We start from the raw sequence: 56240 nt of genomic DNA on the forward strand, positions 1-56240 counted from the left end.
CGCTTGGCTTTACTCAGCTATTTCGACCCTCACCCAAATCGCACTTGACTTAGCGTTGCCTTCGGAGGGCAGCGCTCTATCCAGCTGAGCTACGGGTGCCGGTAGAGCGCGGCCTCTAGCAAGAGCGTGACGTGCCAGCAATGGTCTATCGACCGTTGTGCGGCATTGGGCGAAACAACCCGCGATGGCCGTCCGCCGACTATCCCGCCCGCGTCTGCGCTGGTGACGTCATGGCATCGCGGCGGCTGGCGGCGCGGTCAGCCTTTCGGCAGCGACCAGCTGACGGTGAGCTGTGTAGCGCGGCGCGGAATGTCGAGCTTGGCTTCGGAGAAATTGACCTTCTCGTTGGGCGGCAGCGTGCGCACGGGCGGCTTGATCGTCCAGCTGTAGACGATCGTTCCCTGCGCGTCGCGCAGTTCGGCGAGGATCGGGGGCACCGTCTGCGCGCGGTCGGTCGGGTTGATGATCGTGCCGCTCGCCGCGAAATAGATGGTGCCGTCGGCAAGCTCGCGATGATCCTGATTGGGCGGCAGTTCGATGACCAGATCGGGCTCGGCGGCGGTGCCCGGCAGGCCGAGCCCCTGCGCCCAGCCCGGCAGGCCGAACATGTAGAGGCCGGCGGTCGCGCCGATCATCAGCACCGCGGCCGCCGCGGCGACCAGCGTCCAGCGCTTCGCGGGATTGCGGCGCGGACGGCGGAAAGGCAGCGGCTCCTCGGCCGGGGGCGCGGCGGGGCGCGGAGGCGCCTCTGCGGCGAAAGCCTGCGGCGGGGGCGGCGCCGGATCGGCGGCTTGTTCGGCCGGTGGCGCGGCGGGGACGCCGGCGGCAGCCTGGGCTGGCGGCGCGGAGGGACCGTCGGCGGGCGGCGGCACGACGATCGCTTCGGACTGTGCGGCGGCCGCCGACGGTTCCTGGAACCAGCTATGGCGGCAGTTGGCGCATCGCACGGTGCGGCCGTTCGGTCCGATCGCCGTATCGGGAACGACGTAGCGCGTGTGGCACGAAGGGCAGGCGAGGATCATGGCCCCTCTAAACACGCTGAGTCGCGCGCTGGCAAGCGCCGCGTGGCGGGCCGCGCGCCGCCGGGGCCGCAAACGGCACCGCTAAGCGCTTTACGTCGCGGGGAAGGCATGCAACAGGCAGCGGATGAGCGCCGAGGCTCCCTTCTTCCGCAACCCGGCGGGGCGCGATGCCGCGCGCCGGTGACGCCATGACGGACGCTGCGCCCCCGCGCCCCGGCGGCGCGATGGTCGAGTTCAGCGGGGTCGGGCTGCGCTACGGTCCCGACGCCGAAATCCTGTCCGACATCAGCTTCAATCTCCAGCCCGGCAGCTTCTATTTCCTCACCGGCGCGTCGGGTGCGGGAAAGACGTCGCTGCTCCGCATGCTCTATCTGGCGCAGCGGCCGAGCCGCGGCATCGTGCGGCTGTTCGGCGAGGATCTGGTGGCGATGCCGCGCCATCGCCTGCCCGGTTTCCGCCGCCGCATCGGCGTCGTCTTCCAGGATTTCCGGCTGATCCCGCACCTGAGCGCGCGCGACAATATCGCGCTGCCGCTGCGCATCGCGGGGGTGAGCGAGGAGGATCTGGCGGGCCCGGTCGGCGAGATGCTGAGCTGGATCGGGCTCAGCGCGCGCGCCGACGCCTTTCCGCCGACGCTGTCGGGCGGCGAGCAGCAGCGCGTCGCGATCGCGCGCGCGGTGATCGCGCGGCCGCAGCTGCTCGTCGCCGACGAGCCGACCGGCAACGTCGACCCGGACATGGCGATGCGCCTGCTGGGGCTGTTCGAGGCGCTCAACCGGCTGGGCACCACCGTCGTCGTCGCGACGCACGACATCCACCTGATCAGCCGCATCGACAACGCCCAGATGATGCGGCTCGAAAAGGGACGGCTGTCCGACCCCACCGGCGCGCTGCGCTATCCGCCCAATCGCGCGTGACGTCATGATCATCCCGCGCGTTCCCGTCCAGCACCGCCGCCTGCTTCCCGACCGCCGCCTGACGGGGCCCACCCCGTGGGTGATCGCGATCCTGATGATGCTGACCTTGCTCGCCGCCGCCGCCGGGATCGGGCTGGCGCGATCGGCGAACGCGATCGGCGACGCGATCGCCGGGCGGGTGACGGTGCAGATCGTCACGGCGAACCCCGTGGCGCGCGCCGCACAGGCCGCGGCGCTGCGGCGCCGTGCCGCGGGCGAGCCCTATGTCCGCGCGGCGCGCGCGGTCGAACAGGACGAACTGCTCGCGACGCTCGGGCAATGGTTCGGCAGCGAGGGGGGCGACGACCCGGTGCTGAAGTCGCTGCCGCTTCCCGCGCTCGTCGACATCGACTTCGTCGGCGGCGGCGACCGCGCCGGCCAGATGGCGCGGCTGCGCGCGCTGGTCAGCGCCGAGGCGCCGGGCGCGCGCATCATCCCGCACGCCGAATGGCTGGGCCCCGTCGCGCGGCTGATCCGCTCGCTCGCCTGGGTGGCCGGCGGGCTCGTCCTGCTGATGATCGCCGCGAGCGCCGCGGTGGTGATCATGACGGCACGCGCCGCGCTCGGCACCCATTATGCGACGATCGAGATGCTGCACCTGATCGGCGCGACCGACCGCCAGATCGCGCGGCTGTTCCAGCGCCGGATCGCGATCGACACCGCCTATGGCATCGCGCTCGGCAGCGCGGTCGCGGCGGCGATCCTGCTGCTGATCGGCTGGCAATGGTCGGGCGTCACCGCCGGCCTCGCCGCGACCGCCTCGCTCGGCCCGGCGGGCTGGGCGCTCTTGCTGGCGCTGCCCCTATTGGCTATCGCGCTAGCCGCTCTGACGGCGCGCCAGACGCTGCTCGCCGCGCTCAAGAAGATATTATGATCAAGCGCCTGATATCGCTCCTGTTCCTGGCCTGGGTGCTCGGCTTCGCCTGGTTCGCGCTGCTGCCGCCGATGCCTGCGCCGCCGCAGAAGACCGACGCGATCGTCGTGCTCACCGGCGGCCCCGGGCGCATCGACCGCGCGCTCGACCTGCTCGAGGCGGGACAGGCGAAGCGCGTCCTGATCAGCGGCGTCGCGCGCGAGGTCAAGCCGAAGGAACTGGCGGCCGAATACCGGCGGCCGCAGGCGCTGTTCGACTGCTGCATCGCGCTGGGGTTCGAGGCGGAGGACACGCGCTCGAACGCGACCGAGGTCGCCAGCTGGGTTGCGCGGCGCAACTATCGCAGCATCCGGCTGGTGACGACCGACTGGCACATGCGCCGCGCCCGCTACGAACTCGGTCGCGCGCTCGGCGACAAGGTGACGATCCTGCCCGACGCGGTGCGCAGCCAGCCGAGCTTTTCGACGCTGTTCCGCGAATATCACAAATTTCTGGCCGGGCTCGCGGGCGGCCTGCTCGGCCTGTGAGATACGCGCTCGCCCTTGTCCGGTCGATCCTGTTCTGGATCGCCTTCGTCATCATGAGCAGCATCTGCTCGATCGGCGCGGTCGTCGCGCTTCCCGTCTCGCACCATGCGACGCGCTGGTTCGTGCGGCTGTGGGCGCAGTTCCACCGCCTGATCTGCCGCTTCATCCTCGGCCACCGCGTCGTGGTCGAGGGCGCGATGCCCGACACGCCGGTCCTCTATGTCTTCAAGCATGAAAGCGCGTTCGAGACGATCGAACAGCCGATGCTGTTCCGCTGGCCCGCGGTGTTCGCGAAGGAGGAACTGTTCTCGATCCCCGTCTGGGGGCAGGCGGCGCGCTTCTATGGCCTGATCCCGGTCGACCGCGACGGCGGCGGCAAGGCGATGCGCGCGATGCTCGCCGCGGCGAAGGCGGCGCTGGCCAACGGCCGGCCGCTGGTGCTGTTCGCCGAGGGAACGCGCGTGCCGCACGGCCAGGCACCGTCGCTGCGCGCGGGATTCGCGGGCATGTACCGGATGCTGGGCGTGCCGGTGATCCCGGTCGCGGTGAACAGCGGCGTCGCCTATCCGCCGCGCCGCTGGGTCAAATGGTCGGGCACGATTACCTACCGGATCGGCGAGACGATTCCCGCCGGCCTGCCGCGCGACGAGGCGGAGGACCGCGTCTGGCGCGCGATCAACGCGCTCAATCCGCCCGCGGCGCTGGAAACGGCATCGGAATAATTGTCGCCATAGGTAGCGTGGACAAATTCGGGCGACTGCAAGCGACCGGAAGCTGCCGTCCGTCTCCCCTCCCGCAAGCGGGAGGGGTTGGGGGTGGGCAGCGACGGTGCAAAGGCCCACCCCGCTGCGACTAACGAACAAGTTCGTAAGTCTCGCTGCCCCTCCCGCCTGCGGGACGACCGCTTCCCACCCCAAACCTGCCAGAATGCACAATCGGAATTTGTCCACATACTCTAACGAAAGCCAGGGCCGATCGAGATGGAGCGCAAGGCCGATAGCGGCTCCGGCTTTCGCCGGGGCGACTATGGCGTTCAGTGCTTCCGCCCGAAATCGGGGGCGGGATCGTCCTGTCCTTCGGCGATGATCGAGCGGCGGATCGCGCGGGTGCGGGTGAACCATGCCTCCAGCTTGTCGCCGTCGCCGCGGCGGATCGCCTGCTGGAGCACGGTCAGATCCTCGTTGAAGCGCTGGAGCGTCGCCAGCACCGCGTCGCGGTTGGCGAGGAAGACGTCGCGCCACATCACCGGGTCGCTCGCGGCGATGCGCGTAAAGTCGCGGAAGCCGCCGGCCGAATATTTGATCACCTCGCTCTCGGTCACCTCTTCGAGCTCGCTGGCGGTGCCGACGATCGTATAGGCGATCAGGTGCGGCAGGTGGCTCGTCACCGCGAGCACCAGATCGTGATGCGCGGCGTCCATCGTCTCGATCCGCGCGCCGAGCGCCTGCCAGAAGCCGGTGAGCGCCGCGACCGCGTCCGCCGGGGCGTCGGCGGCCGGGGTGACGATGCACCAGCGCCCCTCGAACAGCGTCGCGAAGCCCGCCGCCGGGCCGCTGTTCTCGGTCCCCGCGACCGGGTGCGCGGGGATGACGAGATGATCGGGCAGCGCCGCGCGCAGCGCCGCGCCGACGCCGCTCTTCGACGATCCGACGTCGGATATGATCGCGTCGGGCTTCAGCCCCGGCGCGCAGACGCGCGCCGCATCGGCCATCCGCCCCACCGGCACCGCGAGGATGACGAGGTCGGCGCCCGTCACCGCGTCGGCCGGATCGTCGGCGATCCGGTGGCACAGGCCCAGCGCGCGCGCCTCGGCGCGCACCCCGGCGCTGGCGTCGTGGCCGGTCACCGTCACGTCGGGCAGCCGCGCCATGACCGCGCGCGCGATCGACGAGCCGATCAGCCCGAGCCCGACGACCGTCACCGTCCCGATGGTGCGCGCCACGCGGTTCAGCCTTCGAGCGCGGCGCGGATCGCCGCCGCGAGCCCGCGCGTCTCGTCCTCGGTGCCGATCGTCATCCGCAATGCGTGCGGCAGGCCCTGTCCGGGCAGCCAGCGCACGATATAGCCCGCCTCCATCAGCCGCTGGTACATCGCCTCCGCGGTGACGTCGCCTTCGAACAGCACCAGCAGGAAATTGGTCGCCGACGGCACCACGCGGACGCCGCGGTTGCCGAAACCGTCGAGTTCCTGCGCCAGCCATGTGCGCCAGCGGGCGTTGTGGGTGCGGCTGGCGGTGACGAAATCCTCGTCGCCCAGCGCCGCGATCGCCGCCGCCTGTCCGCAGCGCGTGACGTTGAACGGCAGGCGGATGCGGTGCAGCGCCGCGATCACCTCGTCGCTGGCATAGCCCCAGCCGATGCGTTCGGCGGCCAGGCCGTGGATCTTGGAAAAGGTCCGCGTGACGAACACGTTGGGGGCGCTTTTCGCCAGCTCCAGCCCGCCGTCGTCCTGCTGCCGGTCGAGATATTCGGCATAGGCCTGGTCGATGACGAGCAGCACATCGCGCGGCAGCCCCGCGTGCAGCCGCGCGACCTCTTCGCGCGTCGCGAGCGTGCCGGTCGGGTTGTTGGGGTTGGCGAGATAGACGACCCGCGTCCGCTCGGTCACGCGGGCGAGCAGCGCGTCGACGTCGGTCGCATAGTCGCGGTCGTCGGCCTCGACCGGCGTCGCGCCGACCCGCCGCGCCGCGATCTCGTAGACCGCGAAGCCATAGCGGACATAGAGGATCTCGTCGCCCGGCCCGGCATATGCGCCCGCGGCGAGGTGGAGCAGGTCGTCGGACCCGGTGCCATAGATGACGCGCGCCGGGTCGAGCCCGAACTTCGCCGCGATCGCCTCGCGCAGCGCCGCGGCGCCGGGGTCGGGGTAGCGCGACAGCGCGTCGGCGTCGGTGGCGGCGGCGCGAAAGGCGGCCCGCGCCTTTTCGCCGGTGCCCAGCGGATTTTCGTTGGCGCTGAGCTTGACCAGCGGACGCCCGTCGGCCCCCGCCGACTTGCCGGGGACATAGGGCGCGATGCCGCTGATCCACGGCTTGGGGGTTAGGCGAGCGGTCGTGTCGGTCATGCCGCGCGGTTTAGCGCCTGCGCGCCGCGAGTCCAGCACGTTGACAGCCTTCGTGCGCGCGCCTAGCCCCGCGCAAGCCATGGCGAGCCTTCTCCACCAGTTCCGGCATCAGGATGTGACGATCGACCGGCCGCTGCCGCTCGACAGCGGGCAGCAGCTTGCGTCGGTGACGATCGCCTACCAGAGCTATGGTACGCTCAACGCCGATCGGTCGAACGCGGTGCTCGTCTGCCATGCGCTGACCGGCGACCAATATGTCGCGTGCGACCATCCGACGACCGGCAAGCCCGGCTGGTGGGCGCGCATGGTCGGGCCGGGCAAGCCGATCGACACCGACCGCTATTTCGTCCTCTGCGCGAACGTGCTGGGAAGCTGCATGGGGACGAGCGGACCGGCGACCGTCGATCCGGCGACGGGCGCGCCCTTCGGCATGGGTTTTCCGGTGATCACGATCGCCGACATGGTGCGCGCGCAGGCGATGCTGCTCGACCATCTGGGCATCGCGCGGCTGCACGCGGTCGTCGGCGGATCGATGGGCGGGATGCAGGCGCTCGCCTGGGCTTCGGCCTATCCCGAACGGCTCGTCTCGGCGATCGTCATCGCCAGCGCGGCGCGTCATTCGGCGCAAAACATCGCCTTCCACGAAGTCGGCCGCCAGGCGATCATGGCCGATCCCGACTGGCAGGGCGGCCAATATTATGCCGCGCACGCCCCGACCAAGGGGCTGGCGGTGGCGCGGATGGCCGCGCACATCACCTATCTGTCGGAAGCCGGGCTGACCGAGAAGTTCGGCCGGCGCCTGCAGGCGCGCGATGCGAAAAGCTTCGGCTTCGACGCCGATTTCCAGGTCGAATCCTATCTGCGCTATCAGGGGCTGGCCTTCACCGACCGCTTCGACGCCAACGCCTATCTCTACATCACGCGCGCGATGGATTATTTCGACCTCGCCGAAGCGCATGGCGGGCGGCTCGCCGCGGCCTTCGCCGGCGCGGGCGACGTGCGGTTCACGCTGGTCAGTTTCGACACCGACTGGCTCTATCCGACCGCCGAATCGCGGCGCATCGTCCAGGCGCTGCAAAGCGTCGGCGCGGCGGCGAGCTTCGTCGAACTGTCGGCGCCCTTCGGCCACGACAGCTTCCTGCTCGACGTGCCCGCGCTCGATCGCCTCGTCGCCGGCGCGCTGCGGAACGGCGGCTGACGATGGCGCTGCGCCCCGACCTCGCCATCATCGCTGACGCGGTGCCCGCGGGAACGCGCGTGCTCGACGTCGGCTGCGGCGACGGCACGCTGATCGCGGCGCTGCGCGACAAGGGCGTCGACGCGCGCGGGCTGGAGATCGACCCCGCCAACGTCACCGCGGCGATCGCGCGCGGCCAGTCGGTGGTGCAGGGCGACGCGAACCACGACCTCGGCGAGTATCCGGCGGGCGCCTTCGATTATGCGATCCTGTCGCAGACCTTGCAGACGACCGAGCGCCCCGACCGGGTGATCGAGGAGCTGCTGCGCATCGCGCCGCACGCCTTCGTCAGCTTTCCCAATTTCGCGCACTGGCGCATCCGGCTCGCGCTGCTGTGGAACGGGCGGATGCCGGTGACGCGGCTGCTGCCCGTCGCGTGGTATGAGACGCCGAACATCCACCATCTGACGGTCAGCGATTTCCGCGAGCTGCTGCGCGAGCGCGGCATCGTCGTCGAGCGTGCCTGGTATCTGTCGGGCGACCGGCCGACGAGCGCCGCCGCGGCGAGCTGGCGCGCCGAGCACGCGATCTTCCTGATCTCGCGCGGCTGAAGCGGCGCGCTCCCGAGTGCGCCCGATGGCCTGCCCGTTCCCCGGCGAAAGCCGGGGTCCAGATGGCATGGCGCTATTCCGCGTGGGCCCCGGCTTTCGCCGGGGAATGGTTCCTTGTCAAAAGGGGGCAATTGCGACCCGAGTTTCGGGTGACACCGCGGGGCAAAGCGGAATCCCTGCCATGGCTATACCGGCAGGGCGCGCTCGTTCTTGAGCGTTTCCATGGCGAAACTCGCACTCACGTCGCTGAGCGCGACCTTGGCGATCAGTTTCTTGTAGACCCGATCATAATCTTCCATGCCCGCGACGTGCAGCTTGAGCAGATAGTCGGTGTCGCCCGCCATGCGATAGATTTCGACGATTTCCGGGTGCGCCGACGCGGCCTCGCGAAAGCGCGACAGCCAGGCGAAGCTGTGATCGCCGGTCTTGATCGCGACGAACACCGTCAGTCCCAGACCGACCGCCTGCGGATCGAGCAGCGCGATCCGCCGCGTGATGACGCCCTCGGCCTCGAGCCGCTTGACGCGCCGCCACACGCTGTTCGTCGATAGCTGCACCGCCGCGCCGAGCTGTTCGAGCGAAAGCGAGGCATCCGCCTGTAATTTGCGAAGCAGGCGGCGATCTGTCTCATCCAGTTCGACCATATGAGGATTTATAGGAATATTTTCCCGGATATGCCAGCATAATCGGGGAATTCTGCGATGATTTCATCGCGCCCGCTTTGCTAGGCCCGTCCTGTCGAAATCTGGAGGACGCCGCCATATGAATGCTGTTACCGCCTTCCGCTCACCGACGGTCGCCACCGGGCTCGGGCTCGACGCGTTGATCGGCAACACGCCGCTGATCCGGCTCGACCTTACCGTCGCGGGGCGCGCGTGCCGCATCTTCGCCAAGGCCGAGTTCCACAGCCTGACGGGATCGACGAAGGACCGGATGGCGGCATCGGTCATCCTGCGCGCGCGCGAACGCGGCGAGCTGGCGCCCGGCCAGGCAATCGTCGAGATGACCAGCGGCAACGCCGGCATCGCGCTGGCGGCGATCGGCACCAGCCTCGGGCACAAGGTGACGATCTTCATGCCCGACTGGATGAGCGAGGAACGGCGCGGCCTGCTGCGCTCCTTCGGCGCCAACCTGCGGCTGGTGAGCCGCGACGAGGGGGGCTTTTGCGGCGCGCTAGACCTGAGCGAAGCCTATGCGGCGGAGCGCGGGGCGTTCCTGACGCGGCAGTTCGCCAATGCCGACAATGTCCGCGCGCATCGCGACGGCACGGGGACCGAGCTGCTACGCCAGCTCGCCGCGCTCGGGCTGCGGCCCGATGCCTTTGCGGCTGGGGTCGGGACCGGCGGCACCGTCATGGGGGTCGCCGAATGCTTCGCGGCGGCGGGGATCGCGGCGTCGGTCCACCCGGTCGAGCCGCTCGAATCGCCGACGCTGTCGACCGGGCACAAGGTCGGCCATCATCGCATCCAGGGCATTTCCGACGAGTTCATCCCGCCGATCGTGCGGCTCGACCGGCTCGCGCGGCCGGTGGCGATCTCCGACAGCTGCGCGATCCGTATGGCGCAGCGGCTGGGAAGCGAGCTTGGCATGGGGGTCGGCATCTCGAGCGGCGCCAACCTGCTCGCCGCGATCGAGGTCGCGCGCGATCTGGACGAGGCGGCCGTGGTGGCGACGGTCTTTTGCGACAACAGCCTGCGCTATCTGTCGACCGATCTCGCGCGCGAGGAGCCGGCACGGCCGGGCTCGATCGTCGGCGACGTCCGCTTCGACCATGTGTCTATGATCCGGGCTTGCTGAGGCAGCCAGTCCTTCGCCGCCTCTGCGAGCTTGTACGGAAGGAGCGCCCATCGGTATATGCCGGCCGTGGATGACGATTTCGGGCAACGCAACAAATGGCTGGCACGCCATGTCCTTCCGCGGGAAGGTGCGTTGCGCGCCGCGATCGCGCGCTGGCGCTTGCCCGACGGCGTCGATGCCGATGACATTGTCCAGGAAGTCTTCGGGAATCTGGCGGAGGTCGACGACCATGCCGCCATCCGCAACGTCGGCGCCTATATGCGCGGCATCGCGCGGAACATCGTTCTTGCCTACTGGCGTCGGTCGCGGGTCGTATCGATCCAGGCCGTCGAAGATCTGGAGCAACTGGCGATTCCGTCCGACGAGGCGTGGGTTGACGAACAGGTATCGGATCGTCAGCAGCTCCACAGGCTCGCCCTCGCCGTCGGCGAACTGGAAGAGCCGGGACGGTCGATCTTTTTGCTGCGTTTCGTCGAGGAGATGACGCAAAGAGAGATTGCGGACCGACTGAGCATCAGCGAGGATCGCGTCCAGCGCAGTCTCGTGGCGATGCTGGTCGATCTGGCGGCTTTGCTCGGTCGGCGCGGAAAACGACCCCGTCGCGCATCTCATAGGGGGACGGCCGTCTTGGCAGGTGAAGGTGATGGAACGGCGCGAGTCGAGCGCAGAGATTGATCGGGCGGCCGCCGATTGGGCCTTGCGACGCCATGGCGCCCCCCTGGGTGAAATGGAAGAGGCCGAGCTTCAGTCCTGGCTCGCCGCCGATATCCGGCGTCGCGGCGCTTTCGCGCGGTTCAACGCGGTGCTGGCCGAGGCGAATCGGGTCAAGGCGCTTGGCCGCGATTTCGACGGTGACGATTATGTCGCGACCGGCGGCCAGGCGATGCTTTCCATGGCAGAGCCCGGCGGGCAGGGGGCGGCGCGCGGACCGGATCGGCGGCGCTTTCTGGCGCGGGCAGGCGGGGTCGGGATGGCCGCGGCGATCGCCGTGCTGTTCGGCGAATCCTATTGGCGCACGCTATCGGGCCTTTATGCGACCGAGCGGGGCGAAGTGCGATCGATGCCGCTCTCCGACGGCTCGCGCTTGACCCTGAATACGGCCACCGCGGTCAAGGTTCGCATGACCGAGCGGCGGCGGCGCGTCACGTTGGAGCATGGCGAAGCGGTGTTCGATGTCGCCAAGGATCGCGCGCGCCCTTTCGTGGTGATCGCCGGCGATACCGAAGTAGAGGCGGTGGGAACGAGCTTCGTGGTGCGGCGTCTGCCCGGCCAGCCGACCCGGATCATCGTATCGGAAGGAATCGTCGAGGTGCGCGTGCGCGAAGGCGGGCAGATGCGGTCGCGCCGCCTTGCAGCCGGCATGCGCGCCGACATCGGCCCGGACCACGACATTCGGACGGCCTCGGTCGACAAGAACGCGTTCGGGCGCGAACTGGCATGGCGCGACGGCAATCTGGTGTTCGAGAATCAGCCGCTTCGCGAAGCCGCCGCCGAATTCGCCCGCTATAGCGATCAGCGCATCCGTTTCGCCGACGAGGCGATCGCGGAGGAGACGATCACCGGGCTATATCCGGCGGACGATCCGCTGGGATTTGCCCGTGCTGTCGCTCAAAGCCTTGATTTGAAGGCATATCCCGATTCACGGGGAATCGTGTTGACCCGCGATGCCCAAAAAAATCTCCCGTCTGCTGCGGAAACATCTTCCCCCGCGCAACAATAGATACGGAGGGAGGCGTCCGGTCCGGGGGCGCATCCATATGGAGGGGGATTTCGATGGAAAAGATGCGTGCGGCCCTGATTTGCGGGGCGGCTGTAGTCGGTCTGGCGCTTCCCGCGGCTGCCGCGGCGCAGCAGCGGACCTTCAATCTCGAACAACAGAGCGGGTCCAGGTCGATCCCAGAATTCGCGAGGCAGGCCGGAGTTCGCATCGTGGCGCCGGGCCGCACGCTGTCCAAGATCACGACACCGCGGCTCGTCGGATCGCACGACGTGCGCGAAGCGCTCCGCAAACTACTTGCCGGCACCGGCCTGCGCGTGGTGTCGGACAACGGGACGACGATCACGCTGGCGAACGCCGATGTCGGCACGCGCATGGCGCCGACGCCCGCCCGCGTCGTCGCCCAGACTTCCGCGCCCGTTGCGGCGCCCTCGCGGCGTGCCGTTCCCGCCCCGGCGACGGAAACCGGCCCCGACGAGGTGCCTGACGGTGAGGAAATCATCGTCACCGGGTCGCGTGTCGAGCGCAGCGCGGTGGCAGCCGCATCGCCCGTCACCACGCTGTCGGACAAGCGGATCATGAATTCGGGCGTCGCCAATATCGGCGATCTTCTGATGCAGACGCCATCGATTTCCGTGGGCGAAGGATCGCGCAATTCGACGCAGGTGTTCCTCAATCTGCGCGGTCTCGGCGTCAATCGCACTCTGACCGTCATCGACGGTCGCCGTCGCGTGTCGGGATCGCCGGTATCCTCCGCTGTCGACATGTCGATCTATCCCGCGGCCCTGATCGAGCGGGTCGAGATCGTGACCGGCGGTGCGTCGGCCATCTACGGTGCCGACGCCGTCACCGGTGCAGTCAACGTCATCCTGAAGCGGGATTTCGAAGGCCTGCAGGCGAACGGGCGCGTCGGCGTGACCGGTGAAGGCGGATCGAAGGACTATGTCGCATCGGTGATCGGCGGCGGCCGTTTCGTCGACGGGCGCGGATCGGTGACGCTGGGCGTGGCCTATCAGCGTGTCGAACCGCTGCGGACGCTGCAGCGGCGCTTCTATCGCGAGAACGGCGACATCACGCTGAGCGCCAACCCCAAGAATACGGGTCCCAAGGACGGCATTTTCGACCAGATCGTCTATACCGACGCCGTCTTTCCCGCCTATGCCTATGACGGCGTGTTCGCGCTCGGCGGAAAGCGATACGTCGTCGATCAGGGCCAGCTCCGCCTGACGCGGCACGACGCCGCGCCCAACGGCGTGTTCGGGTCGGTCGCACAGGGCGGTGACGGCTATAACAACGTCGATTTCGATTATCTGCGCCGACAGGTCCAGACCGTGTCGGCGATCGGTCGGCTCGGCTATGAGGTCGCCGACGACATGCGGCTGTTCGTCGATTTCGAATATGCCAACAAGCGTGCGAACTCGCCCGGCGTCGGCGATTTCGATCTGGGGTCGACGATCCGCATCGACAATCCGTTCGTGCCGCAGGCGCTGCGCGACCTGATGATCGACAATGGTGTTCAGCAGATCACCGTGACGCGGTCGAGCCGCGACCAGGGCGTGCGCAACGATCGGACAGACGCCGACGTCCTGACAGTCGCGGGCGGGATCGAAGGCCATCTGGACAATGGCTGGAGCTACACCGCCTTCGCGCAGCACGGCAGTTATCGCCAGAACACGCAGACGACCGGGCGCCGCATTGCCGCACGCTATGCCGAGGCGATTGACGTGATCAGCGATCCCGTCACCGGTGACCCCGTCTGCCGCAGTGCAACGGCGCGCGCCGCCGGCTGCCTGCCGGTGAACATCCTGGGCGAGACCGTCTCCAGCGCGCAGGCGCTCGACTATTTCAAGCCGGTGCTCAAGACCTTCTTCCAGCAGACGCAGGATCTGGCGGGCGTGCAGTTCAAGGGCGACGTGCTCGAATTGCCGGCCGGGATGGTGAAGGCGGCGTTCGGCGGCGAATGGCGCCGCGAGCGCCTGCAGCGGCAGGACGATGCGCTGGCGCTCAGCGGTGCGATCCTGTTCATGACCGGCACGCAGCCGGTCGATGCCGGCTTCGAGGTGAAAGAGGTGTTCGGCGAAGTCGTGGTGCCGCTGCTTGCCGACCGCCCTTTCTTCAAGTCGCTGGAAATCGAGGCTGCGGCGCGCGCGTCCGATTATAGCACGATCGGTTCGACCGTCGCGTGGAAGGCCGGCGCCAACTGGGCTTTCAACGACACGATTCGCATCCGTGGCTCGGTGGCGCGCAGCGTGCGTGCGCCGAACCTGTTCGAGCTCTATAATCCGGGCGTGCTCGGGACGATCGGCACGTTGCAGGATCCCTGCACCGCGGCGCTGATCAACGCGAGCGACAACCGGACCAGAAACTGCCGCGCAGCGGGTGTGCCGGTGGGTTATGTCGATCCGACGATCGGGTCCACCAAATCGCTGCTGACCGGCGGCAATCGCGACCTGCACGAAGAAAAGTCGACGTCCTATACGGCGGGCCTGATCCTGACGCCGGCTTTCCTGCCGGGACTGACCTGGACGACCGACTGGTGGCGCATCCGTATCAACGGCGCGACCAGCTCGATCGATGCGCAGACCGCCGCGAACAGCTGCTACGACGCTTCATCGCTCGACAATGTCTATTGCTCGCTGATCGAGCGCGGCGGGTTCGACCGCATCGGCAACGGCAATGCTCATTCGATCACGCTGGTGCGCCAGAACGTCATCAACGTCGGACGCCTCGACGCCTCGGGGGTCGACACACAGATCGGCTATACGCATGCGCTCGGCGTAGGGCGGCTGCAACTGCTGTTCAACGGCACCTATCTGCTGAAGAACGAACTGCTCGGCCGGGCCAATGATCCGACGACCCTGCTGGTCGAGGATGGCGAGGTCAGCAATCCGCGCTTCCGGGGAACGGCCCAGGTCAATTATTCGCACAAGCCGTGGTCGATCGGCGCGGTCGGACGCTTCATCAGCGCCGCAAAGGCAGACCAGCAGGCGAGCAGGGAATTCCGTGATCGCAACGATGCGAGCGCCCGATTCTACCTCGACCTGAACCTCGGTTACGGCGTTTCGGAATCCGTCTCACTCTTCGCGGGGGTCAACAATGTGACCGCGGCCAATCCGCCGGTCCTGCCCGAAGCCGTACAGGCGGCGCGGTCAGGGTTGTACGACGCGCTGGGCCGCGTCTTCTTCCTCGGCGGTTCGGTGACGTTCTAGCCCCGCCCGGCCCGATATCTTTCAATCTCTTTTCAAAGGATGTGAAGATGGCTGTTTCTCGCCATTGGAAAGGCCTGCTGCTGGCGACGTTGCTGCTTCCGGTGCAACCCGCGCAGGCGATGGAAGGCGCGCCGACCTCCGAACAGGTCCTGCGCGACCGCTATACGCGCGCCGCCGTGCTGCAAGGCGCCAACGTCCGCCTGCTTCGGAACCTCACCATCAGGCCGAACTGGATCAACGGCACCGATATCTTCTGGTTCGAACGGCAGGAGGAGGGCGGGAAGCGGTTTCTGATCGCCGATGTCGAGCGGCGCATGCAGCGGGATGCCTTCGATCATGACGCGGTGGCCGCCGCGCTGACCCGCGCCTCGGGCAAGTCGGTGGCTGCGAGTGCTCTTCCGCTGTCCGACCTCCGGTTCGACGCGAATCTGCGCGGGATGACGTTCGATGCGCTTGGCAAGCGCTGGCGCTATGGCGAAGGGCAGCCCGATCTGATCGCATTGGGTGATGTCGCCCCGGCACCGATGTCGGTGTCGCCCGACGGCCGCCTTGGCGCCTATCGCAAGGGGAACGATATCTGGCTGCGCGACCTGACGACGGGAAGCGACCGGCCGCTGACCAGCGATGGCGAGCGCTTCCATGCCTATGGCGCGGACACCGACGCACTGAGCAATCCGGCCGCCCCGGTGCAGGTCGCCTGGTCCCCCGATTCGCGCCAGTTGCTGGCGACGCGGCTCGACGAGCGGAATGTTGCCGAACTGCCGATGGTCGATTTCGCGCCGAAGGACGGCTCGCCGCGGCCCGTCGCCTACAGCCGGCGGGTCGCGCTGCCGGGCGACCCCCATGTTCCGATGTTCGAAATGATGGCGATCGACGTCGCGTCGGGGCGGATCGTGCGCGCCGACTATCCGGCGTTGCCGTCGGTCCGCATGAATCACCCGCCGATTTCGAGCAACCTCGCCTGGTTCGGGTCCGCGAACCAGGCCTATTTCGTCGATGTCGCGCGCGACGAGCGGCGGGTGACTGTCGTTGCCTTCGATACCGTCACCGGCGCTACCCGACCCGTCTTTACGGAGACGAACGAGGCCTGGCTGGAGCTGGGGGCGAATTTCTTCGATCCGGTGCCGATCGTGCCGCTGCCCGGCAGCGAGGACATAGTCTGGTATTCGCAGCGTTCGGGAATTGGACAGCTTTACGTCTATGACCTGAAAACGGGACGGATGAAGCGGCAGCTGACCAAGGGCAGCACGCCGGTCCGCGAGGTGATCGGGTTGGCAGACGGCGGGCGACGGCTGATCTTCTCACGCGGCAGCACGCGCCCCGGCGGCGATCCCTATCAGCGCGAACTGGCTTATGTCGAACTGGCGAGCGGCCGAACGCGCCTGCTGGAGCAGCGCGACGCCGATCTTGCCGCGATCCCGAACATTGGCGCGCGGATCACGGTCGACCCCGAGAGGCGCGTCAACCGGCCGACGGCGCTGTCGCCCAGCGGGCGCTATCTGATGCGCACTGCCGGACGGGTCGACGGCGTAGCGGACAGCGACGTGATCGACCTCGACGGCCGCGCGGTCCTGTCGATCGCGCGCGCCGATACGTCGGCGATGCCGCAGGGCTGGCGCTGGCCGACACCGGTGCAGCTTGTCGCGGCGGACGAAAAGACGCCGATCAGCGGCTTGCTGTTCAAACCGTCCTTCTGGACCGCCGGCGAGCGCTATCCGGTCATCGATTACATCTATGGCGGGCCGCAGATGGCCAATGTGCCGCACCGGACGGCAAGCCGCGCCTATCTGGAGGCCGCGTCGCTTGCGGAACTGGGCTTCATCGTCGCGATCATCGACGGCCGCGGCACGCCCGAGCGCTCGCGCGCCTTTCACGAACATGCGTGGCGCCAGATCGACCATGCGAGCGAATTGGCCGACCATGTCGCCGGCCTTCGCCAACTCGCCGACCGTGAGCCGTCGATCGACCTCGAACGGACGGGGATCTATGGATTTTCGGGGGGCGGTTACATGACTGCAATGGCGATGCTGCGCTTCCCCGAATTCTTCAAGGTTGGCGTCGCCGGGGGAATGAACGCTGACCAGCGGTTGTTCTGGCATAGCTGGGGCGAACGCTTTCAGGGCATGCCCGACGGGAATAATTACGAGCAGCAGGCACTGGCGACCCATGCCGACCGGCTACGGGGCAAGTTGCTGATCATCCACGGCCTCAATGATTTCTGGGTGCATCCCGCCGGTGTCTTCCAGTTCATGCAGGCGCTGCAGGACGCGCACAAGGACTTCGATACCGTGCTGATGCCACAGGAGGGGCACGCGCTGACCGGCTATGCCCAGCGGCGGATGTGGAGCTATTTCCTCGAGCATCTGCGGGAGGAGCATCTGCCGGCCGGATTGCATCATCAAAGCCAGCAGGAACTCGGCAGCTTGCGCACGGCGACGCAATTGCGGAGCGTGGCGACCGACAAATGACCGCGACGGGGTTCGGCCGCCGCGCGGTGCTGCTGTCGCTCGCCGCGACGGTTTCGGCCTGCGCCGCGCCGCGTCCGACACTCGTCCACCGCCCGCGCGTCGCGCTGCTGACGCCGCTGGGGACGATCGTGATCGAAGTTCGCAACGATGTGGCGCCGCTGTCGGGCGGCGATTTCCTGCGCTATGTCGATGCCGGCAAATATACGGGCGCGCACTTCTTTCGCGCGGTGCGCGAGGACAATGATCTATCGGATCAGAAAATCTCGGTCATCCAGGCCGTCACGGCGCCGGGTGTCGAAAGCTTTCCGCCGATCGCGCACGAGGACACACGGCAGACCGGGCTGCGGCACGTGGCGGGCACCATATCGCTGGCGCGTGGAGCGCTGGGGACGGCGTCGGGTGCGACCTTCTTCATCTGCGCCGATGCTTCCCCGGCGCTCGACTACGGCGGCGGGCGCCATCCCGATGGGCTGGGATTCGCAGCCTTCGGACAGGTGACCGCGGGGATGGACATCGTCCGGGCGATCCAGCAGAGAAGAACGAACGGGGCGTCGCAATCGCCGGTCATGACCGGCCAGATTCTCGAGCAGCCCATCGCGATCACGCGCGCCGTGCGCGTGTGATATCGACAGGAGCGGGGGAGAAGACGGATGCGCTATACTTATTCGTGGCTGACAGTGCTGGCGCTTGCAGCGCCCGTCGCGGCGCAGGCACAGGCGCCGGCGAACAGCGCCGACGAGCAGCTTCGCGCGCTCTATGAGGCCGAATGGGCGTGGCGTGGTACCGAGCTGGGCCATTGGCGCGGCGATGACGAGACCGGGCCGCTCGACCATTTCCCCAGGGTGGATGCCGCGAGCCAGCAGGCGCGCGTTGCGCATTGGGCGGATATTCTGAAGGCGCTCGACCGGATTCCGGTCGACCGGCTGTCGCCCGAGGAACGGATCAACGCCGCGGTGTTCCGCACCAGCCTGGAGGCGTTCGTCGCCAACGGGCGGTTCCGCACCTGGGAAATGCCGTTCAACGCCGACAGCCAGTTCTGGGCGGGCATCGCGGCGCGCACCCCGTATCGGACCGAGGCGCAATATCGGCGCTACCTCGCCCGTCTTTCCGACCTGCCGCGCTATTTCGACGAGCAGATCGTCAATATGCGCGCGGGGCTGAAGCGCGGCTTCAGCGTGCCCGGGGTGACGCTGGCGGGGCGCGACAAGTCGATCGAGGCGCATATGGTCGCCGATCCCGAAGGCAATCCCTTCTGGGGGGCGTTCGCCGATCTGCCGGCCGCGATCCCGGCGAGCGAGAAGGCCGCGATCCAGGCCGAGGCGAGGCAGATCATCGCGCAGAAGATCGTCCCCGCCTATGCGAAGCTGCTCGAATTCTATCGCAACGAATATCTGCCGCAGGCGCGCAAGACGCTGGCGGCCGAGGCGATGCCCGACGGCAAGGCCTTCTATCAGGCGCAGATCCGCGAATATACGACGACCGACCTCACCCCGGAGCAGATCCACCGCATCGGCCTCGAAGAAGTGGCGCGCATCACCGCCGACATGGAGAAGACCCGGGAAGCCGCCGGGTTCAAGGGCGACCTCAAGGCGTTCATCCATTTCCTGCGCACCGACCCGCAATTCTATGCGCGGACGCCCGACGAGCTGATGGGCGTGTCCGCCTATACCGCCAAGCGGATGGACGGGCTGCTCCGCACCACCATCGGCTTCCTGCCGCGCTACCGCTTCACCATCCGGCCGGTGCCCGATGCGATCGCGCCCTTCTTCACCGCGGGCCGCGGCGGGCGCGAGGCGTGCCTGATGAACACCTATGACCTGCCGTCGCGCCCGCTGTATCAGATTCCGGCGCTGACGCTCCACGAATGCACCCCCGGGCACAGCCTGCAGGGGGCGATCGCGATGGAGGCGCCCGTTCCCGACCGGCCCGAGTTCCGCAAGCAAACCTATTTTTCGGGCTATGGCGAGGGGTGGGGGCTCTACACCGAATGGCTGGGCAGCAAGATCGGCATCTATCGCACGCCCTATGAGGAGTTCGGCCGCCAGTCCTACGAAATCTGGCGCGCCTGCCGTCTCGTCATCGACACCGGCATCCACCATTATGGCTGGACGCGCGATCAGGCGATCGCCTACCTCGCCGATCACAGCGCGCTGTCGCGGCACGAGGTGGAGACCGAGGTCGACCGCTATATCAGCTGGCCGGGACAGGCGCTCGCCTACAAGCTGGGCGAGCTGGCCATCCGCCGCCAGCGCGCGAAGGCCGAAGCGGCGCTGGGTCCCGCCTTCGACCAGCGCTGGTTCCACGACAAGCTGCTGAGCCTCGGGTCGGTGCCGCTCGACATGTTCGAGCAGGAAATGGAGCGCTGGACCGCCGAGGGCGGCAAGAACCCCTTCCCCGGCGCGGTCTGATCGCGCCGGCGGCCGGCCGAAACAGGACGGCCGAGGCCGGACAGGCTCGAACGGCGCTTTGTCAGCTGGCAGCGAGGCGGAGCAGGCCGTCGATGTCGATATGGTCCGACAGCGTTTCGGCGATCGCGTCGAGCGCGGCATCGACGTCGGCGCCATGGTCGTGCGCGCGGGCCGCGACCCCGATATGGGCGAGCAGCGCGCGGCGGAGCGCCGGCGCGGCGAACAGGCCGTGGAGATAGGTTCCCATCACCGTTCCGCCCGGGTCGATCGCGCCGTCGGCGCCGCCTCCGTCGAGCCTGGCGAAGGGCGCCGCGGTGCCGGGGCCGCGCGTCTCCCCCATGTGCATCTCATACCCCTCGACCGGGACGCCCAGCGCTTCGCCGTGGACGCGGCGCAGGACCTTCACGGGGGAGAGGGTGGTCGTCACGTCGAGCAGGCCGAGCCCCTCGACCTCCGACGGCACCCCCTCGATGCCGTGCGGATCGGCGATGCGGCGGCCGAGCATCTGATAGCCGCCGCACAGGCCGACGATCAGACCGCCGCGCCGATGATGCGCGCGGATGTCGATGTCCCAGCCTTCGGCGCGCACCGCCGCGAGGTCGGCGATCGTCGCCTTCGATCCGGGCAGGACGACGATCGCGGCCTCGGCGGGGATCGGGCGCCCGGGCGGCACCATGACGAGCTCGATGCCGGGTTCGAGCCGAAACGGGTCGAGGTCGTCGAAATTGGCGATGCGCGGCAGGATCGGGCAGGCGACGATCCGGCGGCCGCTGTCGGGCATGGAGCGCCGGTCGAGGATCACCGCATCTTCGCTCGGCAGGCGGGCGGCGGCGGGCAGCCAGGGAATGATGCCGAAGCCGCGCCACCCGGTCCGCGCCTCGACCGCGCGATAGCCGTCCGCGAACAGCGCCGGGTCGCCGCGAAACTTGTTGACCAGGAAGCCGCGGATCATCGCGGCGTCGGCGGGGTCGATCACCGCGCGCGTGCCGACCAGCGACGCGATCACGCCGCCGCGGTCGATGTCGCCGACCAGCACCACCGGCACCCCCGCCGCCCGCGCGAAACCCATGTTGGCGATGTCGCCGGCGCGCAGATTGATCTCGGCGGGCGACCCCGCGCCCTCGACGAGCAGGAGGTCGCATTCGGCGCGCAGCCGGTCGTGGCTCTGCATCACATCGGCCAGCAGCGTGCCGCGTGCTTCGCGGAAATTGTTGCTGCCCAGCGTGCCGCGCACCCGGCCGTGGACGATCAGCTGCGAACTGCGGTCGGCCTGCGGCTTCAGCAGCACCGGGTTCATGTCGCTGTGCGGTTCGACGCGGCAGGCAAGCGCCTGAAGCGCCTGCGCGCGGCCGATTTCTCCGCCGTCGGCCGTCACCGCGGCGTTGTTCGACATGTTCTGCGGCTTGAAGGGGCGGACGCGCAGGCCGCGGTTGGTCCAGGCGCGGCACAGCCCGGCGACGAGCACCGACTTGCCGACATCCGATCCCGTGCCTTGCAGCATCAGCGCGCCGCTCATTCGCGGCTGCGCCCCAGCGCGGTGATCGTCGGCCAGGCGCCGCCAAGGTCGACCTCGGCCTCTATGCCATAGACCGCGCGCAGATTCGCGCGCGTCAGCACCGCGGCGGGCGGACCGTCGGCAACGATCGCGCCCTTGTCGATCAGCAGCAGCCGGTCGCAATAGCGCGCCGCCATGGTCAGGTCGTGGAGTACCGCGATGACGAGGCCGCCGCCGTGCGCTTCGCCGCGCAGCAGGTCCATGACGTCGATCTGGTGGCCGGGGTCGAGGCTGGCGAGCGGTTCGTCGGCGACCAGCATCGGCGCTTCGACCGCCAGCGCGCGGGCGAGAAGGATGCGCGCGCGCTCGCCGCCCGACACGTGGGTCGCGTCGCGATCCCGCAGGTCGAGCACCCCGGCGCGCGTCATCGCGCGCTCGATCGCGGCGAGGTCGGCGGCGCCCGGGCGCGACATCGGGCCGAGGTGCGGCAGGCGGCCGAGCCCGACGAGCCGCTCGACGGTCAGCGGCCAGTGGAGTGTCTGGCCCTGCGGCAGATAGGCGGCGCATCGCGCCAGCGTCGCGCGCGGCATCGCGGCGACGTCGGCGCCGTCGATGCGGATGCGCCCGGTGCTCGGCACCAGCGCGAGCAGCGCGCACGCCAGCGTCGACTTGCCCGCGCCATTGGGGCCGACGATGCCGGTGAGCGTGCCCCCGGCCAGCGCCGCGCTGACGTCGCGCACCACGGGGCGCCGCCCGAGGCGGACATCGACATGATCGAGCGTCAGCGTCACCACAGCCGGCGCTCGCGCATCAGGTGGAACAGGAAGACGGGCACGCCCAGAAAGGCGGTCACGACGCCCAGCTTGAGCTCGCTGGTCGTATCGATCAGCCGCACCGCCAGGTCGGCGAGCGTCAGCAGCGCCGCGCCGCCGATCGCCGAGGGCAGCAGGATCGCCGACGGGCTGCGGTCGGTCAGCGGGCGGATCAGATGCGGGACGATCAGCCCGACGAAGCCGATCGCGCCCGACACCGCGACCGCGCCGCCGACCCCGATCGCGGTGCCGAGCAGCAGGCGCAGGCGCGTGCGGGCAAGGTCGACGCCGAGCGCCTGCGCACCGTCCTCGCCCAGCGTCAGCGCGTCGAGCGCGCGCCCGTTCCACAGCAGCAGCGCCATCCCGGCGCCGATGCACGGCAGCGCCGCCCACAAATGGCCGAACGAACGATTTTCGAGGCTGCCCATCAGCCAGGTCATGATCTCCATCGCCGCGAAGGGGTTGGGCGACAGGTTGAGCGCGAGGCTGATGCCCGCCCCCGCGAGCGTGCCGACGGCGATGCCGGCGAGGATCAGCGTCAGCGGGCTTTCGGAGCGGCCCGCGAGCGCGAAGAGCAGCGCGAGCGACAGCAGCGCACCGGCGATCGACAGCAGCGGCAGCGCCGCAGGGTGAAGATTGGCGAGCCCGAAATAGAGCGCGGCGACCGCGCCAAGCGCCGCGGCGTTCGAGGTGCCGAGCACCGACGGCTCGGCGAGGGGATTGCGCAGATAGCCTTGCAGCGCCGCGCCCGCGAGCCCGAGCATGGCGCCGACCGCGAGCCCGACCAGCAGGCGCGGCAGGCGCAGGTCGAAGAGGATGACGGTCGCGACATGATCGCCGCGGCCGGATGCGGCGGCAAACAGGCGGGCGAGCGGCAGGTCGACGGTGCCGAAGCACAGCGAAGCTGCCGCCACGCCGCATGCAAGCGCGAGCAGCGCCAGCGTCAGCCGCCGGGGCGATCGGGCGTCGCGCATCGTCATCGGCGCGCGCCGTCGTGGCGCTGGATCTGCCCGGCAAGGCGGTGCACGGCCGCCCCATAAGCGGGGCCGCCGCAAACGGTCCACGCCTCCGGCACGCTGAGCCGCGGAATGCCCCGAAGCGCGGGATGATGCAGCATCTCGCTGCCCTGATCGGTGATGGTGTCGCTCGCGCTTTCGACGATCAGGAAATCGGGGTTCGCCGCCACCATCTCCTCGAGGCTCAGTTGCGACAGCGGCGGCTTGCCCAGCTTTGCGGCAAGATTGACCAGCCCGACGCGCCCCATCATTTCGTCGATCAGCGTCCCCGTCCCGGTCATGTAGCCGCGCCGCTGGTAATAGGCGGCGACCCGGCCGCGCCCCGGGCGGGGCACGCCGGCGAGGTCGCGCTCCATCCGCGCGATCAGCGCTTCGCCGCGCGCCGGATCGCCGAGCGCGGTCGCGGTCAGGCGGATCGTCCGGCGGATGACGTCGAAGCTGTCGGCGGTCGGCAGGTCGAGCGTCCGAAAGCTGCCGCGCGGCAGCGCCGCGACCGCCGCGCTGCCGCTCGCGGGCATGCCGACGATCAGGTCGGGCGCCGCGACCAGTATCTGTTCGGCGGCGTTGCGGATCAGCGGCAGCCCGCGCGCCGCCGCGGCGGCCGCGGACATGCCGGGGTCGGTCGCGTTGCGCGTCAGCCCGGCGATCCGGTCGCGGTCGGCGAGCGCGAGCAGCAGCTGGTCGGCGCACAGGTTGAGCGACACGACGCGCTGCGGCGCGGCCGGTGGCGTCGCCGGCGCCGCGCGGCCGCCCTGCTGCGCCCACAGTGCGCCGCCGCCGGCGAGCAGCAGCGCGAGCGCGGGCAGGGCGGCGTGCGGGGTCAAGCGGGTTCCTCTTCCCTCAGAAGCGCAGGCGGACGCCGCCATAGGCGGCCCGGCCCGGCGTCGCGATGCTGAAAACCTCCTCATAGTCGACCCCGAGCAGATTCTCGACGCGCCCGAAGACCGAGATGGCATCGGTCACCCGGTAATCGGCGCCAAGGTTGACGAGCACATAGTCCTTCATCGCGACCACGACCGGGACATAGCTGGGGTCGATATAGGCGAGGTCGGTCGTGCGGCCGTTGTAGCGCAGCGTCAGGGTCCCCGCAAAGCGCTGGTCGCTGCTCGACACGGTGGTGTTGAAGCTGGCGATATGCTTCGGCCGCCGCACTTCGGGCGCGCCGTTCTCGCGCGCCTTGATCCAGCTGTAGGCGAGGTCGAAGCGAAGCTGCGGCAGCGGCCGCGCGCTGGCGAAGGCCTCGATGCCGTGCTGCTTGCTCGTCGTCGCGCGGTTCGCCGGAGTCGCGGTGAAGTCGGGCGCCGGATAGTCGGTGAAGATCTCGTCCTTCAGCGTCGAATCGAACCAGGTCGCCCCGACCGTCGCCCAGTCGTCGGCGCCGAAGCTCTGCTCGATCCCCGCTTCCCAGCCCTCGGACTTTTCGGGTTTCAGGTCGGGATTGCCGATGTAGCGGCCGTCGATATAGCCGAACAGCTCGAAATAGCCCGGATTCTTGACCCCGGTGCCATAGGCGCCGCGGATGCGCGTGCCGGTCGGAAGGCGATAGCTGCCCTGGACGCGCCAGGTCGTCGCATCGTCGAAGCGGTTGTTGTCGTCGTGGCGCAGCGACGCGCCGAGCGAGAGCGCGCCCGCGGTCAGCTCATATTGGGCGACCAGCCCCAGATTGTCGGTGTGGCGCTTTCCCTGAAAGGCGCCCGGCGTCAGCGTGCGGAAGGCCTCGCGCTCGACATCGACCGCACCGGTCAGCCGGTGGGCGATCGCATCGGTCCCGAAGCGGATGCTCGAGGTCAGCGATCCCTTGTAGCGCTGTCCCTTGCTGCCATAGTCCAACCCGAAGGGGGAGCGGCCGTGGCGCGCGGTGTCGGAAAGCTGCCCCGACAGGCTGGTCACCCAGCGCCCGTCGAGCGCGGTCAGTTCGGCCGCCAGCAGGGCATGGAAGGATTCGGTCTCGACATGGACGCCGGGGCTGTCGACGATATAGCCGAAGCGCGGGCTCGTCGTATCATATTCGCTGTCGTCGTTGTCGGCGTCGCTGAAGCCATAGCGCAGCACGGCGTTCAGCCGGAAGGCGTCGCTCGGCGTCCAGCCCAGCTTCGCGCTCGCGCCGACCGTCTGCATCCCGACGTCGCGCACCCCGCCGCGCGCGGTCGGATAGCCGTTCGCGCCGTAATAGGTACCGGTGATCGCATAGTCGAAGCTGTCCGATGCGCCCGCGGCGCGGGCGCTGCCGGCGACGGTGCCGAACGACCCGCCCTCGATCCGGGCGCTCAGGCCCGGCGCCTCGCGTCCCGACAGGGTGATGTAATGGATCACGCCGCCGATCGCGTCGGAGCCATAGAGCGACGATTGCTGGCCGCGCAGCACCTCGATCCGCGCGGCGGGGTCGGCGAGCAGACCGCCGAAATCGAACTGGCCCTGATAGGGGTCGGCGACCTCGATGCCGTCGACCAGGACGAGGACGTGATTGGCTTCGCTGCCGCGGATGCGGATATCGGTCATGCCGCCGAGGCCGCCGGTGCGGCTGACCGCGACGCCGGGCACGTCGCGCAGCACGTCGGAAACGATGCGCGTCTGGCGCTGTTCGAGCGCTTCGCTGTCGATCGCCGTGACCGAGGCGCCGAGCTGGTCCGCCCGGACCCCTTCGCCCGAACGCGAGGCAGTGACGATGATCGCGTCGCCGGGGCGCGGGTCGGCGGCGGCATCGCCGGTCTGGGCCAGCGCCGGCGACGTCGCCGCCAGCGCCACGATGGAAAGGCCGTATTTCAACATGGGAGTCCCCCATGCGCCGAGAGCGAAGGCGGGGACCTGCCGAGCCGCGTGCGCGATCGACCGGCGCACGGGCGGCGGGCTGGCGCAAGGCGCCCGCATTTCGTGCCCCGAAGCGGCCCCGGCCGCTGGGTCGTCGCTCGACGGAGTTCTCCGTGCCCTGGCCTTTCCCTGGACCGAGGCATTGAGCGACCCGCGCCGGCAGGTCTCCTGGCTCGCGGGTCGTCGCTTGATGCACGCCTTCCCAGGTCGCCCCAGTGGCAGACCCGGTCGGGGACCGGGTCGGTGCATCGCGCTCGCCGCTTACAGTTGCAGGGACAGCCCCGGTTTCGAAGGCCCGGCCGGACCCCCTTACCGCGTTCCCTTTTAAGCCCCATCGGGGCACCGGCGCGATCAATGCAAGGTTGCCCTTGCGGCGCCCGCCCATAGCGCCTCGGCATATTTTGGCAATCGGCTTTTGCGGGGCCTGCGCGCTTGCCCGAACCGTCCGCCGGGACTAGGAGCGCGGCGTGGCCGATCTTTCCGCCTTCCGCCGACCGGGCTGGCTGCTGCTACCGGTGCTTCTCGCGCTGCTCGCGCGGGTGCTGGTCGCGCCGGGCTGGATGATCGGGCCCGATGCCGGGGGTTCGATCACCGTCCGCGTCTGTTCGGACCCGTCGAACCCCGGCGGGACGATGACCATCCCGGTCCAGACCGCGGGCGATCATCCCGATGGCGAGGGGCAGCAGCATTGCCCGTGGGGCGCGCTCGCGGTGGCGCCGATCGTGCCCGATGCCCCGGCACTGCCCGCGGCGCCGGCACCGGCCGCCCCCACGCCGCTGGCGATCCCCTCGCTCGGCTTCGCGCCGGGCATCGCCTCGCCGCTTCCTCCCAGCACCGGCCCGCCCGCCTTCGCCTGATTCAGACCGATCGCCGGCCGCGCTTCCGCGCGCGCCGGCCTTGCCTGATTTTCAGCGAAGGATTTTCCATGACCCGTTCCGTTACCCGCGCGGCGCCCCTGCCGGCGCTCGCCCTCGCCCTGTCGTTTTCCCCGGTGCCCTTTTCCCCCGCCGCTCACGCCGAGGAGGCGACGATCATCGTCACCGCGCCGACGCTCGCCGACGCCGCGCAGCAGCGCGCGGCGCAGACCCCCGGCGGCACCGATGTCGTCACGCATCAGGATTATGCCGACAAGACGATCGTGTCGCTGCGCGATACGCTCGCCTTCTCGCCCGGCGTCTACCTCCAGCCGCGCTATGGGCAGGAGGTGCGCCTCGCGATCCGCGGCTCGGGCCTCTCGCGCGGCTTCCACATGCGCGGCGTCACGCTGTTGCAGGACGGGGTGCCGATCAACCTCGCCGACGACAATGGTGATTTTCAGGAGCTGGAGCCGATCTTCTTCGACCATCTCGAAGTCTATCGCGGCGCCAATGCGCTGCGCTTCGGTTCGGGAACGCTGGGCGGCGCGATCAACGGCGTGACTCCGACCGGGCGCACCGCCCACGGCGTCTATCTGCGCGGCGACGCCGGCAGCTTCGGCCTGCTGCGCGGCCTGGTTTCGGCGGGCGTCGCCAGCGGGCCGGTCGACGCCTGGGGCGCGGTCAGCGCCGACACGTCGGACGGCGACCGCGACCATGCGCGGCGCCGCAGCCTGCGCTTCCACGGCAATGTCGGGCTAACGCTCGGCGACGGGGTCGCGACGCGCTTCTATGCGAGCATCAACCGCATCCGCCAGCAATTGCCGGGCGCGCTGACCGAGGCGCAGGCGCTGACCGCCCCGCGCGGCGCCAATGCGGGCAGCATCGCGGGCGATCAGCGACGCGACATCGATTCGCTGCGCTTGCAGAACCGCACCCGCTTCGACCTCGGCACCGCGACGCTCGAGGTCGGGGGTTTCGTCAACGCGAAATCGCTCTTTCACCCGATCTTTCAGCTGATCGACCAGAAATCGACCGACGTCGGCGGGTTCGCGCGGCTCGACTATGCCGCGGGGCCGGTCGAGGTGACGCTGGGGGGCGAGATTCGCCGTGGCAGCACCCACGCGCGGCAGTTCGTCAACGTCGCCGGCCGGCGCGGCGCGCTGACCCTCGACGCCGATCAGGAGGCGCGGACCGCGAACCTCTATGGCGAACTGCGCGTGCGGCCGGTGCCGCCGGTGACGCTGATCGCGGGGGGCGTCTATGCCGATGGCATGCGCAAGCGGCGCGTCGGCTTTTCGGCGACCCCGGCCGCCGACGGGCGCGTCGCGTTCGACGCCTTTTCGCCCAAGTTCGGCGTGCTGGTCGAACCGGCGGAGCATGTCCAGATCTTCGCCAACTACAGCCGCTCGGCCGAATTTCCCGGTTTCGGGGAGGTGTTCCAGTCGATCGGCATGCCGCCCGCCAGCGCGCTGATCGCCGACATCCGGCCGCAGCGCGCCTGGACGGCGGAGATCGGCACGCGCGGAACGATGGGTCCGGTGCGTTGGGACGTCGCCTGGTATCGCGCGGCGATCACCGGCGAGATGCTGCAATATACGGTGAACGGCAGCATCCCCGCCGCCACCTTCAACGCCGACCGGACGCTGCATCGGGGGGTGGAGGCCGGGCTGGAGCTGACCCTCGCACCCTGGCTGCGGCTGCGCCAGACCTATGCCTACAGCGACTTCCGCTTCCGGGGCGACGCGCAGTTCGGCGACAATCGCCTGCCGGTGGTGCCGAGGCATGTCTATCGGGCGGAGGTCCGCATCGGCGGCGAGGCGCTGCACGTCGCGCCGACGCTCGAATGGGTGCCGCAGGGACCGTGGGCCGATTATGCCAACCGGGTGCGCACGCCGGGCTATGCGCTGGTCGGCCTGACCGGCGGCGCGCGTATTACCGACGGGATCGACGCCTTCGTCGACGTCCGCAACATCGCCGGCAAGAAAGCGATCGGCGACGTCAGCGCGGTGATCGCCGCCGACGCCGCATCGGCGATCTATTACCCGGTCGAGCGCCGCGCCGTTTCCGCGGGCCTGCGCGCCCGCTTCTGACGCCGTGCTCCCGCATGCTCCTTCCGGCCGGGGGAGGGGCGTGCGGGAGCGACGGAACCTTGACGCGGGTCCGCGACTCTATGGAAAGGGGCGAAGCGGAAAGGAGAGCAGGCGATGACGAAGCGGTTCAGGATCGGCGATCATGTTCGCTGGAATTCGGAGGCGGGCCATGTCTCGGGAAAGATCATCAAGGTGCACACCGCCGACTTCGACTACAAGGGCCACACCCACCGCGCGTCGAAGGACGATCCGCAATATGAGATCAAGAGCGACAAGACCGACCATGTCGCGGCGCACAAGGGCGGCGCGCTCGAACGCATAGATGGCTGAGGCCGTCCCCTTCTTCACCATCGGTCATTCCAGCCGCTCGTTCGACGCGTTCGCCGAGCTGCTCGCGGACGCCGGCGTTCGCCACCTCGTCGATATCCGGCGGATGCCGCGATCGCGGTCGAACCCGCAGTTCAACGAGGACGTCCTGCCCGATGCGCTCGCGGCGCGCGGCCTGTCGTGGGAGCGCATCGCGGCGCTCGGCGGCCTGCGCAAGCGCGAGCGCGAGGTGCCGCGCGCGCTCAACGGATTCTGGACCAACGCCAGCTTCCACAATTATGCCGACTATGCGCTCGGCGCCACGTTTCGAGAGGGATTGGCGCATCTGATCGACGTCGGCCGTGAGCGCCGCTGCGCGATCATGTGCTCGGAAGCCGTCTGGTGGCGCTGCCACCGCCGCATCGTCGCCGACTATCTGATCGTGTCGGGCGCCGCCGTCGCGCACATCATGGAGCGCGGCCCGGAGCCCGCGCGGCTGACGCACGGGGCGATCCCGCGGTCCGACGGTTCGATCGTCTATCCCGCCCCCGCGCCGGAAAAAGGCGTATAGCGCGGGCGGCGCAGGCGCGCGACTCGGCGATCGGCAAAGGGGAGAGAAGGCGGCAATGGACGGGGTGAAGGCGGACGAGCCGTTCGAAAGCCTCGTCGAGGCCGTTCGCGCCTGCCGCATCTGCCGCGACGCGCCGCGCTACGGGCCGCCGCTGGGCCATGAGCCGCGCCCGATCCTGCAATTGTCGGAAAGCGCGCGCATCTGCATCGCGAGCCAGGCCCCGGGCATAAGGGCGCACACCAGCGGCCGGCCGTTCGACGACCCGTCGGGGGTGCGCCTGCGCGAATGGATGGGGATCGACGAGGCGCAATTCTATGACGCCTCGCGCGTCGCGATCCTGCCGATGGGCTTCTGCTTTCCCGGCGTCGGCGCCGGAGGCGACCTGCCGCCGCGGCGCGAGTGCCGCGAGATCTGGCAGCACCGGCTGTTCGCGCGGCTGCCCGACCTGAAGCTGCTGCTCGTCATCGGCGGTCATGCGCTGCGCTGGCATCTGGGTGCCGAATGGGCCCGGCGCGGCGTCACCCAAACCGTGCACGCCTGGCGCGAGATCGGCGCCGCCGGCGCATCGCCGCGCATCGTCCCGCTGCCGCACCCGTCGTGGCACAACAATCGCTGGCTCAAGACCCACGGCTGGTTCGAGCAGGACCTGCTGCCCGAGCTGCGGCGCGAGGTGCACGCCCTGCTGGTCTGATCGGGCGCGGAGCCCTTCCCGGCCGGCGGGCCGGGAAGGGACGATGGTCAGAAACCGAAGGCGATCCCGACCCGGCCGCCGGTGGTGCCCTTCACCGTCGATCCGGCAAAGCCGCCGCTGACGTAGACGCGCGGAGTCAGGCGCACGACGGCGGCGCCCGAGAAACCCTGTTCGCCCTGATAGGTGGCGAGGTTGAACGAGACCGAGACATTGCTGTCGGGGACGATCATCGTGCCGCCCATCGCCATCGCGGTGACGATACCGCCCGTCGCTTCGCGGAATCGGCGGTCGTTGCCGAGGCTCAGCGCGTCGATCCGGCCGTTCAGCGCGCTGATATTGCCGTCGAGCGCCCCGATCGCCGAGCCGACGTCGTGATAGGCGGTGCCGCCGACCGAATAGCTCGGCGCGCTGACCGCGCCCGTCGCGGCATTGTAGGCCGCGCCGCCGCCGAGCGCGGAGGCGAGGCCCGCGCCGGCGGTGTCGCCGCGCAGCACGGCGATGTTTGCGGTCGCTTGCGCGGCGCCGGCACTGGACTGGGCGGTCGCCGCGTTGGCAAGCGCTGTATCGGCGGTGCCCTGCGCCGTCGCGGCGTTGGCGAGTGCCGAGTTGGCTGTCCCTTGCGCCGCGGCCGCTTCGCTGCGGGCGATGTCGGCGGTCGTCTGCGCAGCCGCCGCACTGGCGACGGCGGCGTCGGCGGTCGCCTGCGCCGCGCCCGCGCTGCCTGCGCCCGCCGTCGCGGCGGCAAGCGCGGCATTGGCCGTGGTCTGCGCTGCGGTCGCCTTCGCGTCCACGACATCGAGCTGCGCCTTGTTCACGGCGTCGGTCGCCTGCGTGCCCGCCGCGACGTTGACGAGCTGGCGTTGCAGGGCCGCCGAACCGATGGAGACGCCGTTCGCGCGATCGGCGATCGATCCGGTGCCGAGTGCGACACTGCCCGCGGCCGTGGCCTCCGCGCCATAGCCGACCGCCGTGGCGCTGATGACCGTTGCCTTGGCCAGTGTGCCCAGCGCCGTCGTATAAAAGGTCGTGGCCTCGCTCATTCTCCCGACGGCTGTCGCATCGTCGCCCGCCGCCTTGCTGTTGGCGCCTACCGCCGTGCTGGCAGAGCCGGAGGCTTCGCTCAGATAGCCAAATGCGGAGGCGCCAGCCTTGCTGGCGACGGAACTGCCTCCTGCCGCGATCGCGTAGCCCGCGGCGTTGGCGGCGTCTCCGAGGGCGACCGAGTCGATCCCCGTGGCCCCGGCAGTGCGGCCGATCGCGATCGCGCTGATCCCCGTGGCGCTCGCGCCTGCCCCCACCGAATTGATCGCGACATAGGGATTGACGGCCCCCGCAGCCACGGCGTCGAGCTGCGCCTTGTTCACCGCGTCGGTCGCCTGCGTGCCCGCGGCGACATTGGTGAGCTGGCGCTGGTAAGTCGCCGCGCCGAACGAGACGCTATTCGTGCGGTCCGCGATCGACCCCGCACCGATCGCCACGCTGCGCTCGGCGGATGCCTGCGCATTCTGGCCTAGCGCCGTGGCGCCTTCCGCCGACGCATTGGCGAGCACTCCGAACGCGCTCGCATATTCGGCCGTGGCCTCGCTGAACGCGCCTGCCGCCGTAGTGTAATCGGCGGTCGCCTTGCTGGTGTTGCCGAGCGCGGAGCTGTTGAAGCCGAAGGCCTGGGTCGATACGCCGAGTGCGGTGGCGCCGCTGCTGGTGGCGCCGGAGTTCTGCCCCACTGCGGTGGTGAAGGCGGCGGTTGCGTTGGAACTCTTGCCGATCGCAGTGGCGTTGGTCGAATCGGCGTTCGCCAATTGGCCGACGGCGGTGCTGTTGTCCCCGGTCGCGCGACTCGATTGGCCCAGCGCGGTGCTGCTTGCGGAAGTGGCGCGGGCGTTGCGACCGACCGCCGTGCTGCGCTCGCCGCTTGCTTCGGTCGCCTGACCCAGCGCAGTGCTTTCTTCGCCGGTTGCCGAGCTGTTGCTGCCCACGGCGGTGCTGACGAGGCCGCTCGCGACGCTGACTTCGCCGCATTCGGTGCTGCCGCTCACGTCATCGGCGTTGCCGGATATGCCGTCAGGGCCCGCATTGACATTGCATTCGGGGGTGACGTCGGCGCGCGCCGGGGCGGCCGTCAGCATCGCGATGACGATGGCCGGAGCGGCTGCGGCGATCAGCAGGTTCAATTTACGCATATTCTCTTCCCTCCTATCGGGCGAAGGCCATCGGCCCCCACGGTGGATGTCTCGACCCGGCGGGCGACGCCTGCCCCGGCGCCTCTTCCCGTTTCGCGCGCGGCGCGCTTGCCTTGCCGCGCTTGCCTTGCATCCGCCGACCTGCGAAGAACGGCGGACGCCTGACAGAGAGCGAGACGGGAAATTTCCGAGGAAGCGGACACGCCGGCCGAAAAAAATGGGGCGGAGGGCCCGGACGCGCTGATCGCGGGGCTTTACGGCGAATTGCGCGCCATCGCGCGGCGCGAGCATTATCGCGCCGGACAGCCGCAGACGCTCCAGACCACGGCGCTGATCAACGAAGCCTATGTGAAGCTGCGCAAGGCCGACGGCTGGGACAGCCGGTCGCATTTCCTAGCCTGCGCGGCGACCGCGATGCGGCACATATTGATCGACGCGGCGCGCGCGCGGCTCGCCTCGAAGCGCAATGCGCCGACCTACAGCTTCACCCAGAGCCTCGACTCGCTCGCCGCCGCGGTTCCGGAGGACGAACAGGTCGTCCGGCTCGGCGAGGCGCTCGAAGAACTGAAACGGCTCGACGCCAACCTCGCGCAGGTCGTCGACTGCCGCTTCTTCGCGGGGATGGACGAGAAGGAGACCGCGCTGATCCTTGGCGTCTCCGACCGCACGATCCGCCGCTGGTGGGTGCAGGCGCGCGCGTGGATCCACCACGAGATGGCGGCAGCCTGATCCTGCCCGGAGCGAAAGGACTTGGCGCGCCGATGATCGTCGTTCAGCGGCTCAGTCGACCTTGCCGTCGATCGGCCCTTCCTGGAAGTGCGGCGTCCCTTCGACGGGACGCGTGTCGCCCTGCTTCGTTCGCCAGACCTTCAGCTTCCGGCGAAGCGACTGCAGGACTGTTTTGTAGCGCGAATCCGCCGCCAGATTGTTGCGTTCGGCGGGGTCGGCCTCGAGGTCATAGAGTTCCTCCGCCGGACGCCGGTAATAGCTGTTGACGATCTGCTGAGCGGCGGGATCGGTCGAACGACGCCACGACGGGAAATAGCGTCCCGAATCGTCAATGTTTCGCACATATTGGTCGATGTGCGTCGTGTAGACATATTCGGGGTGCAGGTTGGAGATATACTTCCACTTCGGCGTGCGCACGCTACGCATGGGATAAGCTCGTCCCCAGCCGTGCCCGCAGCGCGGGGAAGGATTTGAGGTAGGAGGCGCCCGCTGCGCCCTCGGCCTCGAACAGCGCTGCGGCGCGGTCGGTTTCCTGCCGCGCCTCGGCGAGCCTGCCTTGCCTGAGCAGCGTAACCGCCTTCGCGCGGGCGAAGATCGCCTGCGGCAGGCCGGGTTTGGGCAAGGCGTCGATCAACGGCTGCGTCTCGGCGATCGTGCGGCGCGCGCCCGCGATATCGCCCGATTCGGCCTGCGCCTCGATCAGCCCCGCGGCGATGATCAGCGTCGGCGCCGCACGCGGGCTCAGATATTGCGCCGCCATCGGGCGCGCCTCGGCGAGAACCGCTTTCGCGTCGGCATATTTGCCGAGCGCCAGCCTGGCGCGGCCGAGCTGGAGCAGATCGACCGCGAGCCCCGCCGAACGGCCGAAGGTCGCGCGCCGCTGCGCCGCCACCCGCGTGACGATCCGCTCGGCGGCGGCTGGCTGGTCGAGCTTGAGCAGACGCACGGCCTTCAACTGGGCGATCGTCAGTCCCTGCATGCTCGCTTCCTGCCCGGTGCGGCGGATCACCGCCTCGGCGCGGTCGAAGATCGCGGGCATCGCATCGAGCTGGTTCGCCTCGGCCATATAGACGAGCAGGTTGTTGTAGGTGGTCAGCAGGTCGCGGTGGTTCTCGGCATAGACGATGTCGGCATCGGGCAGCGTCCGGATCAGCAGCGCGATCGCATCCTCCAGCCGCCCGGTGCGCCGCCACAACTGCGCGCGCGCGAGGGCGATCTCGACCAGTTCGCGGCGGAAATGCGCGGGGTCGGCGCGAAACACGGGCTCGGCGGCGTCGATGTTGGGGCCGATCTCCTCGGTCCGGCCGAGGCCCCCCGCGGCGGCGGCGGCGCGCATGCGAAGCTGCGCGGTCGCCACCGGGTCGCCGCGTCCGACGCCGCGCGCCAGCGCCTTTTGGATCAGCGCGTCGGCACCCGCCGTATCCTCCAGATTCACATAGAGGTCGAACAATGTGACGATCAGGTCGGCCGATTTGGAACTGGTGTCGAGCGAGGCGGCGAGGCGGGTCGCGGTCTGGTCGAGCATCTGCTTGACGGTGACATTCTCGCTGTTCGCATCCTCGGCAGTGTCGCGCACCATCACGGTCAGCATCCGGTTGATCGCCTCCGACCGCCGCGCCTCGGCGACCGCGAGGTCGCGCTCGACCGCGGTCTCGCGCGCCTGCCATGCGATGCCGCCCGCGCCGACGAGCAGCGCCGCGAGCACCGCGGCGGTCGCCGCGACCCCCCAGCGATAGCGGCGCAGGAAGCGGCCAAGCATGTAGCGTGTCGATCCGTCGCGCGCATGGACGGGCAGATATTGCTGGTGGCGTGCGATATCCTCGGCCAGCGCGCTGACGCTGCGATAGCGCTGCGCCGGGTCGCGCCGCATCGCCTTCAGGACGATCGCGTCGAGGTCGCCCGCGATCCGCCGCGCCGGCACCGGCGCCTCGCCACGTGCCGCGGCGCGGCTCGGCAGTTCGGGGTCCTCATAGAGGACGCGGCGGATCATCATCGGCACCGACGCCTTGCCGCCGCGCCAGGGGCTCCGCCCGCTGACCAGTTCGTAGAGGAGGACGCCGAGCGCGTAGACGTCGGTCGCGACCGTCGCTTCCTCGCCGCCCAGCTGTTCGGGCGCGGCATAGTCGGGGGTGAGCATCGCCTGCGTCGTCGCGGGCAGCGCCGCGCTGTCGTCGAGCAGCTTGCCGATCCCGAAGTCGAGCAGGCGCGGCTTGCCGCCCGCGTCGATCAGGATGTTCGAAGGCTTGATGTCGCGGTGGACGACAAGGTTGCCGTGCGCATAGGCGAGCGCGTCGCAGACGGTGCGGAACAGGTCGAGCCGCGTGTCGAGGTCGGCGCCATGTGCGGTGCACCAGGCGTCGATCGGCTGGCCGTCGACATAATCCATCGCGATATAGGGCCGCCCGTCGGGAGCAACCCCGGCGTCGATCAGCCGCGCGATTCCCGGATGATCGAGCCGCGCGAGCAGCCGCCGCTCGCGCGCGAAGCTCTCGGCACGCTCGGCGGCGTCGACGCGGAGCAGCTTCAGCGCGACGCGCTGGTCGAAATCGGCCCCCGTGCGATACGCGAGATAGACCTCACCCAACCCGCCGCGCCCGATCGGCCGTTCGACGGTGAAGCCGCCGATCGCCTGCCCGGGGGCGAGCGAGCCGAAGCTTGCGGGCGCCGACTCGCCCGCCGGCGACGGGGGCGCCAGCGATGGCGGCGCGCCGTCCAATATGCCGTCGCCGCGCGCGGCGAGCAGCAGGCGGCGCGTCGTTTCGACGATCCCCGCGGATTGCGGCGCCTTCGCGAGGCGCTGTGCCTGCATGTCGGGCGGAAGGTCGACCAGTTGCTCGAAGAGGCGCTGGACGGCCTGCCAGTCGTCGCGGTTCAACGCCTCCATCGCCCCTCCTCCGATCGTCCGGTCCCGATCGTCCGGCACAGTTGATCCGAAGAAGCGGCGCCGCGCAATCGCTTATTTGACCGTGACGGGGGCCTTGATCCCGTCCGTGCTTGCGGCACAATGGCCGCCGGTCGATACGGACGGGGAAGGGGTTGGCGATGATGGCGAGGGACAGATATTTCGGCATGGCGGCGGCGCTGTTCGGCGCGTCCTTCCTTTCCCCCGTGCAGGCGGGCGGGGCAGCCCCCGCCGCCTATGATGTCGTGATCCGCGGCGGCACCATCTATGACGGGTCGGGCGGCGCGGCGCTGGTCGGCGACGTCGCGATCCGCGGCGACCGCATCGTCGCGGTCGGCATGGTCGAGGGGCGCGGCGCGCGCGAGGTCCGGGCGGACGGCATGGCGGTCGCGCCGGGCTTCATCAACATGCTCAGCTGGGCGACCGAATCGCTGATCGCCGATCCGCGCAGCCAGAGCGACATCCGGCAGGGCGTGACGCTGGAGGTGATGGGCGAGGGCTGGTCGATGGGTCCGCTCAACGCGACGATGAAGGCGCAGGAGATCGAACGCCAGGGCGACATCCGCTTTCCGATCGAATGGACGACGCTGGGCGATTATTTCGCCTATCTCGAAAAGCGCGGCATCGCGCCCAATGTCGCGAGCTTCGTCGGCGCCGCGACGGTGCGCGTCCACGAACTGGGCGAAGGCGACGTCGATCCGACCCCCGAACAGCTGGACCGGATGCAGGCACTGGTGCGCCAGGCGATGGATGAGGGCGCGCTGGGCGTCGGCAGCTCGCTGATCTATGCGCCCGGTTCCTATGCAGAGACCGACGAACTGGTCGCGCTGATGCAGGCGGCGGCCGCTTGCGGCGGCATGTACATCAGCCACATGCGCTCCGAGGGCGACCGGGTCGAGGAAGCGGTCGACGAGCTGATCGAGATCGCGCGCCGGTCGGGCGCGCCCGCCGAAATCTATCACCTCAAGATGGGCGGGCGCGCCAATTGGGACAAGCTGGCCCCCGTCGTCGCGAAGATCGAGGCGGCGCGCGCGGCGGGGCTGCGCATCACCGCCGACATGTACACCTATACCGCCGGCGCGACCGGGCTCGACGCCGCGATGCCGACCTGGGTGCAGGCGGGCGGGCTCGAGGCGTGGATCGAGAGGCTGAAGGACCCGAAGGTCCGTGCGCGCGTCGCCGCGGAGATGCGCGCGCCAGGCAATGACTGGGAGAATCTCTATTTCGGCGCCGGGGCCGACAAGATGATCCTCACCGGCTTCAAGAATCCGGCGCTCAAGCCGCTCACCGGCAAGACGCTCGCCGAGGTCGCGGCGATGCGCGGCACCTCGCCCGAGGATACCGCGATGGACCTGGTGGTCGAGGACGGTTCGCGCGTCGGCACCGTCTATTTCCTGATGTCCGAGGACAATGTCCGCCAGCAGATCCGGCTGCCGTGGATGAGCTTCGGCTCGGACGCCGCGTCGCAATCGACCGAGGGCGTGTTCCTGAAATCGGGCGCGCACCCGCGCACCTACGGCAATTTCGCGCGGCTGCTCGGCCGCTATGTGCGCGACGAGAAGCTGATCCCGCTCGAACAGGCGGTGTATCGCCTGACGACGCTGCCCGCGACCAACCTGGGGCTGAAGGAGCGCGGCGCGCTCAGGCCCGGCTATTATGCCGACGTCGTCGTCTTCGACCCGAAGACCGTCGCCGACCGCGCGACCTTCGAGGCGCCGCACCAATATGCGGTCGGGGTGCGCGACGTCTTCGTGAACGGCGTCGCGGCGCTGCAGGGCGGCGAGCCGACGGGCGCGACGCCCGGCCGCGCGCTGCGCGGCGCCGGCTTCGGGACGTGCCGCTAGGAGCGGGCGGCATCGGGCACCGCCCGGCCGAAAGGGAACCGCACCGCGCCCTCGCGCATTGCCCATGGGTCACGCTCATGGGAGGATGCCATGCCCGCCCGCGCCTATTGGAAAGGGCAGATCCGGCTCGCGCTGGTGTCGATCCCCGTCGAAATCTATCCGGCGACCCGGTCGGGCGCGAGCGTCAGCTTTCGCCAGATCCACGAGCCGAGCGGCAAGCCGGTCAAATATGAGAAGGTCGTCCCGGGCATCGGGCCGATCGACAAGGACGATATCGTCAAGGGCTATGAGCTTTCGAAGGGCAGCTACGTCCTGCTCGACGAAGAGGAGATCGAGGCGGTCAAGCTCGAAAGCAAGCGGACGCTGGAGCTCGTCCAGTTCGTCGACACAGGCGAGATCGACATCCTCTATTATGAAAAGCCCTATTATGTCGTCCCCGCCGACGAACTGGCGGAGGAGGCCTATATCGTCCTGCGCGAGGCGCTGCGCCGCACGCGCAAGGTCGGGCTCGGCCAGCTCGCACTGCGCGGCGAGGAACAGCTCGTCGCGCTGCGCCCGTGCGGCAAGGGCCTCGTCCTCGAAGTGCTGCGCTACGCCGACGAGGTCAATCGGGCGGCGAATTATTTCCGCGACGTCGGCGCCGCGAAGCCCGACGCCGACCTGCTCGACCTGGCCGAGACGCTGATCGACAGGAAGAGCGGCCGGTTCGACGCGAGCGACTATCACAACCATTATGTCGACGCGCTGAAGCGGCTGATCGCCAAGAAGGCCAAGGCGAAGGGCCGCAAGGTGCTGGAGGATGTCGAGGAGCCCGCCGCCGCGCGCGAGGGATCGAACGTCATCGACCTGATGGCGGCGCTCAAGGCGTCGGTTGACGGGCGCAAGTCGTCGCCGGCGGCAAGGACGAAAACCCCGGCGCGCAAGGCTTCGACGCGCCGCGCGCCGGCGAAGAAGCGCGCCTGACATGGCGCGGCGCGCCGACCCGCTCGCGCAGTACAAGGCCAAGCGCGACTTCGCCGCCACGCCCGAGCCGGCGGGGCAGGTGGCGACGGGAAAGGCGGCGAAGGCGGAGGGCGGACGCTTCATCGTCCAGAAGCACGACGCGACGCGCCTTCATTATGACTTCCGCCTCGAGGCCGACGGTGTGCTCAAGAGCTGGGCGGTGACGAAGGGGCCGAGCGCCGATCCCGCCGACAAGCGGCTCGCGGTGCGCACCGAGGATCATCCGCTTGCCTACGCCGATTTCGAGGGCGCGATCCCCAAGGGCGAATATGGCGGCGGCACGGTGATGCTGTGGGACCGCGGTACCTGGGCGCCGGTCGCGGGCAAGAGCGCGAAGGACATCGATCGCGGCCATCTGCACTTCACGCTCGACGGCGAACGGATGAAGGGCGAATGGCTGCTCGTCCGCATGAAGCCGCGCGCGGGCGAGAAGCGCGAGAACTGGCTGCTGCGCAAGATCGACGACGCCCATGCCGGCGGCAGCGACGAACTCGTCGGCCGCCATCTGACGAGCGTCCTCACCGGCCGCACCATGGCCGAGATCGCGGGCGACGCGGGCGGCGCGCAGTCGCTGCGCGGTGCGAAGGGCGCCGCCTTCACGCAGAAGATGAAGGCCGCGGCGAAGCATAATGCGGCGGTCGCGAAGCGCCGCGCCGGCGGGGGCAAGCCGCCCGCCTTTCGCAAGCCCCAGCTCGCGACGCTCGTCGATGCGGTGCCGGGCGGCAACAACTGGTTCCACGAGATCAAATATGACGGCTATCGCGCGCTCGTCGCGGCGGCGGGGAGCGCGGTGCGCATCCATACCCGAAACGGCCTCGACTGGACCGACAAGTTCGCGCCGCTCGCCGCGCAGTTCGCCGCGCTCGACCTGCCGCCGTGCCTGATCGATGGGGAGATCGTCGCCTATGATCCCGCAGGCAATCCCGATTTCTCGTCGCTGCAGGCGGTGATCAAGCGCGGCCATGGCGCGCAGGATGCCGATACGGCGCTGAACTTCTTCGCCTTCGACCTGCTCGAAGAGGATGGCAAGTCGCTGGCGAAGCTGGGCAATCTCGAACGCAAGGAACGGCTCGAAGCGCTGCTGCGCGCCGCCGCGCCGCCGATCGCGGTCGCCGACCACGTCATCGGCGCGGGCGAACGCCTGTATACGGCGATGTGCGGCGCGGGGCAGGAAGGCATCATCTCGAAGCGCGCCGACGCTCCCTATGCCGGCCGCCGGACGCGCAACTGGGTCAAGGTCAAATGCACCCGCCGCCAGGAATTCATCATCGTCGGCTGGAAGCCGTCGTCGGCGAAGGCGCGCCCCTTCGCCTCGCTGCTCCTCGCGCAGCGCGAGGGCGACGCGCTGGTCTACAAGGGCAATGTCGGCACCGGCTTCGACGCCGCGACGATGGCGATGCTGGCGCGCAAGTTCGCGAGCCGTGCGCGCAAGACCCCGCCGCTGGCGGTCGAACGTGCGGCGGCGCGCGACGTCCGCTGGCTGAACCCCGACCTTGTCGCCGAAATCGCCTTCGCCGAATATACCGCCGGCGGTTCGGTGCGCCACGCGAGCTTCGTCGGCCTGCGCGAGGACAAGGAGGCGAAGGACGTGACTCCGGAGACGAAGCAGGCGGCGCCCCGCCCGACCGCCGACGTGCGGATCAGCAACCGCGACCGCGTCATCTTTCCCGAATCGAAGGCGACCAAGGGCGACCTCGCCGACTATTATGCCGCGGTCGCGCCGATCATGCTGCCGCACATGGCGCGCCGCCCGGTCAGCCTCGTCCGCTGTCCGCAGGGACGCGCCAAGCAATGCTTTTTCCAGAAGCATGATTCGGGATCGTTCGGCCCGCAGGTCCACCATGTCCCGATCCGCGAGAAGGACGGCGGGGTCGAGGATTATCTCTATGTCGAGGACGCCGGCGGCATCCTCGCCTGCGTCCAGATGGGGACGATCGAATTCCACGGCTGGGGCAGCCATGTCGACACGCTCGAAGCGCCCGACCGGATGGTCTTCGATCTCGACCCCGACGAAGGGCTCGATTTCGGCGACGTCCGCAAGGCGGCGGCCGACCTCCATCGCCAGCTTTCCGACATCGGCCTGATCAGCTTCGCGATGCTGTCGGGCGGCAAGGGGGTGCATGTCGTCGTGCCGCTCGATCCGGGGCCGGACTGGGACGCGCACAAGGATTTCGCGAAGCGCTTCGCCGAAGCGCTCAGCCTCGCCGAGCCCGACCGTTTCACCGCGACGATGAGCAAGGCGAAGCGCAAGGGCAAGATCTTCATCGACTGGCTGCGCAATCAGCGCGGCAGCACCGCGATCATGCCCTGGTCGGCGCGCGCCCGCGAAGGCGCGCCGGTCGCGGCGCCGATCGGCTGGGATGCGCTGGCGGACATCGACAGCCCGCGCCACTGGACGATCGCCGACGCCGATGCGCTGCTCGAACGCGCGGCGAGCGCCGAGCTCAAGGGCTGGGGCTTCGCGCGCCAGACGCTTCCCGATTTGTGAGGGCTGAAGGGCCACACCACAAATATGCGCCGTTTGTCCTGAGCTTGTCGAAGGGCCGTTCTTTCTTTCAGCACCGCGAGAAGGGCGGTGCTTCGACAAGCTCGGCACAGGCGGAGTAGGTGGTGAAGATTGCAAATACGGCAATCTAGCGTTCAGCGCCGCCGCCGAGTGCCTGATAGAGCGCGACATAGGCGGTGAGGCGGTCGGCGCGCAGCTGGATCAGCGCGAGATCGACCGACAGCAGCGCGCGCTGCGCGTCGATCTGTTCGAGGTAGGGCGAATAGCCGGCGCGATAGCGGTTGGTGGCGTGGCGCAGCGCGTCGGCGACCGCGGTCCGTTGCGCGACCAGCGCCTGTTCCTGCGCGCCGAGCCGGTCGATCACCGCGAGCTGGTCCTCGACCTCGCGAAAGGCGGTGAGCACCGTGCGGCGATAGGCGAAGGCGGCCTGATCGCGCTGCGCGGTCGCGGCGTCGAACTGACCGCGCAGCCGCCCGCCCTGGAACAGCGGGGCGAGGATGCTGCCGCCGACCGACCAGATGCCCACCGGATCGGACAGCGCCGACGAGATCACCGCGCCGGCCGACGCCGACAGGCGAAGCTGCGGCAGAAATTGCGCGCGCGCGGCGCGCAGGCTGGCGTCGGTCGCGGCGAGCGCATATTCGGACTGCGCGATGTCGGGCCGGCGGCGGACGAGTTGCGACGGCAGCACCGCGGGGACGGTGGGCGTCGTCAGCGACCCGAAGCCCGCGCCGCGTGCGATCGCGTGCGGGGTCTCGCCGGCGAGCAGCGACAGGGCGTTCTCCTGCCGCGCGATCGCCGCCTCGATCGCCGGGACCTGCTGCTCGGTCGCGCGATACTCGGCCTCGGCCTGCCGCAGTTCGAGCTGCGAGGTATAGCCCGCCTCGGCACGGTCGCGCGCGATGCGCAGCGCCTCGCCGCGCGATGCCAGCGTCTGTTGCAGCAGCTCGCGCCGCGCGTCGAGCGCGAGCAGGGCGATATAGCCGCTTGCCGCCGCCGCGCTCACCGACAGCGTCGCCGCCTCGTGCGCCGCCGCGACCGCCGCGGCGTTGGCGCGCGCCGCCTCGACCTGCGCGGCGTTGCGGCCGAACAGATCGACTTCATAGGCGGCCTGGAAGACGGGCTGCGCGGCAAAGCCCTCGGTCGCGACGCCGAAGGGATTGAGGCTGCGCGATTCGGCGCCCGGCGCGCTGGCGCTCAGCGACGGCAGCAGCAGCGATCGCGCGACCCTTTCCTGCGCGCGCGCCTCGGCGACGCGCGCCGCGGCGATCGCGAGGTCGCTGTTGTTCGCGCGCGCGCGCTCGACCAGCACGGCGAGCTGCGGGTCGCCGAAGCGGTCCCACCATTGCCGGTCGATCGCGCCGCTTGCGGGAAAGTCGGTGCGCCAGTCGGCGGGCGGCGCGACCGTGCTCGTTTCGGGGCGCGGCGTGATCGGCGGCGCGCAGGCGGCGAGCAGCAGCGGCAGGACCAGCGCCGCGCGCGGGACGGGGCGCATCGTCACGGTCGCCCCGTATGCACGGTCGCGACGACCGACATGCCGGGGCCGAGCCGCTTGCTCAGCGCCTGGCCGTCGTCGATGCGGATGCGCACCGCGATGCGCTGCGGCACCTTGACGAAATTGCCCGATCCGGTGTCGGGTTTGATGATGCTGAACTCGCTGCCCGCGGCGGGGGCGATGCGCTCGACATGCCCCTTCAGCTTCGCGCCGCCGAGCGCGTCGATGCGCAGCGTCGCGGACTGGCCGACGCGGATGTTGGCGGTCTGCGCCTCCTTGAAATTGGCGAAGACCCAGTGACGCTCGGGAACCAGATACATCAGCTGCGTGCCCGGGCTGACGAGCTGGCCGACGCGCACGCTCACCTCGCTGAGGCGCCCGTCGCGCGGGGCGCGGATGGCGCTGTTCTGCAGGTCGATACCGGCGAGCTCGCGCTGCGCCTTAGCATTGGCGACGCCCGCTTCCAGTCCGCCGCGCCCGACGCCGACCGAGCGCAGCTGCTCGGCGGCGATCGCGCGCTGCGCCTCTGCCTGGCGGACGGCCGCCTCGGCCTGGCGGAGCGCGGCGAGCGTCTGGTCGCGCTCGCGCAGCGACACCGATCCGGCGTCGACCAGCTCGTTCACGCGCCGCATGTCGGCCTGGGCGCGGGCGAACTGCGCACGCGCGCTCGCTGTCGCGGCGTCCTGAAGCCGCACCTGCGCCTCGGCCGAGCGCAGGCTCTGCGCGCTGTTGTCGAGGTTCGCCGATTGCGCGGCGACGCTCGCGGCGCCCTGCGCGACGCGCTCGCGATAGATGCGGTCGTCGATGCGGACGAGCAGCTGCCCCGCCTTCACCCGCTCGAAATCCTGCACCAGCACCTCGGTGACATAGCCGCCGACCTGCGGCGCGATGATCGTCGTCTGGCCGCGGACATAGGCGTTGTCGGTGGTCTGGCTGGCCGGGCGGAAGGGCGGCAGACCCCAGGCGTAGAGGATGGCGAGCGCGCCGACCAGCACGAGGCTGCCGAACAGCAGGATGCGGCCGCGCGACTGCTCGGGTTTCCAGCCCTCTTCGGGCGGCGCGGCGGGCGCCGCGGGTTCGTTGGCCGGCGGCGGCGCGGTGGGCGCCTCCGCCGGCGCGGGCGTTTTCGGGTCGTCGGTCATAGGTTGGCAGCCCTCATCTTCTGCAATGCCTCGAGCTCGGCGGCGAGCGGATTGTGGCCGCGCCGCCGGTCGTAGACCCAGCGCGCGAGCATGATCAGGAACGCGATCCCCGCCAGCGATCCGATCACGAAGAACACGTCGTTGAAGGCGAGGATGGTCGCCTCGCGCGCCGCCTCGCGCACCACCTGCGACGCGGCGGTCGCGCTGCGCAGCGCCGGGTCGGAAATGCTGCCGGTCAGGCCGGCGGCGATCGTCTCGATGCCGCGCGCAAGGTCGGGGTTGGTCGTCGCCAGCGTCTGGCCCAACGTCATCAGGTGCGCCTTGGTGCGCAGCGTGTGGAAGGCCGACAGCGCCGCCACCCCGGCGAGCCCGCCCAGCGTCTGCGACAGGCTGAACACGCCGACGAAGCTGACGAGATAGGACGGTCCCTTGGTCAGCGCGCGCAGCAGCCCCTCCATCAGCATCGGTCCCATGAAATAGACCGCCGCGAAGGCGATCGCGGCTTGCGAGAAATAAAGATTCACGGGGCCGGTGCGCAGTCCCGAATGGGTGTCGAGCCAGGCGCCGACCGCGATCACGCCGAGCGAGACGAGCGTCGGGCGGCGCAGGTCGGTGGGATCGAGCCGCGCGATCGCGAGCAGGGCGCCGAGCAGCGTCGCGGCGGTGAGCACGACATAATAGGTGACGAGCTGGTCGTTCACCAGCCCCACCGTCGAGAGAAGGCCGGTGGCGCCGAAATTCTGCTCGGAGGTCAGCACGCGCACCAGCGCCCCGGTGAGCGCGAATTTGACGAGATCGCGGCTTCCCATCCAGCGCGTCTGCAGCATCGGATTGGCGCGGTAATGCTCGATCAGGAAGGCGAAGCCGATCAGCACCACCGCCGCCGCAAGTGCGCCGCCCAGCCACGGCGTCGACCACCACTGGATGCGACCCTGGACAAGGAAGGCGCACAGCAGCCCGACCCCGACCGCGAGCATCGGAAAGGTGACGAGGTCGAGCTTCTCGAACGAGCGCATCGTCTCGCCGGGCGGCAGATGGAGGATGTTGACGAGCCCGACGGCGACGAGCGACAGCGCGAACTGAAAGACGAACAGGTTGGCGATGTCGCCGTCGGCGAGCAGCAGCGGCGACATCGCGCGCGCCAGCGGCACCGCGACCTGCGTCAGCCCGATCGCGAGCAGGAAGCCCGCGATGCGCAGCTTCTGCGGCAGGCCCTGCATCATGTAGAAGGCGGCGAGCGTCGACAGCCCGCTCGCCGCGATCCCCGACACGCCGCGCGCCACGAGTTCCATGCGATAGCCCGCGTCGAACAGCTGCACGAAATTGGCGATCAGCAGCGCGATCATCACCGCGCGCACGAAACGCTGGATGCCGAACTGCTGGCGCGACTTGTAGAGCAGGATGCTCATGCACGCGTTGGTTATGTTGTAGGCGACCGTCACCCAGCCGGCGTCGACCGGGGTCAGGTCGAGATGCCCCTGCATGGCGGTCAGGTTGGCGATCAGCAGCCCGTTCTGGAAGCCGCCGACGATCGCGAGATAGAGGCCGATCAGCAGATAGAAGATCTGGCGGCGCAGCGGATGGTCGGGCGACGCGGGCGATCCCGGCATCAGCGGGCGCTCGTGCGGCTTGAAGACATAGCCGCCGGCGGGCGGCGCTGGCGGGGCGGCGGGCTCAGCCATGGCGCAGCCGCGGCTCGATCAGCGTCGCGTAGAGCGCGGCGCGGAAATCATTGTCGTTGGCGAGTTGCGGCGCGAAGCCGGCGAGCATCTCGCGCCGCACGACGCTGACCGCGACGCCATAGGCGAAGCTGAGGAGGAACATCTCGGGGACCGGGGTGGCGATCCGCCCGGTCTCGTTCGCGCGCCGGATCAGCGGCAGGAAATGATCGAGCAGCGGGCGCGAGACATGGTCGAACACCCAGGCGGCGCGTTCCGGATCGTGGCCGGCGTCGCGCAGCAGGAAGCGCGGGACGGTCTCGTTGGCGCAATAGAGGTCGACGAGCGCCTCCATCGACGCGGCGAGGGGCGAAGCGGCCGCGCTCGCCTTGGCCGCCGCGGTGCGGCGCAGCATGTCCATCTTTCCCGCGCCGACCGCCTCAACCACCGCCTTCCACAGGCTGAGCTTCGACCCGAAGCGATAGGCGATCATCGCGGGATCGACGCCCGCGTCGGCCGCGATGTCGCGCAGCGCGGCGGCGTCGAAGCCGAGGTCGGCGAAACGCCGCAGCGCGGCTCGCCGGATCGTCCGTTCGGTGTCGCCGCGGTCGGCGGGCCGGCGCCCGCGGCGCGACGCCGCGCCTGTCGTTGCTGCTCCATGCATCGATCGGGAACCTTCTCGCTGGCCGCATCGTTCCGATAGCGTGATCCGTGGATTAATTCAACAAGTGATGAAATAAGCGGCGGAATCGGAATAGCGGTGGTGTCAGCGGGGGCATTTCGAACTCTATGCGGCCATTCGATCGCCCCTCCCGCTTGCGGGCGGGGCGGGGGTGGACCGGCACCGTTGCGGTTGCCCAACCCGCTGCGGCCAGAGTCTGATGACATTGACTGATCTACCTCGTCATTGCGAGCGGAGCGAAGCAATCCAGAGCGGTGTAAACCACCCTGGATTGCTTCGCTCCGCTCGCAATGACGATTCCAACTCACATCATCATGCACTAGCGAACGAGTTCGCGAGCCTCGCTGCCCCTCCTGCAGGCGGGTGGGAGACGATGTTCGGCAGTCCCATGCAAAATGATTTCACTGTCGCGGCGTGCCATCGGTTGATATGGCGGCGCGTGTCGGACCATGTAACGGTTACATCCGCGAGTCGCGGCCCGCCAAACTTGATTTCGGGACCCGATGCTCTATGCACGGCGCCGTGCAGGGCGACCCCGACAATTACATCAGCCTCCTTTCTGCCGCGCAAATCGAAACGTTGCGGCACGTTTTCGAGCACAAAAATTCCAAGGAAATTGCGCGGCTGATGAACGTATCGCCGCACACCGTCGATGAACGGGTTCGACGATCGCTAAGAAAGCTCAATGTTTCCAATAGGATAGAGGCGGCGACCATCCTGGCGCGTAACGGTGTCTTCGGTCAGGTTACTCCCTATCAGCCTTTGACATATCAATTGGACGACCTAGGCGATGGTCCGCCCCCCGCCGATGCGGGACCGGGGCGCAGTCGGCTTTGGCGGATATTCGATATCGGCACGCCGTTTCCCACCGCGTCCCAGCCGGCCAACCGGCATGGGTTGATGGAAAGGATCATCTGGCCGATCCTGATCGCCTTGGCGACCATATTGGCCTTTTCCGCCCTCTATTCGATCCTTGTCGGCCTCGGCCGGGTTCTGACCTGATGTCGAACCGAATGCTGCGGGGGGGGCCGTCGGCATTCTCTTTCAAGGACCAAAGATCATGCTGAACGAACGCCTTTCCGCAGCGCAGAAGATAGCCGCCGAGCTGCACGGGGCCGAAGACGCGATCGACGAAACGATGATCCGCATCGCCCAGCTCGCCGCGACGCTGCCTGCGGCGCGCCGCGAAACCAACATGTCGGCGATCGTCGGCCAGGAAGCGGTGGCGAAGATCGCCAATGCGCTCGCCGCCGCGGGGGAGGTTCGCCAGCTGCTGATCGATGCCCACCAGGCGCTGACCGTGACCCAGAAGCAGGTCGGCCTCGGCACCCGCATGTTCGGTGCCGGGGTGAAGCCCGCCAGCGCGACGCTGGTCGACGAGGGCGCCGACGGCGCGGCTGATGCCGATGTCGTGGCGCTGCCGCTCGCCCGGGCGTCGTGAGTCCGGCGCAGGGTTGACGAGGTCCCATGGGGTCCGTGGCGCTCTATTATGCCGTTCTGCTCATCACGGTGGCCGTCGCGGTTCGACGCGGCGGTCCCCTTGAACGCGGGGCAGCCTATACGGCATTGATCGCCTCGGTCCTCACCAGTCTTGTCGCGCCCGCCCCGACCTGGACGAGCATCGAATATAATATCTTCTTCATCGACGTGCTGGTTCTGTTGAGCTTCTGGTTCATCGCCCTGAAGACGCAGCGTTTCTGGCCCTACTGGATCACCGGATGGCAGTTGATCGCCATTTTCGGCCATATCCAGAAGATGATGTTTCCGGAGATATTGGCGCGGCCCTATTCGCTGCTTTCGATCTACATATCCTACCCGATCCTGCTTCTGATCCTTTATGCATCGGGTTCGTCCAGACGGAGCGAGGTTGCGGCCTGACGGGATGAATCCCAGAGGGTGGATGGCATCGCATGCAGCAATTCTCGAACCATGACATTGCCGAGCTGCGCTCGCGCATCGACCAGATCCATGCGCTTCTCGCCGCACGCGGCCCTGAGGCGGATGACGGTCCAGACGCGCCGACGGCGGCCGCGGCGAATGTCCGGCTGCTCGACCAGCTGGCCTTTCACATCCAGATCCGGCGGCTGCGCAAGGGGCACTTCGGCGACGAACCGCTTTCGGGGCCGACGTGGGACATGATGCTCGACCTGATGGTCGCGCAGACGAGCGGACGCAATCTGAGCGCCAGCGACCTCGCCACCGGCGCCGGGGTGCCGCTGTCGTCGGGACTGCGGATGATCGCGGCGCTCGAACGGCTCGGCCTCGCGCACCGTTCGATCGACGATCGCGACCGCCGCCGGTCGCTCGTTCGGCTGACCGAGAAGGGCATCGAGCGGATGGCGAGCTATTTCGAGGAGATCGCGCTCATCCGGCAGACGCGCCGGACCATCGCGATGTGACGCGCGCGCCGCACGCCGCTCATTCGGTGCGCGCGCGCATCATCGCTTCGATCTTCGCCATCGCGTCGCGCTTGATCTGGCAGACGCGCGCGGCGCTGACGTCGAGCGTCCGGCCGATTTCCTGCAAGTTCAGCTCCTCGAAGAAATAGAGTTGCAGCACCATCTGCTCGCGCTCGTTCAGCGCGGCGATGCAGTTCCGCAGCGCGGCGAGCAGGTCGCTTCGCTCGCACAGCTCGCCCGTCGCCAGCGCGTCGTCGGCGATCAGGACGCTCCCGGCCTCCATCATCTCGTCGAGCGAGGCCGAGCGGCGCTGCGCCGCATTCTGTTCGAACATGAAATATTCCTCTGCCGTCATGTCGAACGCCGCCGCCATTTCGGCGGTCGTCGGCGCGCGCATATATTGCTGTTCGAGCGCCGCGCGCATCGCGCGCAGCCGCTTGTTCGCGACCATCGCCGACCGGCCGACATCGGCCTCGCGCCGCAACTGGTCTATCATCGCGCCGCGGATCCGCGTCGTCGCATAGGTGGCAAAGGCATAGCCGCGCTCCTCATAGTGCCGGCTCGCCTCGATCAGCGCGATCAGCCCGGTCTGGATCAGGTCCTCCAGCTCGTTCGTCCGCGCCACGCGCGAAAAGACCTGCCAGGCGATCTTGCGCACCAGCGGCGCATATTCCTCGACCAGCGCCTCGACGCTGCCCAGGTAGGCGTGCGGACGCAGCGGCTGCGCCGACCCGGCGAAGTGGGCGGCGGGCTCAATCCTCATGCTGATGCTCCTCCATCGCTGCTGCGGAATCGCCGGTCAGGCGCGGTACTTCGGCGCCGATCGTCGCGACGATCTCGGTCGCCTTGTTCGCCGGGATTTCGAGGTAGGAAATGACGGCGACGTCGGGGAAGGTCGCGCGCACCAGCCGCGACAGCGCCGACCGGCACAGCGGCGAGGCGACGAGCGCGAAGCTGCGCGTCGACAGCAGCAGCGGTTCGACCGCCTGCCCGATCTGCTCGATGATCTTCATCGCCATGCCGTGCTCGAACGGCCATTCGGCGCCGGGGTTGGCACGCACCGACTGGTTGAGCAGCATCTCGACGTCGGGGCTGAAGGTGACGACGGGCAGGGGCATGCGCGATGGCACGATCGTCTGGACGATCAGCGCACCGATGCGCTGGCGCACCGCCTCGACCAGCTCGACGTCGCCGAGCTGCTGGCCGGCGAGCGCGACCATCGCCTCGGCGATCTTGCGGAAATCGCGCAGCGGCACGCGCTCGACGAGCAGCGCCTTGCACAGCGCCGCGACGCGCGGCAGCGCATAGCCCTGCGGACAGAGATTCTGCGCCAGCTGCGGATAATGCGCCTTCAGATGGTCGATCAGCGCCTGCGCGTCGTCGATGCCGAACAGCTCGGCCGCCGATGCGATGATGCTGTTGTTGAGGTGGGTGGCGACGACGGTTGCCGGATCGACGACGGTGTATCCCGCCGCGATCGCGTCGTTCTGCGACGCCTTGGGAATCCACAGCGCGTCGAGCCCGAAGGTCGGGTCCTTGCACGGCCGTCCGGCGACCTTGGTGACGAGGTCGCCCGAATCGAGCGCGAGCATCTCGTGCGGGAACACCTCGTCCTCGCCGACGATCACCCCGGCGATCGAGATGCGATAGGCGTTGCCGGGCAGCGACAGGTCGTCCGTGACCTTCACCGCTGGAACGACGAAACCCAGTTCGCGCGACAGCTGGCGGCGGATGCCGGTGATCCGGCCCATCAGCGGCGCGCCCTTGCGGTCGTCGACCAGCGCGACGAGCGCATAGCCGATCTCGAGCTGGCACGGCCCGATGTCGCTGACGTCGGCCCATTCGATGTGGTGCGGGTCGGGTGCGGGCGCCGCGGGGGGCGGCGCGGCCTCTGCCTCTGCGGCGGTGCGGCGCATCTGCCAGCCGATCGCGAAGGCCAGCGCCGACGCGGGCAGGATCAGCATCTGCGGCATCGCGGGGACGAGGCCGAGGATGAACAGGATGCCGCCGACCGCCATCCAGACGTGCGGCGAGGCGAACTGGCTGCCGATCTGGCCCGACAGGTCGTGCGGCGACGCGACGCGGGTGACGATCGCGGCGGCGGCGATCGACAGCAGCAGCGCCGGAATCTGTGCGACCAGCGCGTCGCCGATCGCCAGCGTGACATAGGTGGCGCCGGCTTCCGAAAAGCTGAGCCCGTGGCTCGACATGCCCAGGATCAGCCCGCCGACGATGTTGACGAACAGGATCAGCAGGCCGGCGACCGCGTCGCCCTTCACGAACTTCGAGGCGCCGTCCATCGAGCCGTAGAAATCGGCCTCGGTCGCGACCTCCTGCCGGCGCGCCTTGGCTTCGTCGGGGGTCAGCAGCCCGGCGTTGAGGTCGGCGTCGATCGCCATCTGCTTGCCGGGCAGCGCGTCGAGGGTGAAGCGCGCCGACACTTCGGACACGCGCCCCGCGCCCTTGGTGATGACGACGAGGTTGATGATCATCAGCACGACGAAGACGAACAGGCCGACGACATAGTCGCCGCCGATCAGCACCCGGCCGAAGGCCTCGATGACGTGGCCGGCGGCGGCCGTCCCCTCGTGCCCGTGGACGAGCACGACGCGCGTCGAGGCGACGTTGAGCGCGAGGCGGAACAGCGTCGCGAGCAGCAGCACCGTCGGGAAGGAGGAGAAATCGAGCGGCTTCGACGCCGACAGCGCGACCATCAGGATCGCGAGGCTGATCATGATGTTGCCGATGAAGCTGATGTCGAGGATCGTCGGCGAGACCGGGATCACCATCAGCGCGACGAGCACCAGCATCGCCACCGGCAGCGCGGCGGCGCCGGCCATGCGGCCCGCCTGGCGCAGGTCGAAACCGGCGATCATGCCGCGCCTCCCAGCGAGGCGAGGCGCCGATAGGTGCGCGCGGCGAAGTCCATCGACAGTTTCTGGGGCATCGGTTCGATATCCATCATGGGCAGCGGCGCCCGGCCGCCTTCGACGCCCGCCGAGCGGGCCATACGGAGTTGCCAGGCGGGCGCGGCGGCGGGCCCGGCGGGAAGCGCGGCGGGGCCGCCGTCCTCGTCGAGCTTGGCGCGGAAGCGTTCGCGTATCTCGCCCAGGCTGCGCATGCTGCCGTCGCCGGCATAGAAGACCGAGCGGTTGGCGGCGGCCGCCTCGGGCAGCATCGTCGCGCCGGGCTGATCGGGGTTCGCCTCCCACGCGGCGAGGAAGCGCACCGCGCCCGCGCTGCCGAGGAAATGGGCGAGGTAGAGGTCGACGGGCTCGGCGCTGCGGCCGAGCCGTCCTTCGATGGCGGTGCGATTGTCGGCGGTCAGCGCCGCCGCCATGCTCGATGCCGCGGCGGGATCGTCGCGCAGGTCGAATATCTGTTGGCGGAGCGCGGGATCGGCGACGAAGAAGCGCCCAGCGCCGTCCTGGCCGATCGCGCCCGCCGCCCAGTCGAGCCCGTGCCCGGCGCCGTGCCGGCGCAGCGTCGCGAGCCACGTCTGCTTGGTGAACTGGAACAGCCCGCGCGCCGACGAGGTCGATGCCCGGGCGGTCGGGTTGAAGCGGCTTTCGACGCGTGCGACGTCGACCAGATAGTCGAAATCGACCCCCGTGCGCGCCGAGGCGCTGTGCATCGCATCCATGACGGGAAGCGGGCTTCCGGTCGAGGGCAGGGAGGAATTGATAGACGTCATGCTGTCGGTTCCGCTGGTTCGCGAAACCTGAAGCAATCATCGTGCCATTTTTATAAATGGCCGTGTATTATATGGTTATCAATAGGTTAGGGCCGCGCCCTGCGCCGCCATGCCACGGATCGCATGGTTTCTGTCAATCCTCTGACGCGTCCAGTTCTTCAGGATGTTGACGCGGATCGCCGCCGCTTCGAGCTGGCCGAGCGTCCGCGTGATCAGCAGGCGCGCGCGTTGTTCGGCGCCCGCCGGGATCGTGCCGTTGCGGAACAGGATGACCGCGGTCGCCAGCGCCTCCGACGCGGCGATGATCGCGCCGGGGTCCTGCCCGTCAAGCGCTTCGACCAGCGCGTCGAGCCGCGCCTGCATCTCGTCCATCTGCATCAGCATGACGTATCCTGGCGCTGGTGGAAATCGAGTATCGCGCCCGCGATGGCGCCGGGATCGACCGTGTAGCGACCGTCGGCGATCGCGCTGCGCAGCGCGGCGACGCGTTCGGCGTCGACCGGCGCGTCCTGCCCCGCGAGGTCGCGGGCGAGCCCGGCGAGGCGCGTGACGGGAAGCGATTCGGACGCGGGACGGACGGATGCCGGTGCCTGCGTCGCAGCAGGCGCGCTGCCGCCGATGCTGCGCGCGGTGCCGATGCGGACAACGCCGCCGACCTGCAGCCCGATCTTGCTGTCACCCGACATCTTCGCCTCCATCCTGTGCCGCCGAAAAAGCGACGGAACCGTCTGTGCCTGTCTTAACGGCGAGCGCGGCGACGGATTAAGCGGAAGTTGTGAAAAAGTTAAAAAAGGACCGGCCCGTCGGATGCGTCGGGTCGGTGACGCAGGGACCAAGGCCGGTGTCACACCGCTCCGGGTCCCGTCTGCGCGGAGACACGTCATGTGTCATCCAGAGAAGACCCTGAACTTGTTTGGCGTTTATACCCTTGAGACAGGGACGCTGGTGATCCCCGGCGAAAGCCGGGGTTCATGCGAGGCAGGCGCACGTAGCTGGACCCCGGCTTTCGCCGGGGAACGCTCACTTGTCGGAAGGGGATAATTGCCAAACGAGTTCAGCATGACGAAGGCGCAGGCCCGCCTGTGGAAAGGCCGAATCCCCCCGGGGCCTAGTCGGCGAGGCGGGCGCGGCCGGGGCCGGTGACGACGGCACTCAACATGCTCTTGGCATCGGTGCCGCGCAGCGCGATCGCTTCGCCGACGCGGCCGTCCTCGGCGGCGACCGCGGTATAAGCGATCGAGAAGCTTTCGGTGTCGATCGAGACGCGGACATGATCGCCGCGGCGGATCGCCGGCGCGGCGGCGGCGGGCCGGACGCTTTGCGCCGCGATCGGCATGGCGCCCGCCGGCCCCGTCATCGGCACGCGCAGCCGCCAGCCGAGCGAGGGACAGCGGACCGCGAGCGTCTGGCTGTCGATCGCGGTGATCGACGCCTGCTCGGGACAGCGGGCCAGCTTGATGCGGCGATCGATCGGGGCGGCGCTGCGGCCCATCGCGTTCGCCACCATCGCGGTGAGCGTGTCGATCGTCTGCCAGTCCTCGGTCGCCTGCTGCGCGCTCGCGGCCGGGATCGCGGCCAGTGCGAGCGCCAGGCCCGCCATCGTCTTCCCCTGCATGACCCATCTCCTTCGTCGGTCCCAAAATGCTGGCCCCGCGCGGTGCAGGAAGCGTGCCAAGGACGCACTGCCGCGCTTTCCCGCGCCCGCCGCGCCGCCGCCGTCAAACTTTTGACGAGCCGCCGCGCCGGGCACGGCCGGCCACCGAAACCTTCGCTCAGGCGTTTGAAAAATGGCCGTAATCGGGAATTGGCATGGGCATTGCATCATGTCCTGCGTGTTTTTCCGCATGTCGTGCCGGTCCGTCCGGTTCGAACGGCAGGCGGCGAAAGAAGGATGATGATGATGGCTTCGGAAAAGCTTTTCGGCCTGCATGCGACGGCGCTTCAGCTGCGCAGCCAGCGCATGATGCTGATCGCGTCGAACATCGCCAACGCCGCGACGCCCAATTACAAGGCGCGCGACCTCGATTTCTCCAAGGCACTCGACCTCGCGCAGCAGCAGGGCGGGTCGGCCGGGCAGGCGCTCGAAGGCGCGGTCGCCTATCGCGTGCCGGTGCAGTCGTCGCTCGACGGCAACACCGTCGAGATGGCGACCGAGCAGACCGCCTTCGCCGAAAATGCGCTCGCCTACCGCTCCAGCCTCGCGTTCCTGCAGGGCCGCATCGGCACGCTGACGCGCGCGCTGAAGGGCGAATGACGATGAGCGGCTTTTCGATCTTCGACATCAGCGGGCGTGCGATGTCGGCGCAACTCGTCCGGCTCAACACCACCGCGTCGAACCTCGCCAATGCGGGGACCGTCGCGGGCAGCGAGACCTCGGCCTTCCGGTCGATGAAGCCGGTGTTCCGCACCGTGATGGACGACGCCGGCCGCGCGACGGTGCAGGTCGATCAGGTCGCGACGTCGAAGATGGCGCCGACGAAGCGGTACGACCCGAACAATCCGCTCGCCGACAAAGACGGCAACGTCTGGGAAGCCGCGGTCGATAGCGCCGCCGAACTGGTCGAGATGGTCGAGACCGCCCGCCAGTATCAGAACAATGTCCAGGTCCTCGAAGGGCCTGATCAACGAAACGCTGCGGTTGGGACAATAAGCGATGACCAGCACCTCTGCCGTCAACGGAAGCAATATCGCCGTCGTGCCGAAGAACAGCGGCACCCAGCTCGGCCAGCAGGATTTCCTGCGGCTGATGACCGCGCAACTGTCGCAGCAGGACCCGTTCAACCCGGTCGACAACCAGCAGATGGTCGCCCAGATGGCGCAATTCTCCAGCCTGGCCGGGATCAGCGAGACCAACACGACGCTGAAGAGCATCGCCGACCAGCTCGGCGCGCAGACCGCGCTGCTCAAGGACATCAAGGCGGCCCAGATCGCCGCGACCCCCACCACGCAATCCACGCAGGAAGGATAAGAGCATGTCATTCTATACGTCGCTTTCGGGCCTCAAGGGCGCCCAGACCGACATGTCGGTCATCTCGAACAACATCGCCAACGCCAGCTCGACCGGCTTCAAGCGCAGCCGCGCGCAGTTCGGCGACCTGTTCGCCTCGTCGCCGACCCAGTCGACGCGCATGGTCGCGGGCCAGGGCCAGCGCCTCAACGGCATCATCCAGCAGTTCACCCAGGGCACACTCGAGGCGAGCGAGAAGACGCTCGACCTGGCGATCGCCGGCGAGGGCATGTTCGTCGTCAAGGGCGAGCCGCCGCGCGAGCAGGTGAGCTATACCCGCAACGGATCCTTCACGCCGACCGACGACGGGCATATCGTCGACACGACAGGGCAGAAGCTGCAGCTGCTGCCGGTCGACGCCAATGGCGAGGTAACCGATCGCACGCTCGGCGGCATGACCGACATGATCCTGCCGACGGGTGCTCCTTCGGATCCCACCGCGTCGCTGGTCAACATCTCGATCGGGCTCGACGGGCTCGTCACCGCGACCTTCGCCAATGGCGAGGACCAGATGCTCGGCAAGGT

51 protein-coding genes, 1 pseudogene and 1 riboswitch (1 of these 53 running past the window's edge) are annotated in these 56240 nt (G+C 69.0%); of the genes and pseudogenes, 30 read left to right on the top strand and 22 right to left on the bottom strand.

Features of this window, described 5'->3' with window-relative positions; translation table 11 throughout:
• Window positions 1-257 precede the first annotated feature (257 nt).
• Entirely contained in the window at window positions 258-1022 is a 765-nt protein-coding gene (locus ABS88_RS12675) for a zinc-ribbon domain-containing protein (RefSeq protein WP_067109403.1), read from the bottom strand.
• A 188-nt stretch (window positions 1023-1210) separates the two neighbouring features.
• Between ABS88_RS12675 and ftsE the strand changes: the two genes are divergently transcribed.
• The 4 genes from ftsE to ABS88_RS12695 are packed head-to-tail and all read left to right on the top strand — an operon-like array spanning window position 1211 to window position 4101.
• Entirely contained in the window at window positions 1211-1939 is a 729-nt protein-coding gene (ftsE, locus tag ABS88_RS12680) for a cell division ATP-binding protein FtsE (protein WP_067109442.1), read from the top strand.
• Between the two features lie 4 nt (window positions 1940-1943).
• Window positions 1944-2852 (top strand): cell division protein FtsX, encoded by a 909-nt coding sequence (locus tag ABS88_RS12685; protein WP_067109400.1) that lies wholly within the window; start codon window positions 1944-1946, stop codon window positions 2850-2852.
• Window positions 2849-3379, top strand: a complete 531-nt coding sequence (locus tag ABS88_RS12690; protein ID WP_067109397.1) for a YdcF family protein — start codon at window positions 2849-2851, stop codon at window positions 3377-3379. Before ABS88_RS12685 ends, ABS88_RS12690 begins: the two co-directional genes overlap by 4 nt.
• A complete protein-coding gene (locus tag ABS88_RS12695) occupies window positions 3376-4101 on the top strand; it encodes a lysophospholipid acyltransferase family protein (RefSeq protein ID WP_067109394.1) in 726 nt (241 codons plus the stop codon). The genes ABS88_RS12690 and ABS88_RS12695 overlap by 4 nt, the downstream gene beginning before the upstream one ends.
• Window positions 4102-4412: 311 nt before the next feature.
• Here the strand turns inward: ABS88_RS12695 and ABS88_RS12700 are convergent, their stop codons facing one another.
• Window positions 4413-5321 carry a prephenate/arogenate dehydrogenase family protein gene (locus tag ABS88_RS12700; RefSeq protein ID WP_286749892.1) on the bottom strand — a complete coding sequence of 303 codons (909 nt, stop codon included), beginning with the start codon at window positions 5319-5321 and terminating at the stop codon, window positions 4413-4415.
• 5 nt (window positions 5322-5326) lie between these two features.
• Window positions 5327-6442: a histidinol-phosphate transaminase gene (hisC, locus tag ABS88_RS12705; RefSeq protein ID WP_286749893.1), complete on the bottom strand. Its 1116-nt coding sequence runs from the start codon at window positions 6440-6442 to the stop codon at window positions 5327-5329.
• A gap of 79 nt (window positions 6443-6521) precedes the next feature.
• Here hisC and metX point away from each other — a divergent pair, with 79 nt between their 5' ends.
• Together metX and metW are read left to right on the top strand one after the other, a co-directional pair.
• The gene (metX, locus tag ABS88_RS12710; RefSeq protein WP_067109381.1) at window positions 6522-7640 is read left to right on the top strand and encodes a homoserine O-acetyltransferase MetX; all 1119 of its coding nucleotides are present in this window, start codon (window positions 6522-6524) and stop codon (window positions 7638-7640) included.
• Window positions 7641-7642: 2 nt separating this feature from the next.
• The gene (metW, locus tag ABS88_RS12715) at window positions 7643-8230 is read left to right on the top strand and encodes a methionine biosynthesis protein MetW (protein ID WP_067109378.1); all 588 of its coding nucleotides are present in this window, start codon (window positions 7643-7645) and stop codon (window positions 8228-8230) included.
• Window positions 8231-8415: 185 nt separating this feature from the next.
• On the opposite strand, the gene ABS88_RS12720 is transcribed toward metW, so the two are convergent.
• Entirely contained in the window at window positions 8416-8874 is a 459-nt protein-coding gene (locus ABS88_RS12720) for an Lrp/AsnC family transcriptional regulator (RefSeq protein WP_067186591.1), read from the bottom strand.
• Window positions 8875-8992: 118 nt separating this feature from the next.
• Between ABS88_RS12720 and ABS88_RS12725 the strand changes: the two genes are divergently transcribed.
• The 7 genes from ABS88_RS12725 to ABS88_RS12755 all read left to right on the top strand — a co-directional run bounded on the left by ABS88_RS12725 (window position 8993) and on the right by ABS88_RS12755 (window position 19829).
• A complete protein-coding gene (locus ABS88_RS12725) occupies window positions 8993-10027 on the top strand; it encodes a PLP-dependent cysteine synthase family protein (protein ID WP_286749894.1) in 1035 nt (344 codons plus the stop codon).
• Window positions 10028-10084: 57 nt separating this feature from the next.
• Complete coding sequence (locus ABS88_RS12730) at window positions 10085-10702, top strand: sigma-70 family RNA polymerase sigma factor (protein ID WP_286749895.1); 618 nt, start codon at window positions 10085-10087, stop codon at window positions 10700-10702.
• Between the two features lie 295 nt (window positions 10703-10997).
• Entirely contained in the window at window positions 10998-11747 is a 750-nt protein-coding gene (locus ABS88_RS12735; RefSeq protein ID WP_286749896.1) for a FecR family protein, read from the top strand.
• A 209-nt stretch (window positions 11748-11956) separates the two neighbouring features.
• The gene (locus ABS88_RS12740; RefSeq protein ID WP_286749897.1) at window positions 11957-14953 is read left to right on the top strand and encodes a TonB-dependent receptor; all 2997 of its coding nucleotides are present in this window, start codon (window positions 11957-11959) and stop codon (window positions 14951-14953) included.
• Between the two features lie 47 nt (window positions 14954-15000).
• On the top strand, window positions 15001-17421 hold the full coding sequence (locus tag ABS88_RS12745) for a S9 family peptidase (protein WP_286749898.1): 2421 nt from the start codon (window positions 15001-15003) through the stop codon (window positions 17419-17421).
• Window positions 17418-18044: a peptidylprolyl isomerase gene (locus ABS88_RS12750; RefSeq protein ID WP_286749899.1), complete on the top strand. Its 627-nt coding sequence runs from the start codon at window positions 17418-17420 to the stop codon at window positions 18042-18044. The genes ABS88_RS12745 and ABS88_RS12750 overlap by 4 nt, the downstream gene beginning before the upstream one ends.
• A 27-nt stretch (window positions 18045-18071) precedes the next feature.
• Window positions 18072-19829, top strand: coding sequence for a DUF885 domain-containing protein (locus ABS88_RS12755; protein ID WP_286749900.1), 1758 nt, complete (start codon window positions 18072-18074; stop codon window positions 19827-19829).
• 61 nt (window positions 19830-19890) lie between these two features.
• On the opposite strand, the gene ABS88_RS12760 is transcribed toward ABS88_RS12755, so the two are convergent.
• From ABS88_RS12760 to ABS88_RS12780, 5 genes are read right to left on the bottom strand one after another with little or no spacing between them, the layout of a single operon-like run.
• Window positions 19891-21345 carry a cobyric acid synthase gene (locus ABS88_RS12760; protein WP_286749901.1) on the bottom strand — a complete coding sequence of 485 codons (1455 nt, stop codon included), beginning with the start codon at window positions 21343-21345 and terminating at the stop codon, window positions 19891-19893.
• Complete coding sequence (locus ABS88_RS12765; protein ID WP_286749902.1) at window positions 21342-22118, bottom strand: ABC transporter ATP-binding protein; 777 nt, start codon at window positions 22116-22118, stop codon at window positions 21342-21344. The genes ABS88_RS12760 and ABS88_RS12765 overlap by 4 nt, the downstream gene beginning before the upstream one ends.
• The gene (locus ABS88_RS12770) at window positions 22112-23110 is read right to left on the bottom strand and encodes a FecCD family ABC transporter permease (protein WP_286749963.1); all 999 of its coding nucleotides are present in this window, start codon (window positions 23108-23110) and stop codon (window positions 22112-22114) included. The genes ABS88_RS12765 and ABS88_RS12770 overlap by 7 nt, the downstream gene beginning before the upstream one ends.
• A gap of 2 nt (window positions 23111-23112) precedes the next feature.
• Window positions 23113-23976 carry an ABC transporter substrate-binding protein gene (locus ABS88_RS12775; protein ID WP_286749903.1) on the bottom strand — a complete coding sequence of 288 codons (864 nt, stop codon included), beginning with the start codon at window positions 23974-23976 and terminating at the stop codon, window positions 23113-23115.
• A 16-nt stretch (window positions 23977-23992) separates the two neighbouring features.
• Window positions 23993-25921 carry a TonB-dependent receptor plug domain-containing protein gene (locus ABS88_RS12780; protein ID WP_286749904.1) on the bottom strand — a complete coding sequence of 643 codons (1929 nt, stop codon included), beginning with the start codon at window positions 25919-25921 and terminating at the stop codon, window positions 23993-23995.
• Window positions 25922-26101: 180 nt separating this feature from the next.
• Window positions 26102-26322, bottom strand: a riboswitch (cobalamin riboswitch).
• A gap of 105 nt (window positions 26323-26427) precedes the next feature.
• Between ABS88_RS12780 and ABS88_RS12785 the strand changes: the two genes are divergently transcribed.
• The 5 genes from ABS88_RS12785 to ABS88_RS12805 all read left to right on the top strand — a co-directional run bounded on the left by ABS88_RS12785 (window position 26428) and on the right by ABS88_RS12805 (window position 30475).
• A complete protein-coding gene (locus ABS88_RS12785) occupies window positions 26428-26817 on the top strand; it encodes a hypothetical protein (protein WP_067110373.1) in 390 nt (129 codons plus the stop codon).
• A 68-nt stretch (window positions 26818-26885) separates the two neighbouring features.
• Window positions 26886-28907, top strand: a complete 2022-nt coding sequence (locus tag ABS88_RS12790; RefSeq protein WP_286749905.1) for a TonB-dependent receptor family protein — start codon at window positions 26886-26888, stop codon at window positions 28905-28907.
• Between the two features lie 114 nt (window positions 28908-29021).
• Window positions 29022-29237, top strand: coding sequence for a hypervirulence associated TUDOR domain-containing protein (locus ABS88_RS12795; RefSeq protein WP_067110379.1), 216 nt, complete (start codon window positions 29022-29024; stop codon window positions 29235-29237).
• Window positions 29230-29784 carry a DUF488 domain-containing protein gene (locus ABS88_RS12800; protein ID WP_286749906.1) on the top strand — a complete coding sequence of 185 codons (555 nt, stop codon included), beginning with the start codon at window positions 29230-29232 and terminating at the stop codon, window positions 29782-29784. The genes ABS88_RS12795 and ABS88_RS12800 overlap by 8 nt, the downstream gene beginning before the upstream one ends.
• 55 nt (window positions 29785-29839) lie before the next feature.
• Window positions 29840-30475, top strand: a complete 636-nt coding sequence (locus ABS88_RS12805) for a uracil-DNA glycosylase family protein (protein WP_286749907.1) — start codon at window positions 29840-29842, stop codon at window positions 30473-30475.
• A 47-nt stretch (window positions 30476-30522) separates the two neighbouring features.
• On the opposite strand, the gene ABS88_RS12810 is transcribed toward ABS88_RS12805, so the two are convergent.
• Window positions 30523-32655, bottom strand: a complete 2133-nt coding sequence (locus ABS88_RS12810) for a hypothetical protein (RefSeq protein WP_286749909.1) — start codon at window positions 32653-32655, stop codon at window positions 30523-30525.
• 183 nt (window positions 32656-32838) lie between these two features.
• Here ABS88_RS12810 and ABS88_RS12815 point away from each other — a divergent pair, with 183 nt between their 5' ends.
• Window positions 32839-33384 carry an ECF-type sigma factor gene (locus tag ABS88_RS12815; protein ID WP_067186572.1) on the top strand — a complete coding sequence of 182 codons (546 nt, stop codon included), beginning with the start codon at window positions 32839-32841 and terminating at the stop codon, window positions 33382-33384.
• Window positions 33385-33435: 51 nt separating this feature from the next.
• Here ABS88_RS12815 and ABS88_RS12820 read toward each other — a convergent pair whose 3' ends face one another.
• Both ABS88_RS12820 and ABS88_RS12825 read right to left on the bottom strand, forming a co-directional pair.
• Entirely contained in the window at window positions 33436-33810 is a 375-nt protein-coding gene (locus tag ABS88_RS12820; RefSeq protein WP_286749910.1) for a sulfatase family protein, read from the bottom strand.
• Entirely contained in the window at window positions 33803-36268 is a 2466-nt protein-coding gene (locus tag ABS88_RS12825; RefSeq protein WP_286749912.1) for a serine/threonine-protein kinase, read from the bottom strand. Before ABS88_RS12825 ends, ABS88_RS12820 begins: the two co-directional genes overlap by 8 nt.
• A gap of 161 nt (window positions 36269-36429) precedes the next feature.
• Here ABS88_RS12825 and ABS88_RS12830 point away from each other — a divergent pair, with 161 nt between their 5' ends.
• The 3 genes from ABS88_RS12830 to ligD all read left to right on the top strand — a co-directional run bounded on the left by ABS88_RS12830 (window position 36430) and on the right by ligD (window position 41620).
• Window positions 36430-38130, top strand: a complete 1701-nt coding sequence (locus ABS88_RS12830; RefSeq protein WP_286749914.1) for an N-acyl-D-amino-acid deacylase family protein — start codon at window positions 36430-36432, stop codon at window positions 38128-38130.
• A gap of 90 nt (window positions 38131-38220) precedes the next feature.
• The gene (gene ku / locus ABS88_RS12835) at window positions 38221-39093 is read left to right on the top strand and encodes a non-homologous end joining protein Ku (protein ID WP_286749916.1); all 873 of its coding nucleotides are present in this window, start codon (window positions 38221-38223) and stop codon (window positions 39091-39093) included.
• Between the two features lies 1 nt (window position 39094).
• Window positions 39095-41620: a DNA ligase D gene (gene ligD / locus ABS88_RS12840; protein ID WP_286749918.1), complete on the top strand. Its 2526-nt coding sequence runs from the start codon at window positions 39095-39097 to the stop codon at window positions 41618-41620.
• A gap of 145 nt (window positions 41621-41765) precedes the next feature.
• On the opposite strand, the gene ABS88_RS12845 is transcribed toward ligD, so the two are convergent.
• From ABS88_RS12845 to ABS88_RS12860, 4 genes are read right to left on the bottom strand one after another with little or no spacing between them, the layout of a single operon-like run.
• Window positions 41766-43133 (bottom strand): efflux transporter outer membrane subunit, encoded by a 1368-nt coding sequence (locus tag ABS88_RS12845; RefSeq protein WP_286749966.1) that lies wholly within the window; start codon window positions 43131-43133, stop codon window positions 41766-41768.
• Window positions 43134-43135: 2 nt separating this feature from the next.
• On the bottom strand, window positions 43136-44275 hold the full coding sequence (locus ABS88_RS12850; protein ID WP_286749920.1) for an HlyD family secretion protein: 1140 nt from the start codon (window positions 44273-44275) through the stop codon (window positions 43136-43138).
• Window positions 44272-45957 (bottom strand): MFS transporter, encoded by a 1686-nt coding sequence (locus ABS88_RS12855; RefSeq protein ID WP_212598002.1) that lies wholly within the window; start codon window positions 45955-45957, stop codon window positions 44272-44274. The genes ABS88_RS12850 and ABS88_RS12855 overlap by 4 nt, the downstream gene beginning before the upstream one ends.
• The gene (locus ABS88_RS12860) at window positions 45950-46597 is read right to left on the bottom strand and encodes a TetR/AcrR family transcriptional regulator (RefSeq protein WP_212598001.1); all 648 of its coding nucleotides are present in this window, start codon (window positions 46595-46597) and stop codon (window positions 45950-45952) included. Before ABS88_RS12860 ends, ABS88_RS12855 begins: the two co-directional genes overlap by 8 nt.
• A 528-nt stretch (window positions 46598-47125) precedes the next feature.
• On the opposite strand from ABS88_RS12860, the gene ABS88_RS12865 reads away from it, so the two are divergent.
• Genes ABS88_RS12865 through ABS88_RS12880 form a run of 4 tightly spaced genes read left to right on the top strand, consistent with a single transcriptional unit; the run spans window position 47126 to window position 49014 of the window.
• A complete protein-coding gene (locus ABS88_RS12865; protein ID WP_067186560.1) occupies window positions 47126-47617 on the top strand; it encodes a response regulator transcription factor in 492 nt (163 codons plus the stop codon).
• A 58-nt stretch (window positions 47618-47675) separates the two neighbouring features.
• On the top strand, window positions 47676-48056 hold the full coding sequence (locus ABS88_RS12870) for a hypothetical protein (RefSeq protein ID WP_212598000.1): 381 nt from the start codon (window positions 47676-47678) through the stop codon (window positions 48054-48056).
• Window positions 48057-48082: 26 nt separating this feature from the next.
• Entirely contained in the window at window positions 48083-48493 is a 411-nt protein-coding gene (locus ABS88_RS12875; RefSeq protein WP_067186556.1) for a hypothetical protein, read from the top strand.
• Window positions 48494-48525: 32 nt separating this feature from the next.
• The gene (locus ABS88_RS12880) at window positions 48526-49014 is read left to right on the top strand and encodes a winged helix DNA-binding protein (protein WP_067186554.1); all 489 of its coding nucleotides are present in this window, start codon (window positions 48526-48528) and stop codon (window positions 49012-49014) included.
• Between the two features lie 19 nt (window positions 49015-49033).
• Here ABS88_RS12880 and ABS88_RS12885 read toward each other — a convergent pair whose 3' ends face one another.
• From ABS88_RS12885 to ABS88_RS12910, 6 genes are all read right to left on the bottom strand, one after another.
• Entirely contained in the window at window positions 49034-49777 is a 744-nt protein-coding gene (locus tag ABS88_RS12885) for a sigma-70 family RNA polymerase sigma factor (RefSeq protein ID WP_286749926.1), read from the bottom strand.
• Entirely contained in the window at window positions 49767-51890 is a 2124-nt protein-coding gene (gene flhA / locus ABS88_RS12890) for a flagellar biosynthesis protein FlhA (protein WP_286749929.1), read from the bottom strand. The genes ABS88_RS12885 and flhA overlap by 11 nt, the downstream gene beginning before the upstream one ends.
• Window positions 51887-52708 carry a transglycosylase SLT domain-containing protein gene (locus ABS88_RS12895; protein ID WP_286749931.1) on the bottom strand — a complete coding sequence of 274 codons (822 nt, stop codon included), beginning with the start codon at window positions 52706-52708 and terminating at the stop codon, window positions 51887-51889. The genes flhA and ABS88_RS12895 overlap by 4 nt, the downstream gene beginning before the upstream one ends.
• 78 nt (window positions 52709-52786) lie before the next feature.
• On the bottom strand, window positions 52787-53092 hold the full coding sequence (locus ABS88_RS12900) for a hypothetical protein (protein WP_286749933.1): 306 nt from the start codon (window positions 53090-53092) through the stop codon (window positions 52787-52789).
• Window positions 53086-53394 (bottom strand): flagellar biosynthesis anti-sigma factor FlgM, encoded by a 309-nt coding sequence (gene flgM, locus ABS88_RS12905; protein ID WP_286749935.1) that lies wholly within the window; start codon window positions 53392-53394, stop codon window positions 53086-53088. Before flgM ends, ABS88_RS12900 begins: the two co-directional genes overlap by 7 nt.
• A gap of 422 nt (window positions 53395-53816) precedes the next feature.
• On the bottom strand, window positions 53817-54323 hold the full coding sequence (locus tag ABS88_RS12910) for a flagella basal body P-ring formation protein FlgA (protein WP_286749937.1): 507 nt from the start codon (window positions 54321-54323) through the stop codon (window positions 53817-53819).
• Window positions 54324-54605: 282 nt separating this feature from the next.
• Here ABS88_RS12910 and flgB point away from each other — a divergent pair, with 282 nt between their 5' ends.
• The 4 genes and pseudogenes from flgB to ABS88_RS12930 form a co-directional block, all read left to right on the top strand.
• A complete protein-coding gene (gene flgB / locus ABS88_RS12915) occupies window positions 54606-54962 on the top strand; it encodes a flagellar basal body rod protein FlgB (protein WP_067112854.1) in 357 nt (118 codons plus the stop codon).
• Window positions 54959-55358: pseudogene (gene flgC / locus ABS88_RS12920) on the top strand (flagellar basal body rod protein FlgC). Before flgB ends, flgC begins: the two are co-directional and overlap by 4 nt.
• A gap of 3 nt (window positions 55359-55361) precedes the next feature.
• A complete protein-coding gene (locus ABS88_RS12925) occupies window positions 55362-55676 on the top strand; it encodes a flagellar hook assembly protein FlgD (protein ID WP_067112837.1) in 315 nt (104 codons plus the stop codon).
• 4 nt (window positions 55677-55680) lie between these two features.
• Window positions 55681-56240, top strand: the 5' portion of a protein-coding gene (locus ABS88_RS12930) for a flagellar hook protein FlgE (protein ID WP_067112834.1). It continues 271 nt past the right edge of the window; 560 of the gene's 831 nt are visible here — the first part of the coding sequence; its start codon is at window positions 55681-55683; the stop codon falls past the right edge of the window.

It is taken from the genome of Sphingopyxis sp. SCN 67-31 (assembly GCF_001725095.1).

What these genes read in the sequence shown, in the direction of transcription:
- ABS88_RS12675 (WP_067109403.1), bottom strand. Translation starts at nt 1,022, where the DNA reads ATGATCCTCGCCTGCCCTTCGTGCCACACGCGCTACGTCGTTCCCGAT.
- ftsE (WP_067109442.1), top strand. Translation starts at nt 1,211, where the DNA reads ATGACGGACGCTGCGCCCCCGCGCCCCGGCGGCGCGATGGTCGAGTTC.
- ABS88_RS12685 (WP_067109400.1), top strand. Translation starts at nt 1,944, where the DNA reads ATGATCATCCCGCGCGTTCCCGTCCAGCACCGCCGCCTGCTTCCCGAC.
- ABS88_RS12690 (WP_067109397.1), top strand. Translation starts at nt 2,849, where the DNA reads ATGATCAAGCGCCTGATATCGCTCCTGTTCCTGGCCTGGGTGCTCGGC.
- hisC (WP_286749893.1), bottom strand. Translation starts at nt 6,442, where the DNA reads ATGACCGACACGACCGCTCGCCTAACCCCCAAGCCGTGGATCAGCGGC.
- metX (WP_067109381.1), top strand. Translation starts at nt 6,522, where the DNA reads ATGGCGAGCCTTCTCCACCAGTTCCGGCATCAGGATGTGACGATCGAC.
- metW (WP_067109378.1), top strand. Translation starts at nt 7,643, where the DNA reads ATGGCGCTGCGCCCCGACCTCGCCATCATCGCTGACGCGGTGCCCGCG.
- ABS88_RS12720 (WP_067186591.1), bottom strand. Translation starts at nt 8,874, where the DNA reads ATGGTCGAACTGGATGAGACAGATCGCCGCCTGCTTCGCAAATTACAG.
- ABS88_RS12725 (WP_286749894.1), top strand. Translation starts at nt 8,993, where the DNA reads ATGAATGCTGTTACCGCCTTCCGCTCACCGACGGTCGCCACCGGGCTC.
- ABS88_RS12730 (WP_286749895.1), top strand. Translation starts at nt 10,085, where the DNA reads ATGCCGGCCGTGGATGACGATTTCGGGCAACGCAACAAATGGCTGGCA.
- ABS88_RS12735 (WP_286749896.1), top strand. Translation starts at nt 10,998, where the DNA reads ATGGCCGCGGCGATCGCCGTGCTGTTCGGCGAATCCTATTGGCGCACG.
- ABS88_RS12745 (WP_286749898.1), top strand. Translation starts at nt 15,001, where the DNA reads ATGGCTGTTTCTCGCCATTGGAAAGGCCTGCTGCTGGCGACGTTGCTG.
- ABS88_RS12750 (WP_286749899.1), top strand. Translation starts at nt 17,418, where the DNA reads ATGACCGCGACGGGGTTCGGCCGCCGCGCGGTGCTGCTGTCGCTCGCC.
- ABS88_RS12755 (WP_286749900.1), top strand. Translation starts at nt 18,072, where the DNA reads ATGCGCTATACTTATTCGTGGCTGACAGTGCTGGCGCTTGCAGCGCCC.
- ABS88_RS12760 (WP_286749901.1), bottom strand. Translation starts at nt 21,345, where the DNA reads ATGAGCGGCGCGCTGATGCTGCAAGGCACGGGATCGGATGTCGGCAAG.
- ABS88_RS12770 (WP_286749963.1), bottom strand. Translation starts at nt 23,110, where the DNA reads ATGCGCGACGCCCGATCGCCCCGGCGGCTGACGCTGGCGCTGCTCGCG.
- ABS88_RS12780 (WP_286749904.1), bottom strand. Translation starts at nt 25,921, where the DNA reads ATGTTGAAATACGGCCTTTCCATCGTGGCGCTGGCGGCGACGTCGCCG.
- ABS88_RS12790 (WP_286749905.1), top strand. Translation starts at nt 26,886, where the DNA reads ATGACCCGTTCCGTTACCCGCGCGGCGCCCCTGCCGGCGCTCGCCCTC.
- ABS88_RS12795 (WP_067110379.1), top strand. Translation starts at nt 29,022, where the DNA reads ATGACGAAGCGGTTCAGGATCGGCGATCATGTTCGCTGGAATTCGGAG.
- ABS88_RS12800 (WP_286749906.1), top strand. Translation starts at nt 29,230, where the DNA reads ATGGCTGAGGCCGTCCCCTTCTTCACCATCGGTCATTCCAGCCGCTCG.
- ABS88_RS12805 (WP_286749907.1), top strand. Translation starts at nt 29,840, where the DNA reads ATGGACGGGGTGAAGGCGGACGAGCCGTTCGAAAGCCTCGTCGAGGCC.
- ABS88_RS12810 (WP_286749909.1), bottom strand. Translation starts at nt 32,655, where the DNA reads ATGCGTAAATTGAACCTGCTGATCGCCGCAGCCGCTCCGGCCATCGTC.
- ABS88_RS12820 (WP_286749910.1), bottom strand. Translation starts at nt 33,810, where the DNA reads ATGCGTAGCGTGCGCACGCCGAAGTGGAAGTATATCTCCAACCTGCAC.
- ABS88_RS12825 (WP_286749912.1), bottom strand. Translation starts at nt 36,268, where the DNA reads ATGGAGGCGTTGAACCGCGACGACTGGCAGGCCGTCCAGCGCCTCTTC.
- ABS88_RS12830 (WP_286749914.1), top strand. Translation starts at nt 36,430, where the DNA reads ATGGCGAGGGACAGATATTTCGGCATGGCGGCGGCGCTGTTCGGCGCG.
- ku (WP_286749916.1), top strand. Translation starts at nt 38,221, where the DNA reads ATGCCCGCCCGCGCCTATTGGAAAGGGCAGATCCGGCTCGCGCTGGTG.
- ligD (WP_286749918.1), top strand. Translation starts at nt 39,095, where the DNA reads ATGGCGCGGCGCGCCGACCCGCTCGCGCAGTACAAGGCCAAGCGCGAC.
- ABS88_RS12845 (WP_286749966.1), bottom strand. Translation starts at nt 43,133, where the DNA reads ATGCGCCCCGTCCCGCGCGCGGCGCTGGTCCTGCCGCTGCTGCTCGCC.
- ABS88_RS12850 (WP_286749920.1), bottom strand. Translation starts at nt 44,275, where the DNA reads ATGACCGACGACCCGAAAACGCCCGCGCCGGCGGAGGCGCCCACCGCG.
- ABS88_RS12855 (WP_212598002.1), bottom strand. Translation starts at nt 45,957, where the DNA reads ATGGCTGAGCCCGCCGCCCCGCCAGCGCCGCCCGCCGGCGGCTATGTC.
- ABS88_RS12860 (WP_212598001.1), bottom strand. Translation starts at nt 46,597, where the DNA reads ATGCATGGAGCAGCAACGACAGGCGCGGCGTCGCGCCGCGGGCGCCGG.
- ABS88_RS12865 (WP_067186560.1), top strand. Translation starts at nt 47,126, where the DNA reads ATGCACGGCGCCGTGCAGGGCGACCCCGACAATTACATCAGCCTCCTT.
- ABS88_RS12870 (WP_212598000.1), top strand. Translation starts at nt 47,676, where the DNA reads ATGCTGAACGAACGCCTTTCCGCAGCGCAGAAGATAGCCGCCGAGCTG.
- ABS88_RS12875 (WP_067186556.1), top strand. Translation starts at nt 48,083, where the DNA reads ATGGGGTCCGTGGCGCTCTATTATGCCGTTCTGCTCATCACGGTGGCC.
- ABS88_RS12880 (WP_067186554.1), top strand. Translation starts at nt 48,526, where the DNA reads ATGCAGCAATTCTCGAACCATGACATTGCCGAGCTGCGCTCGCGCATC.
- ABS88_RS12885 (WP_286749926.1), bottom strand. Translation starts at nt 49,777, where the DNA reads ATGAGGATTGAGCCCGCCGCCCACTTCGCCGGGTCGGCGCAGCCGCTG.
- flhA (WP_286749929.1), bottom strand. Translation starts at nt 51,890, where the DNA reads ATGATCGCCGGTTTCGACCTGCGCCAGGCGGGCCGCATGGCCGGCGCC.
- ABS88_RS12895 (WP_286749931.1), bottom strand. Translation starts at nt 52,708, where the DNA reads ATGACGTCTATCAATTCCTCCCTGCCCTCGACCGGAAGCCCGCTTCCC.
- ABS88_RS12900 (WP_286749933.1), bottom strand. Translation starts at nt 53,092, where the DNA reads ATGCTGATGCAGATGGACGAGATGCAGGCGCGGCTCGACGCGCTGGTC.
- flgM (WP_286749935.1), bottom strand. Translation starts at nt 53,394, where the DNA reads ATGTCGGGTGACAGCAAGATCGGGCTGCAGGTCGGCGGCGTTGTCCGC.
- ABS88_RS12910 (WP_286749937.1), bottom strand. Translation starts at nt 54,323, where the DNA reads ATGCAGGGGAAGACGATGGCGGGCCTGGCGCTCGCACTGGCCGCGATC.
- flgB (WP_067112854.1), top strand. Translation starts at nt 54,606, where the DNA reads ATGATGGCTTCGGAAAAGCTTTTCGGCCTGCATGCGACGGCGCTTCAG.
- ABS88_RS12925 (WP_067112837.1), top strand. Translation starts at nt 55,362, where the DNA reads ATGACCAGCACCTCTGCCGTCAACGGAAGCAATATCGCCGTCGTGCCG.